General features: G+C 68.6%; 58 protein-coding genes and 1 pseudogene (1 of these 59 cut by a window edge). 41 read left to right on the forward strand and 18 right to left on the reverse strand.

Annotation, left to right across the window (positions count from 1 at the left end):
* Positions 1-39: 39 nt before the first annotated feature.
* Together ACZ3H8_RS19675 and ACZ3H8_RS19680 are read left to right on the forward strand one after the other, a co-directional pair.
* The gene (locus ACZ3H8_RS19675; RefSeq protein ID WP_215097229.1) at positions 40-690 is read left to right on the forward strand and encodes a hypothetical protein; all 651 of its coding nucleotides are present in this window, start codon (positions 40-42) and stop codon (positions 688-690) included.
* A 95-nt stretch (positions 691-785) separates the two neighbouring features.
* Positions 786-1,763 (forward strand): class I SAM-dependent methyltransferase, encoded by a 978-nt coding sequence (locus ACZ3H8_RS19680; RefSeq protein WP_467403481.1) that lies wholly within the window; start codon positions 786-788, stop codon positions 1,761-1,763.
* A gap of 298 nt (positions 1,764-2,061) precedes the next feature.
* Here the strand turns inward: ACZ3H8_RS19680 and ACZ3H8_RS19685 are convergent, their stop codons facing one another.
* Positions 2,062-2,814 (reverse strand): SLATT domain-containing protein, encoded by a 753-nt coding sequence (locus ACZ3H8_RS19685; protein ID WP_467403484.1) that lies wholly within the window; start codon positions 2,812-2,814, stop codon positions 2,062-2,064.
* A gap of 273 nt (positions 2,815-3,087) precedes the next feature.
* Between ACZ3H8_RS19685 and ACZ3H8_RS19690 the strand changes: the two genes are divergently transcribed.
* From ACZ3H8_RS19690 to ACZ3H8_RS19735, 10 genes are all read left to right on the forward strand, one after another.
* Complete coding sequence (locus ACZ3H8_RS19690) at positions 3,088-3,423, forward strand: YbaB/EbfC family nucleoid-associated protein (RefSeq protein WP_215097232.1); 336 nt, start codon at positions 3,088-3,090, stop codon at positions 3,421-3,423.
* A gap of 54 nt (positions 3,424-3,477) precedes the next feature.
* Positions 3,478-4,077, forward strand: a complete 600-nt coding sequence (recR, locus tag ACZ3H8_RS19695; protein ID WP_389187619.1) for a recombination mediator RecR — start codon at positions 3,478-3,480, stop codon at positions 4,075-4,077.
* The gene (locus tag ACZ3H8_RS19700; RefSeq protein WP_467403485.1) at positions 4,070-4,729 is read left to right on the forward strand and encodes a DUF5063 domain-containing protein; all 660 of its coding nucleotides are present in this window, start codon (positions 4,070-4,072) and stop codon (positions 4,727-4,729) included. The genes recR and ACZ3H8_RS19700 overlap by 8 nt, the downstream gene beginning before the upstream one ends.
* Before the next feature lie 154 nt (positions 4,730-4,883).
* Complete coding sequence (locus ACZ3H8_RS19705; protein ID WP_398990622.1) at positions 4,884-5,231, forward strand: hypothetical protein; 348 nt, start codon at positions 4,884-4,886, stop codon at positions 5,229-5,231.
* Between the two features lie 93 nt (positions 5,232-5,324).
* Positions 5,325-5,990: an ABC transporter ATP-binding protein gene (locus ACZ3H8_RS19710; protein WP_467403488.1), complete on the forward strand. Its 666-nt coding sequence runs from the start codon at positions 5,325-5,327 to the stop codon at positions 5,988-5,990.
* Positions 5,987-8,197: an ABC transporter permease gene (locus ACZ3H8_RS19715; RefSeq protein WP_467403490.1), complete on the forward strand. Its 2,211-nt coding sequence runs from the start codon at positions 5,987-5,989 to the stop codon at positions 8,195-8,197. Before ACZ3H8_RS19710 ends, ACZ3H8_RS19715 begins: the two co-directional genes overlap by 4 nt.
* Before the next feature lie 237 nt (positions 8,198-8,434).
* Positions 8,435-9,706, forward strand: coding sequence for an aspartate kinase (locus tag ACZ3H8_RS19720; RefSeq protein WP_356230223.1), 1,272 nt, complete (start codon positions 8,435-8,437; stop codon positions 9,704-9,706).
* A complete protein-coding gene (locus ACZ3H8_RS19725; protein WP_467403493.1) occupies positions 9,703-10,806 on the forward strand; it encodes an aspartate-semialdehyde dehydrogenase in 1,104 nt (367 codons plus the stop codon). Before ACZ3H8_RS19720 ends, ACZ3H8_RS19725 begins: the two co-directional genes overlap by 4 nt.
* A gap of 339 nt (positions 10,807-11,145) precedes the next feature.
* Positions 11,146-11,721, forward strand: coding sequence for a SigE family RNA polymerase sigma factor (locus ACZ3H8_RS19730; protein ID WP_467404074.1), 576 nt, complete (start codon positions 11,146-11,148; stop codon positions 11,719-11,721).
* Between the two features lie 107 nt (positions 11,722-11,828).
* The gene (locus tag ACZ3H8_RS19735; RefSeq protein WP_467403496.1) at positions 11,829-12,914 is read left to right on the forward strand and encodes a hypothetical protein; all 1,086 of its coding nucleotides are present in this window, start codon (positions 11,829-11,831) and stop codon (positions 12,912-12,914) included.
* Between the two features lie 54 nt (positions 12,915-12,968).
* Here ACZ3H8_RS19735 and ACZ3H8_RS19740 read toward each other — a convergent pair whose 3' ends face one another.
* A complete protein-coding gene (locus ACZ3H8_RS19740) occupies positions 12,969-13,724 on the reverse strand; it encodes an SURF1 family protein (protein WP_467403499.1) in 756 nt (251 codons plus the stop codon).
* Between the two features lie 435 nt (positions 13,725-14,159).
* Positions 14,160-16,031: a S9 family peptidase gene (locus tag ACZ3H8_RS19745; RefSeq protein WP_467403501.1), complete on the reverse strand. Its 1,872-nt coding sequence runs from the start codon at positions 16,029-16,031 to the stop codon at positions 14,160-14,162.
* 70 nt (positions 16,032-16,101) lie between these two features.
* Here ACZ3H8_RS19745 and ACZ3H8_RS19750 point away from each other — a divergent pair, with 70 nt between their 5' ends.
* Both ACZ3H8_RS19750 and ACZ3H8_RS19755 read left to right on the forward strand, forming a co-directional pair.
* Positions 16,102-16,926 carry a class I SAM-dependent methyltransferase gene (locus ACZ3H8_RS19750; protein WP_467403503.1) on the forward strand — a complete coding sequence of 275 codons (825 nt, stop codon included), beginning with the start codon at positions 16,102-16,104 and terminating at the stop codon, positions 16,924-16,926.
* 82 nt (positions 16,927-17,008) lie between these two features.
* Positions 17,009-17,383 (forward strand): nuclear transport factor 2 family protein, encoded by a 375-nt coding sequence (locus ACZ3H8_RS19755; protein WP_467403505.1) that lies wholly within the window; start codon positions 17,009-17,011, stop codon positions 17,381-17,383.
* On the opposite strand, the gene ACZ3H8_RS19760 is transcribed toward ACZ3H8_RS19755, so the two are convergent.
* Positions 17,377-17,673: a DUF6191 domain-containing protein gene (locus ACZ3H8_RS19760; RefSeq protein WP_467403507.1), complete on the reverse strand. Its 297-nt coding sequence runs from the start codon at positions 17,671-17,673 to the stop codon at positions 17,377-17,379. The genes ACZ3H8_RS19755 and ACZ3H8_RS19760 overlap by 7 nt on opposite strands.
* Before the next feature lie 81 nt (positions 17,674-17,754).
* Positions 17,755-18,453 (reverse strand): 4'-phosphopantetheinyl transferase family protein, encoded by a 699-nt coding sequence (locus tag ACZ3H8_RS19765; protein WP_398990643.1) that lies wholly within the window; start codon positions 18,451-18,453, stop codon positions 17,755-17,757.
* A 91-nt stretch (positions 18,454-18,544) separates the two neighbouring features.
* On the opposite strand from ACZ3H8_RS19765, the gene ACZ3H8_RS19770 reads away from it, so the two are divergent.
* Positions 18,545-19,165 carry a TetR/AcrR family transcriptional regulator gene (locus ACZ3H8_RS19770; protein WP_467403510.1) on the forward strand — a complete coding sequence of 207 codons (621 nt, stop codon included), beginning with the start codon at positions 18,545-18,547 and terminating at the stop codon, positions 19,163-19,165.
* 89 nt (positions 19,166-19,254) lie between these two features.
* On the opposite strand, the gene ACZ3H8_RS19775 is transcribed toward ACZ3H8_RS19770, so the two are convergent.
* The gene (locus ACZ3H8_RS19775; RefSeq protein ID WP_467403512.1) at positions 19,255-19,830 is read right to left on the reverse strand and encodes a TerD family protein; all 576 of its coding nucleotides are present in this window, start codon (positions 19,828-19,830) and stop codon (positions 19,255-19,257) included.
* A gap of 228 nt (positions 19,831-20,058) precedes the next feature.
* Between ACZ3H8_RS19775 and sigJ the strand changes: the two genes are divergently transcribed.
* Positions 20,059-20,943 (forward strand): RNA polymerase sigma factor SigJ, encoded by an 885-nt coding sequence (gene sigJ, locus ACZ3H8_RS19780; protein WP_467403513.1) that lies wholly within the window; start codon positions 20,059-20,061, stop codon positions 20,941-20,943.
* Positions 20,944-21,165: 222 nt separating this feature from the next.
* Here the strand turns inward: sigJ and ACZ3H8_RS19785 are convergent, their stop codons facing one another.
* Positions 21,166-21,444 carry a DUF6355 family natural product biosynthesis protein gene (locus ACZ3H8_RS19785; protein WP_467403514.1) on the reverse strand — a complete coding sequence of 93 codons (279 nt, stop codon included), beginning with the start codon at positions 21,442-21,444 and terminating at the stop codon, positions 21,166-21,168.
* A gap of 187 nt (positions 21,445-21,631) precedes the next feature.
* Between ACZ3H8_RS19785 and ACZ3H8_RS19790 the strand changes: the two are divergent.
* Positions 21,632-21,838 (forward strand): annotated as a pseudogene (locus ACZ3H8_RS19790) (LacI family transcriptional regulator); the annotation flags it as partial.
* A 264-nt stretch (positions 21,839-22,102) separates the two neighbouring features.
* On the opposite strand, the gene ACZ3H8_RS19795 reads toward ACZ3H8_RS19790, so the two are convergent.
* Both ACZ3H8_RS19795 and ACZ3H8_RS19800 read right to left on the reverse strand, forming a co-directional pair.
* A complete protein-coding gene (locus ACZ3H8_RS19795; RefSeq protein WP_467403517.1) occupies positions 22,103-22,561 on the reverse strand; it encodes a hypothetical protein in 459 nt (152 codons plus the stop codon).
* A complete protein-coding gene (locus ACZ3H8_RS19800) occupies positions 22,558-23,004 on the reverse strand; it encodes a restriction endonuclease fold toxin-2 domain-containing protein (RefSeq protein WP_467404077.1) in 447 nt (148 codons plus the stop codon). The genes ACZ3H8_RS19795 and ACZ3H8_RS19800 overlap by 4 nt, the downstream gene beginning before the upstream one ends.
* A 239-nt stretch (positions 23,005-23,243) precedes the next feature.
* Between ACZ3H8_RS19800 and ACZ3H8_RS19805 the strand changes: the two genes are divergently transcribed.
* The 11 genes from ACZ3H8_RS19805 to ACZ3H8_RS19855 all read left to right on the forward strand — a co-directional run bounded on the left by ACZ3H8_RS19805 (position 23,244) and on the right by ACZ3H8_RS19855 (position 34,304).
* Complete coding sequence (locus ACZ3H8_RS19805; protein WP_467403519.1) at positions 23,244-24,011, forward strand: hypothetical protein; 768 nt, start codon at positions 23,244-23,246, stop codon at positions 24,009-24,011.
* Positions 24,012-24,091: 80 nt separating this feature from the next.
* Complete coding sequence (locus tag ACZ3H8_RS19810) at positions 24,092-24,661, forward strand: O-methyltransferase (protein WP_467403522.1); 570 nt, start codon at positions 24,092-24,094, stop codon at positions 24,659-24,661.
* 130 nt (positions 24,662-24,791) lie between these two features.
* Complete coding sequence (locus ACZ3H8_RS19815; RefSeq protein WP_467403524.1) at positions 24,792-25,796, forward strand: thiamine pyrophosphate-dependent dehydrogenase E1 component subunit alpha; 1,005 nt, start codon at positions 24,792-24,794, stop codon at positions 25,794-25,796.
* Positions 25,793-26,746 (forward strand): alpha-ketoacid dehydrogenase subunit beta, encoded by a 954-nt coding sequence (locus tag ACZ3H8_RS19820; RefSeq protein ID WP_467403526.1) that lies wholly within the window; start codon positions 25,793-25,795, stop codon positions 26,744-26,746. Before ACZ3H8_RS19815 ends, ACZ3H8_RS19820 begins: the two co-directional genes overlap by 4 nt.
* A complete protein-coding gene (locus ACZ3H8_RS19825) occupies positions 26,743-27,996 on the forward strand; it encodes a pyridoxal phosphate-dependent aminotransferase (protein ID WP_467403528.1) in 1,254 nt (417 codons plus the stop codon). Before ACZ3H8_RS19820 ends, ACZ3H8_RS19825 begins: the two co-directional genes overlap by 4 nt.
* On the forward strand, positions 27,975-29,177 hold the full coding sequence (locus ACZ3H8_RS19830; protein WP_467403529.1) for an aminotransferase class III-fold pyridoxal phosphate-dependent enzyme: 1,203 nt from the start codon (positions 27,975-27,977) through the stop codon (positions 29,175-29,177). The genes ACZ3H8_RS19825 and ACZ3H8_RS19830 overlap by 22 nt, the downstream gene beginning before the upstream one ends.
* Positions 29,178-29,212: 35 nt before the next feature.
* Entirely contained in the window at positions 29,213-29,485 is a 273-nt protein-coding gene (locus ACZ3H8_RS19835; RefSeq protein ID WP_381951388.1) for a hypothetical protein, read from the forward strand.
* Positions 29,482-30,171, forward strand: a complete 690-nt coding sequence (locus tag ACZ3H8_RS19840) for an RraA family protein (protein ID WP_467403533.1) — start codon at positions 29,482-29,484, stop codon at positions 30,169-30,171. Before ACZ3H8_RS19835 ends, ACZ3H8_RS19840 begins: the two co-directional genes overlap by 4 nt.
* A 15-nt stretch (positions 30,172-30,186) precedes the next feature.
* Positions 30,187-31,401, forward strand: coding sequence for a cytochrome P450 (locus ACZ3H8_RS19845; protein WP_467403534.1), 1,215 nt, complete (start codon positions 30,187-30,189; stop codon positions 31,399-31,401).
* Positions 31,398-32,573 (forward strand): class-II aminoacyl-tRNA synthetase family protein, encoded by a 1,176-nt coding sequence (locus ACZ3H8_RS19850; RefSeq protein ID WP_467403537.1) that lies wholly within the window; start codon positions 31,398-31,400, stop codon positions 32,571-32,573. Before ACZ3H8_RS19845 ends, ACZ3H8_RS19850 begins: the two co-directional genes overlap by 4 nt.
* A complete protein-coding gene (locus tag ACZ3H8_RS19855) occupies positions 32,574-34,304 on the forward strand; it encodes a condensation domain-containing protein (protein ID WP_467403538.1) in 1,731 nt (576 codons plus the stop codon). It begins immediately after the preceding gene.
* A 29-nt stretch (positions 34,305-34,333) separates the two neighbouring features.
* On the opposite strand, the gene ACZ3H8_RS19860 is transcribed toward ACZ3H8_RS19855, so the two are convergent.
* Together ACZ3H8_RS19860 and ACZ3H8_RS19865 are read right to left on the reverse strand one after the other, a co-directional pair.
* Positions 34,334-35,500: an MFS transporter gene (locus ACZ3H8_RS19860; RefSeq protein WP_467403541.1), complete on the reverse strand. Its 1,167-nt coding sequence runs from the start codon at positions 35,498-35,500 to the stop codon at positions 34,334-34,336.
* A gap of 154 nt (positions 35,501-35,654) precedes the next feature.
* Positions 35,655-37,046 carry an FAD-binding oxidoreductase gene (locus tag ACZ3H8_RS19865; RefSeq protein ID WP_467403542.1) on the reverse strand — a complete coding sequence of 464 codons (1,392 nt, stop codon included), beginning with the start codon at positions 37,044-37,046 and terminating at the stop codon, positions 35,655-35,657.
* Between the two features lie 142 nt (positions 37,047-37,188).
* Here ACZ3H8_RS19865 and ACZ3H8_RS19870 point away from each other — a divergent pair, with 142 nt between their 5' ends.
* From ACZ3H8_RS19870 to fabG, 10 genes are read left to right on the forward strand one after another with little or no spacing between them, the layout of a single operon-like run.
* Entirely contained in the window at positions 37,189-38,208 is a 1,020-nt protein-coding gene (locus tag ACZ3H8_RS19870; RefSeq protein WP_467403545.1) for a beta-ketoacyl-ACP synthase III, read from the forward strand.
* A gap of 49 nt (positions 38,209-38,257) precedes the next feature.
* On the forward strand, positions 38,258-38,500 hold the full coding sequence (locus ACZ3H8_RS19875) for an acyl carrier protein (protein ID WP_467403547.1): 243 nt from the start codon (positions 38,258-38,260) through the stop codon (positions 38,498-38,500).
* Complete coding sequence (locus tag ACZ3H8_RS19880) at positions 38,497-39,717, forward strand: beta-ketoacyl-[acyl-carrier-protein] synthase family protein (RefSeq protein WP_467403550.1); 1,221 nt, start codon at positions 38,497-38,499, stop codon at positions 39,715-39,717. The genes ACZ3H8_RS19875 and ACZ3H8_RS19880 overlap by 4 nt, the downstream gene beginning before the upstream one ends.
* 45 nt (positions 39,718-39,762) lie before the next feature.
* Positions 39,763-41,634 (forward strand): acyl-CoA dehydrogenase family protein, encoded by a 1,872-nt coding sequence (locus tag ACZ3H8_RS19885; protein WP_467403551.1) that lies wholly within the window; start codon positions 39,763-39,765, stop codon positions 41,632-41,634.
* A gap of 2 nt (positions 41,635-41,636) precedes the next feature.
* Positions 41,637-42,050 (forward strand): acyl-CoA thioesterase, encoded by a 414-nt coding sequence (locus ACZ3H8_RS19890; protein ID WP_467403554.1) that lies wholly within the window; start codon positions 41,637-41,639, stop codon positions 42,048-42,050.
* Positions 42,051-42,953, forward strand: coding sequence for a fumarylacetoacetate hydrolase family protein (locus tag ACZ3H8_RS19895; protein ID WP_467403556.1), 903 nt, complete (start codon positions 42,051-42,053; stop codon positions 42,951-42,953).
* Positions 42,950-43,618, forward strand: coding sequence for a 4'-phosphopantetheinyl transferase family protein (locus ACZ3H8_RS19900; RefSeq protein WP_467403559.1), 669 nt, complete (start codon positions 42,950-42,952; stop codon positions 43,616-43,618). Before ACZ3H8_RS19895 ends, ACZ3H8_RS19900 begins: the two co-directional genes overlap by 4 nt.
* A gap of 2 nt (positions 43,619-43,620) precedes the next feature.
* Positions 43,621-45,213, forward strand: a complete 1,593-nt coding sequence (locus tag ACZ3H8_RS19905; RefSeq protein ID WP_467403560.1) for an acyl-CoA carboxylase subunit beta — start codon at positions 43,621-43,623, stop codon at positions 45,211-45,213.
* Positions 45,214-45,244: 31 nt separating this feature from the next.
* Positions 45,245-46,327 carry a branched-chain amino acid aminotransferase gene (locus tag ACZ3H8_RS19910; RefSeq protein WP_467403563.1) on the forward strand — a complete coding sequence of 361 codons (1,083 nt, stop codon included), beginning with the start codon at positions 45,245-45,247 and terminating at the stop codon, positions 46,325-46,327.
* 45 nt (positions 46,328-46,372) lie between these two features.
* The gene (gene fabG, locus ACZ3H8_RS19915; protein ID WP_467403564.1) at positions 46,373-47,092 is read left to right on the forward strand and encodes a 3-oxoacyl-[acyl-carrier-protein] reductase; all 720 of its coding nucleotides are present in this window, start codon (positions 46,373-46,375) and stop codon (positions 47,090-47,092) included.
* Positions 47,093-47,104: 12 nt separating this feature from the next.
* Here fabG and ACZ3H8_RS19920 read toward each other — a convergent pair whose 3' ends face one another.
* Positions 47,105-47,683: a helix-turn-helix domain-containing protein gene (locus tag ACZ3H8_RS19920; protein WP_467403565.1), complete on the reverse strand. Its 579-nt coding sequence runs from the start codon at positions 47,681-47,683 to the stop codon at positions 47,105-47,107.
* A gap of 69 nt (positions 47,684-47,752) precedes the next feature.
* Here ACZ3H8_RS19920 and ACZ3H8_RS19925 point away from each other — a divergent pair, with 69 nt between their 5' ends.
* Positions 47,753-48,439 (forward strand): AzlC family ABC transporter permease, encoded by a 687-nt coding sequence (locus ACZ3H8_RS19925; RefSeq protein ID WP_467403568.1) that lies wholly within the window; start codon positions 47,753-47,755, stop codon positions 48,437-48,439.
* Positions 48,436-48,759: an AzlD domain-containing protein gene (locus ACZ3H8_RS19930; RefSeq protein ID WP_381952532.1), complete on the forward strand. Its 324-nt coding sequence runs from the start codon at positions 48,436-48,438 to the stop codon at positions 48,757-48,759. The genes ACZ3H8_RS19925 and ACZ3H8_RS19930 overlap by 4 nt, the downstream gene beginning before the upstream one ends.
* A 60-nt stretch (positions 48,760-48,819) precedes the next feature.
* On the opposite strand, the gene ACZ3H8_RS19935 is transcribed toward ACZ3H8_RS19930, so the two are convergent.
* The 4 genes from ACZ3H8_RS19935 to ACZ3H8_RS19950 all read right to left on the reverse strand — a co-directional run bounded on the left by ACZ3H8_RS19935 (position 48,820) and on the right by ACZ3H8_RS19950 (position 51,819).
* Complete coding sequence (locus ACZ3H8_RS19935; protein WP_467403572.1) at positions 48,820-49,113, reverse strand: helix-turn-helix domain-containing protein; 294 nt, start codon at positions 49,111-49,113, stop codon at positions 48,820-48,822.
* A 339-nt stretch (positions 49,114-49,452) separates the two neighbouring features.
* A complete protein-coding gene (locus ACZ3H8_RS19940; protein ID WP_467403573.1) occupies positions 49,453-50,211 on the reverse strand; it encodes an iron-containing redox enzyme family protein in 759 nt (252 codons plus the stop codon).
* A gap of 62 nt (positions 50,212-50,273) precedes the next feature.
* Positions 50,274-50,507 (reverse strand): ferredoxin, encoded by a 234-nt coding sequence (locus tag ACZ3H8_RS19945; RefSeq protein WP_467403576.1) that lies wholly within the window; start codon positions 50,505-50,507, stop codon positions 50,274-50,276.
* Between the two features lie 40 nt (positions 50,508-50,547).
* The gene (locus ACZ3H8_RS19950) at positions 50,548-51,819 is read right to left on the reverse strand and encodes a hypothetical protein (RefSeq protein WP_467403578.1); all 1,272 of its coding nucleotides are present in this window, start codon (positions 51,817-51,819) and stop codon (positions 50,548-50,550) included.
* A 586-nt stretch (positions 51,820-52,405) separates the two neighbouring features.
* On the opposite strand from ACZ3H8_RS19950, the gene ACZ3H8_RS19955 reads away from it, so the two are divergent.
* A complete protein-coding gene (locus tag ACZ3H8_RS19955) occupies positions 52,406-52,864 on the forward strand; it encodes an Lrp/AsnC family transcriptional regulator (RefSeq protein WP_467403579.1) in 459 nt (152 codons plus the stop codon).
* A 314-nt stretch (positions 52,865-53,178) separates the two neighbouring features.
* Here ACZ3H8_RS19955 and ACZ3H8_RS19960 read toward each other — a convergent pair whose 3' ends face one another.
* Both ACZ3H8_RS19960 and ACZ3H8_RS19965 read right to left on the reverse strand, forming a co-directional pair.
* Positions 53,179-53,790 carry a GNAT family N-acetyltransferase gene (locus tag ACZ3H8_RS19960; protein ID WP_467404078.1) on the reverse strand — a complete coding sequence of 204 codons (612 nt, stop codon included), beginning with the start codon at positions 53,788-53,790 and terminating at the stop codon, positions 53,179-53,181.
* Between the two features lie 4 nt (positions 53,791-53,794).
* A protein-coding gene (locus tag ACZ3H8_RS19965; RefSeq protein ID WP_467403582.1) for a 4'-phosphopantetheinyl transferase family protein crosses the window boundary here: on the reverse strand, positions 53,795-54,613 show its 3' portion. It continues 12 nt past the right edge of the window; 819 of the gene's 831 nt are visible here — the last part of the coding sequence; its start codon lies off the right edge, out of view; the stop codon is at positions 53,795-53,797.

The following is a 54,613-nucleotide window of genomic DNA, read 5'->3' on the forward strand; positions in this document are numbered from 1 at the left end:
CACGAAAGCGTTCGTACCCCTTGGAGAGCGAGCCTTCCCTTGGCCTGTGACCTGTGGCTGGTCCCACTCGTCGATGTGCTGTGCCACAGCCCCGACAACCCCTTCGCAGAAGAGATCGCGTCCTACGACAAGGCCCTCACCGACGCGGGTCTGCCGACGGTCCCCGTCTTCGCCTATATGCCGGGCCTGTCGGGCGATGTGGCCCCGGTCGCGGGCTTCGACTACGACGCGCTGCACTTCCTGCGGCGCGCGTATCTGCTGCAGCTGTGCGGGCTCGCGGTGACTCCCGTGGACGAACTGGGCGGCGACTACGAGCAGTTGCTGGAGATGTTCGAGTCGACGGCGCAGCAGTCGCACCTTGTGTGGCATTACGACCACGCGGGGGCGTATGTCCCGGTGGACTTCACCTCGCCGCTGTTCAACGACGAACTGCTGGCGGGAGGCGGCCCGTTGGGCTCCACGCAGGGTCTGCTGCGGGAGCTGGAGTATGTCGCGCCGTCGATCGGCATCGACCCGGCGAACCCGCCGGAGGCGCCGCAGCCGCCTGACCGGCCGACTTCGCTGGAGGAGCCGGCGGGGCCGATTCCCTACGACGAGAGTCCGTTCGCGCGGGAGCGGCATGTGTGGCTGGGGCTGCATGCGGCGGCGACACGGAGCCTCGGCCAGGGATCAATGATCATTTTCAGCTGACCCACTGCCGACCCACAGCTGCCGCACATCCGACGCACATCTGCTGAACGCGCGGTCTTAAGCTGCGTGACACCTCGGTCCGGTAGGACCGGTGCATGTCACAGACGAGTACCTCGGCACAGTCCCCCGCGGCGACGATCGCGGGGGAAAGCGCGGACGAGACCGCGGACGAAGCGCTTCCCAGGCCGGCACGTTTCGCGGACGTGAAGGGCTGGTTCTGGCCCGCTGACCAGCTGCTCTTCGACTGGTTCCTGAGCCATCAGCGGGACACGGAACCGGACGGCCGGGGGGACCTGCTGGAGCTCGGCGCGTACCTGGGCAAGAGCGCGATCTTCACGGGGCAGTATCTGCGGGACGGTGAGGAGTTCACGGTCTGCGACCTCTGGGACTCCGAGGCGCCGGACGACCCCAACAGCGCGGAGATGGACCGGTCGTACTCGACGCTGACGCGACGCGCGTTCGAGGCGAACTATCTGTCGTTCCACGACGAGCTGCCCACGCTGGTGCAGGCCCCGACCTCGGTGATCACCTCCCGGGTCCGCGCGGGTAGCTGCCGTTTCGTGCATGTCGACGCGTCGCATCTGTACGAGCATGTACACGGCGACATCGAGGGGGCGAAGGCCCTGCTGCAGCCGGAGGGCATCGTGTCCTTCGACGACTTCCGCGCGGAGCACTGCCCGGGCGTCTCGGCGGCGGTGTGGGGCGCGGTGGCGACGACGGGCCTGAAGCCGATCGTGATCACGGGCACGAAGCTGTACGGCACGTGGGGCGACCCGGGGCCGGTGCGCGAGGCGCTGCTGAGCTGGCTGGAGACGCGTACGGACATGTGGCACGGGGTGGAGGAGGTGGCGGGGGTCCCGCTGATCCGCATCAAGGGCAACAAGGCTCAGTCCCCGGTGCACCCGAAGTCCCGCCACAAGCCGGAGCCCGAGCCCGAGCCGGCCCCCCCTGTTCAGCCCGCCCCGGCGCCCGTTGCCGCGGCTCGGCCCCGCCCTTCCCGCACCCGCCGCCTGGCGAAGGACCTGCTCCCCCCGATCCTGACCCGAGCACTCAGGTCCCGCCGAACCGCGTGACAGCCCTGGGGCTCCGCCCCGGGGAGGCTTATTTCGGGGCTCAGCCCCGGACCCCGCGCCTCAATCGCCGGCGGGGCTGGGTTTCGCGCCCGGGACCGCGCCCTCAACGCCGGCGGGGTTTGAATTTCCCGCCGGTCGGCCTGAGTTTTCAGGCTGACCGGCGGAAATCAAGCCCGTTGGGGGTCCCCCCGGACGAAGTCTGGGGGAGATTGAGGACACGGCCCAAGGCCGTACAGGGTCTGGGGCGGAGCCCCGGTTCGGGAAGGCGCGGGCCGGGGGAGCAAACACCGCGCCCACCTCAGCGCGGCGCCTCCGGAGGCCGCTGCCTCGGCATGTTCGGCCGCGTCCCCGGCGGCAACGGCACCCGCCCCGGCCCCCCCGCCCCGTCCGCCCGCCCCGCGCCCCCCGCGCCGCCGATCCCCATCCTCGTCGGCTGCATCACCAACGGCGCCGGACCCGACCGGAACTCCCCCGCCCAGTCAGCCGTCTCCGACCGCACCAGCTCCGCGACGTCCTCCGAGAACCGCCGCAGCACCCCCAGACACCGCTCCGCCGCCTCGCTCGCCGTGCCCTCCGTCGGGCCCAGCACTTCCCGTACGCTCTCCGACGCCCAGTCGAACTGCAGCGCCAGCAGCCTGCGCTGCACCGCCTGAGCCGTCGCGACGTCCCTTATCCAGCCCGACGTCAGCCCGAAGTACCGGTCGCAAGCCAGGCACGCCGCCCCCAGCAGCAGCGACAGGTACCCCCACCCCGCCGCCCCGTCCAGCACGCCCGCCAGGTCGAGCAGGGGGAGCGCCGCCCCGGCGATCACCCCCAGGGCCGTGCCGAGCCGCAGCACCCGCGCCGTACGCCGCTTCCACACGCGGTCCGCGAGATACCACCGCGCCGTACGCAGCGCGTCCTGTTCGACCCACCTGTACAGCTCGTGGAGGCGCTCCGCCGGCTCACCCCAGTCGCCGAGCGGAAACGGCCTCCCGGCCAGGTCACCGCGCGGCGCCTCGCCCCGTTCCTCCCGGGCCGGCCCCCCGGGCTGCATCTCCGGCTGGCTCACCGGGGCACTCCTCTACGACGTGACGACTGACGTGACACTGCGTGACGTACGGTGCGCGCGTGCATCCTGGTGCGCAACGCTCTTCCTACCGCCGAATGGTGGGCTGTGCGCCGGAAATCCCGGTATTTCCGCCCACACGAGGGTCTTGATCAGGTAGAGGTTTCCCGGTCCACTCACTCGAAAGAGTTGGTCCCCGCCGGGTGGGGCATGGCGCCCGGCAAGCACGTAGGCTCGCCTTACCGAACAATCGTCGTCGAAATGCCAGGAGTGACCGTGATTCCCGGTGGTGGCCAGCCCAATATGCAGGAGCTCCTCCAGCAGGCCCAGAAGATGCAGCAGGATCTCGCGCGGGCCCAGGAAGAGCTTGCGCAGACCGAGGTCGAGGGTCAGGCGGGCGGCGGCCTGGTGAAGGCCACCGTCACCGGCTCCGGCGATCTGCGGGCCCTCGTCATCGACCCCAAGGCCGTCGACCCCGAGGACACCGAGACCCTCGCGGACCTCGTCGTCGCCGCCGTCCAGGCCGCGAACGAGAATGCGCAGCAGCTTCAGCAGCAAAAGCTCGGCCCGCTCGCGCAGGGTCTGGGCGGCATGCCGGGCCTGCCCTTCTAGGACCGAGGCGTACCAACTACCGTACGTACCAGCAGAGAACAGGAAGGCATTCCGTTGTACGAAGGCGTGGTTCAGGACCTCATCGACGAATTGGGCAGGCTGCCCGGCGTCGGTCCCAAGAGCGCGCAGCGGATCGCCTTCCACATCCTCCAGGCCGAGCCGACCGACGTCCGCCGCCTCGCTCACGCCCTCCTCGAGGTGAAGGACAAGGTCCGCTTCTGCGCGGTGTGCGGCAATGTCGCGCAGCAGGAGCTGTGCAACATCTGCCGTGACCCGCGCCGCGACCAGTCGGTCATCTGCGTGGTGGAGGAGCCCAAGGATGTCGTCGCGATCGAGCGGACCCGGGAGTTCCGGGGCCGCTACCACGTACTCGGCGGGGCCATCAGCCCCATCGAGGGCGTCGGCCCCGACGACCTGCGGATCCGTGAGCTGCTGGCCCGCCTCGCGGACGGCACGATCACCGAGCTGATCATCGCCACGGACCCCAATCTGGAGGGCGAAGCCACCGCCACGTATCTGGCGCGCATGATCAAGCCGATGGGACTCAAGGTCACACGGCTGGCCAGCGGTCTGCCCGTGGGGGGAGACTTGGAATACGCCGACGAGGTCACGCTGGGGCGTGCCTTCGAGGGGAGACGACTTCTCGATGTCTGACGCCAATCTGCACGCCGTCAATCAGGACCCGGACAGCTTCGCGGTCCAGATCGCCGACTCGATCGAGTCCTTCATCGTCGCGACCACGGAAGTCGCGAAGGGCGACGAGCCGGACAGCGCGGTGCCCTTCCTGCTGCTGGAGATCTCCCAACTCCTGCTGACGGGCGGCCGGCTGGGCGCGCACGAAGACATCATTCCGGACGAGCGGTACGAACCGGACACCGGTCCCGACGTGGACGTCGACGACCTGCGCGAGCGCTTCGCCGTGCTGCTCGACCCGGTCGACGTCTTCTCCGAGGTCTTCGACCCGTACGAGCCGCGCAAGGCCCCGGTCGCCTCCCGGATCTCCGACAATCTCGCGGACATCGTCACCGACCTGCGCCACGGCCTGGCCCACTACCGTGCGGGCCGCATCAGCGAGGCGCTGTGGTGGTGGCAGTTCTCGTACTTCTCCAACTGGGGCCCGACCGCCTCCGCGACACTGCGCGCCCTGCAGTCGCTGGTCTCCCATGTCCGCCTGGACCAGCCGCTGGAGGAGCTGGACGGCCTGGACACGGACGAGGATCTGACCGAGGAGGCGCTGGCGGAGGAGGCCGGCAGGGTCATGTCGGAGGAGATCGCGGGCCCGCTGGGCCTGCGTACGGCCACCTGACGGGAACGCTTGCCCGAATACGATCTTGAGCTTAAGATCAACAACAACGGGGAGTGCGTGACCACTCGCTCTCCGTTCGGGCGAGGGGGGCGCCACCCTTACCCATGCCCTGTGCCGTATTCGGCCGGGGTTCAAACAGGGGAAGGGATTGCGCATGCAGCGCAAGATTGCCATCAGGACCGCCGCGATTCTCATCGGCGCAGCCGCAGTGATCGGCAGCTCGCCGGCCATGGCGAAGGACCTCGACTCGTACGCCACCGGCGCCCACGCGTGGAGCCACGGCACGAACACCCAGGTCGCGATCCAGGACACCAAGGCAGACGGTGACTCCGTCTACGTGAACTACTTCCGTTCGTCCAGCTCGAGCGACATGAAGACGCTGCACAACAAGAGCGGCAACGGCACGAAGGCGTACAGCCCGACCGGCTCGACGGTCAAGAAGATCCAGGCCTGCCTCTCCCTCGACTGGGAGTCGGACAGCTGTGACTCGTGGCGCTCGTAGTTCTTAGCGCGTAGCACGTCTCAGGTGTGGGACCACTGTCCGCGGCGGTGGTCCCACACCTCTGTCCAGTGAGGAACCATGGCGAGGACGAACATGACTGATCACCCCACCGCGCTCGAGATGACGGCCCTGAACTACTCGATCGGCGGCCGCAGTCTCATGTCCGGCCTCGAACTGCGCCTGAGCGCCGGGGAGTCGGTGTCCGTCATGGGGCCCAGCGGAAGCGGGAAGAGCACGCTCATCTCCTGCGCGCTGGGGCTGTTGAAGCCCGATGACGGCAGCGTCAAGGTCGCGGGGGCGGAGCTCTCCGCACTGAGCAGGCGGCAGCTTGCCGAGCACCGGCGGTCGCACGTCGGCGTGGTCTTCCAATTCGGCGAGCTGCTCCCTGAGTTGACGCCGGTGGAGAATGTGGCGCTCGCCGCGCTGCTCTCCGGGGCTTCCCGGAGTGCCGCCTACGAGGAGGCCGCCGGTCTGCTCCGCGAGCTGGGTGTGCCCGAGTCGAACGCGGCCACCGCGACCCTGTCCGGCGGTGAACGTCAGCGTACGGCTGTGGCCAGGGCGTTGGTGAACAAACCCAAGTTGCTTCTCGCGGACGAGCCCACGGGTGCGCTGGATGCGGCGAACCGCGACAGCGTGGCCGACCTGCTCTTCAGCGTGCCCAGCCGGTGGGACTGCGCGCTGCTCGTGGTCACCCATGACTCCGAGGTGGCCGGACGCGCGGACCGCACCCTCGCGCTGTCGGACGGGAAGCTGCTGTGAGCGCGCGCTCCGAAGGCCGCTCGCTGTGGTGGCAGTTGATCCGCATCGGCTGGGCCGCCGGCCGCTCGGGAACCTCCAGCCGGGTCCGCAATTTGGCACTCGGCTGCGCGGCGCTGGCGATGACGCTCGCGCTGTCGGCCGTGGCGGCGGTACTCGCCACCTACGACGGCCGCGACGCCCGCGCCGCGGCCCGTAGTCCGCAGTTCACTGAATCGGCCAAGGGCCCGGATGCGCGCGCCCTTTGGTCGGACAAGTTCGACGATGTCGAGAACCGTCAGTTCTCCGTCGTCTACATCGAGCCACTGACGGACGACGCGCCCCTTCCGCCCGGTCTCGCCCGCTGGCCCGCGCCCGGTGAGGCCGTGCTGTCCGACGCCCTCTTCGAAGCGGGAGCCGACGAGGGCATTGCCGGCCGTTACGGCAAGGCCGTCGGTTCCATCGACGAGTCCGGGCTGGCGACGCCGGGGGAGCGACTGGCGTACGTACGCCCGTCGGCCGGTGTGCTGGACCGTGCCGCGATGAACCCGATCTCGGGCTACGGGGCCGCGAAACCGGCGGCGCTGGGCGACATGCTCGCGGTCAAGCCGCCTTACATGCTGCTGGTCCTGATGCTCTTCATGCTGATCCTGCCGGTGGGCGCGCTGGCCGTGGCCGCGGCCCGTGCAGGCTCGGACGCCCGCGACCAGCGGACCGCCCTGCTGGGCGTGCTCGGCGGGGGATGGCGAGTACGCAGCGCGCTGAACGTCGGTGAGGCTCTGCTGCCCGCCGCCTGCGGCGCGTTGCTGGGTGCGCTGCTGACCGTTCCCGCGCTGCTGACCGACATCACACTGCCCGGTGTCGCGTACGAGCTGTCGGCGGCCGACGTCCGAGGCTGGTCGTGGGCCGTCGTGGGCTCGGCGATCCCGGCCTTCCTGCTCGTACTCCTCGTTGTCGTCCTGATGCATCCCGCCCAGCACAAGCGCGGCAGGTCGACGCGCCCGCGGCTTTCCTCTTCACGGCTGCCCCGCTGGTGGCCCTATCTCTGCCCGCTCATGCTGCTGCTCGCGGTCCGCGGCCCCGAGCTCGCGCCCGGAGGCGGCCTCCGACTGCTCGTCTACGCCGTCGGTGTCCTCGGTACCGTCGCCACGCTTCCCTCACTCCTGGCCCTGCTGTGCGCCGCCGCCGGGCGTGCGATCGCCGCCGCCGGCCACAAGTACGGCCGCTCGGGCGCCCTGGTCGCGGGCCGCTGGACAGCTGCCTGGCCGGGCACCACGGCCCGGCTGACTTCCGGCGTCATCATCGCCTTCGTCCTGATCGGCCAGGTCCAGCTCTGGCAGAGCCGCAACAGCGGACCGGCCGCCGAAGCCCGCGCCACGCAGGCCCGCGTCGGCAGCAGCGTCGTGGTCGTGGAAACGCCCGAGGACCGGGCCAGGACCCAGGCGTTCCTCCGGGCGCTTCCCGCCGACGCGAACGCCCTGTGGCTGGCCATCGACCACAACAAGGGCACAGCCGAGATCGTGGGCTCATGCCGGGGGCTGACCGAACTGGAGCTCCCCTGCTCGCCCAGGAGCGTGGCGCTCTCTCCCGGGCACCTGGACCCGTGGGTGAGTGAGCTCGCCTACTGGCACACCCCCATGGGTGCCGGAAACGGCCTCAAGGCGCGCGTCGCCGAAGAGCTGCCGAAGGACCCGTCCAGCCAGACACTGCTGCTGGTCGGCGCCGACGGGAAGCAGCTCTCCGTACCCGGCATCAAAACGATCGCCAATGCCCACCTCGGTACATCACCGGCAGTCGGGACGATCGGCAGCAGCTGGCTGAGCGGGGCCAACCTCCTTGCCCTGCAGAGCCGTTGGGTGCTCTTCTTCGGAGCGGCGGGCGTATTGGTGATCGCGGCCTCCATCACCGTCGGAAACCTGGCCGAGTTCCTGCGCTTCGCCCGCCGCATGTCCGCGCTGAGCGTCCTCACCGGACGCCGGACGATCTTCTTCAGCGTGGCGGCCTTCACGCTGCTGCTGCCGCTGGCACTGGCCGGCGTGGTCGGCCTGGGCACACATGTCTGGCTGGCCACTCCGCTGACCAGCGCCGCCGACAGTCTCAGTTTCGAACTGTCCTGGTCCATGCTGTACGCGGCCACGGCGGGAGCCGGAGTGCTGGCGCTGGTGGTGTGGGTCTGGGGTTCGCTGGCGGCCGTCCGGCAGAGTGCGTCGTGGCGCCCCAAGGCGGACTGAGCCGAGCCGCTCATGTTCTGTGACCCGCCTCGTGTTCTGTGACCCGCCCCACACCCGGCGTACCCTGCATCCGCCGGGGCAGGCATGTCCACCGAGCGGCCGTGCCCCCCTCCCGGTGATCACAGAGTGAGCGGGACATCTCACGATGTGATAGCACCGGGCCGGAGTGCGGCCGCTCGTTAGACTGAGCCGACCGCAGTAATGACTACTGCAGTAAGAACCGAGCGAGGAGCGCACGTGGGCCTTGTCGTGCAGAAGTACGGAGGCTCCTCCGTTGCCGATGCCGAAGGCATCAAGCGCGTCGCCAAGCGAATCGTCGATGCCAAGAAGAACGGCCACCAGGTGGTCGTCGTGGTATCCGCGATGGGCGACACGACGGACGAGCTGATCGATCTCGCCGAGCAGGTATCCCCGATCCCTGCCGGGCGCGAATTCGACATGCTGCTGACCGCGGGAGAGCGGATCTCCATGGCCCTGCTGGCGATGGCGATCAAAAACCTGGGCCACGAGGCCCAGTCGTTCACCGGCAGCCAGGCAGGCGTCATCACCGACTCGGTCCACAACAAAGCGCGCATCATCGATGTGACGCCGGGCCGGATCCGTACGGCGCTGGACGAGGGCAACATCGCCATCGTCGCCGGCTTCCAGGGTGTGTCCCAGGACAAGAAGGACATCACCACCCTCGGCCGCGGCGGCTCCGACACCACCGCCGTCGCCCTCGCCGCCGCGCTGGACGCGGAGGTCTGTGAGATCTACACAGACGTCGACGGCGTCTTCACCGCCGACCCCCGGGTCGTGAAGAAGGCGCAGAAGATCGACTGGATCGCCTTCGAGGACATGCTGGAGCTCGCCGCCTCCGGCTCCAAGGTGCTGCTGCACCGCTGCGTCGAGTACGCACGCCGATACAACATTCCGATCCACGTCCGCTCGTCCTTCTCCGGGCTCCGCGGCACCTGGGTCAGCAACGAGCCGCAAGGGGACCAGCAGATGGAGCACGCGATCATCTCCGGAGTCGCCCACGACGTCTCCGAGGCGAAGGTCACGGTCGTCGGGGTGCCGGACAAGCCGGGCGAGGCCGCGGCCATCTTCCGCACGATCGCGGACGCCGAGATCAACATCGACATGGTCGTGCAGAACGTCTCGGCGGCCACCACCGCCCTGACCGACATCTCCTTCACCCTCCCCAAGACCGACGGCCGCAAGGCCATCGACGCCCTGGAGAAGGCGAAGGCCTCGATCGGCTTCGACTCGCTGCGCTACGACGACCAGATCGGCAAGATCTCGCTCGTCGGCGCGGGTATGAAGACCAACCCTGGCGTCACCGCCTCCTTCTTCGAGGCGCTCTCCGACGCGGGCGTGAACATCGAGCTGATCTCCACCTCGGAGATCCGCATCTCGGTGGTCACCCGCGCCGACGACGTCAACGAGGCGGTACGCGCCGTGCACACCGCCTTCGGCCTGGACAGTGACTCCGACGAGGCGGTCGTCTACGGAGGCACCGGGCGATGACCCGTAAGCCGGCGCTCGCGGTTGTCGGAGCGACCGGAGCCGTCGGAGCGGTGATGCTCCAGATCCTGTCGCAGCACGCGGACGTCTGGGGCGACATACGACTGCTCGCCTCGCCGCGCTTGGCCGGCCGCAAGCTGACCGTGCGCGGCGAGGAGTGCGAAGTCGTCGCGCTGAGCGAAGAGGCCCTGACGGGTGTCGACGTCGCGATGTTCCTCGTACCGGACGAGGTGTCCGCGCAGTGGGCGCCGATCGCCGCGGCCAAGGGCGCGGTGGTTGTGGACAATTCGGCCGCTTTCCGGATGGACCCGGATGTTCCGCTCGTTGTCCCCGAGGCCAATCCCCATGCCGTACGGGTCCGTCCGCGCGGGATCATCGCGAGTCCGCACTGCACGACGCTGGCGATGATTCCGGCGGTGGGGGCGCTGCACGCCGAGTTCGGACTGCGCGAACTGGTCGTCTCGTCCTACCAGGCCGTCAGTGGCGCCGGGCGGGACGCCGTCGCCGCGCTGCGGGCGCAGCTGTCGCTGGTCGCCGGTACGGAACTGGGCGCCGGGCCCGGAGACGTACGCCGTGCCGTGGGCGACGATCTCGGGCCCTTCCACGCGCCGCTGGCGCTCAATGTGGTGCCCTGGTCCGGCACGTTGGAGGACGGCGGCTGGTCCTCCGAGGAACTGGGGCTGCGGGCCGAGACGCGCAAGATCCTGGGTCTGCCGGGGCTGCGGGTGGCGGCGACGTTCGTACGCGTACCGGTGATCACCACGCACTCCCTCGCGGTGCACGCGCGCTTCGAGAGCGAGGTCACGGTGGAGCGGGCGCACGAGATCCTGGCGACCTCGCCCGGGGTGGTGCTCTACGACAATCCGGCGGCGGGCGACTTCCCCACGCCCGCGGATGTGGTGGGGACGGATCCGACATGGGTGGGGCGGGTGCGTCGGGCACCGGACGACCTCTGTGCGCTGGACCTGTTCGTGTGCGGAGACAATCTCCGCAAGGGTGCGGCGCTGAACTCCGCCCAGATCGCGGAGGCGGTCGCGGCCGAAATCGGGCCGGGGCTGGGCTCCGACGGTACTGCGCGACCGGGGCACCGGGGGGCTTTGTAGGATATGTGAACGCCCTGTGAGCAAGTCGAAGGTCTGTACCGCTTGAACTGGGGTGCAAGGATGTTCGAAAATTCGCTTCCCCCTTACTGCAACCGGCAGTTGGGCGGGAAGCGTCTTTGCGGTCGCCCCTTCATGGTGCCGTGAAAAATGGGGCATTGGGGAAGAGCGGGTACGCATGAGGCCATATGGATCACCGCCAAAAACGGTGGCGTACGCGTACAACCCTGACGGGGGGAAGCGTGTCCAACAGGCGTGGCAGAGGTTCTCGACATCACAGGGGTGGTCCCGGTCCGTGGCGCTTCGGTGCGCCCGCTCCGCAGGCCCCGCCCGCCCGGCGGCATGCCGGTGATCGCCCCAATGCCCGCGCCCCGCACCACCCGCGTACCGTCCCCGCGCGAGGGCGCTGACGAAACGATGGCTGCGGGCACCACCGTCGATCACCTCACCGAGACCTACCGCGCCCACTACCGGTCGCTGCTCGGTCTCGCGGCCCTCCTGCTGGACGACACGGCCTCCTGCGAGGACGTCGTCCAGGAGGCGTTCATACGCGTCCACTCCGCGCGCAACCGTGTACGGGACCCCGAGAAGACCCTGGCGTATCTGCGCCAGACCGTGGTCAATCTGTCGAGGTCCGCGCTGCGCCGCCGCATCCTGGGGCTGAAGCTGCTCTCCAAGCCGATGCCGGACATGGCGAGCGCGGAGGAGGGGGCCTACGACCAACTGGAGCGGGACGCGCTGATCAAGGCCATGCGCGGACTGCAGCGCCGCCAGCGCGAGGTGCTGGTCCTGCGGTACTTCGCCGATATGACAGAGGCTCAGGTTGCCGGGACGCTGGGCATTTCCCTGGGTTCGGTGAAGGCGTACGGCTCTCGGGGCATCGCGGCGCTGCGTGTCGCCATGGAGGCCACGGCATGAGCGGGCGCAGGGACAAGTGGCACAGGTTGCACAGGTTGCACGGATTGAACAGGTTTGAGCAGTACGGGCCGGACGGGCCGTTTGACGACCGGACTGGGAACGAAATTGTGAACAACGGGCCGGAAAATGAGCTGGGCGGCCTCGGACAGGTGCCCGGTGAGGGACTTGGCGGGGGCCTTGCCGAGGAGCTTGGCGAAGGGCTTGCCGGGGGGCTTGGCGGGGACGAAGTGGCCCTGCGCCGGATGCTGCAAGGTGCCGTGGAGGACCTCAAGCCTTCCGACGGCGCCCTCGACCATCTGCGAAGGGCGGTCCCCGCGCGGCGCGCCCGTAAGAGGCAGGCGCTCGTCGGCATGGCTGCCGCGGCGCTGCTGATGGGCACCGCGGTCCCCGCCTTCGTCCATGTGGCGAACTCCAGTGGCGGCGACGACGCCCGCCCCGTCAACGCCGGACACGGCGAGCAGGCGCAGGGCGGCACCGGGTCCGAGACGGGTGACCTGGGCGGCGAGTCGGGCTCCGACGGTCTCTCCGCCGGCAGCCAGGGCAACCGGCAGGACCAGGGCGGCGCGACCCGGAGACCGGGGGAGAAGCCCTCCGGCGCCACGGACGGCGCGACGGGCGGCGTGGTCAACCCGCCGGGCACCGTGGCAGTGACCTCGCCGGTCTGCGCCGCCGACCAGCTCGGCGTCACCTCGGCGCAGGCGGCCAAGCCCGACGCCGACGGCAAGGTGTACGGCACCTTCCGCATCGCCAACGTCTCCAAGACCGACTGCGCGGTCAGCGGCGACGGCACGGTCGGCTTCCAGGCGCTGGGCGCGGCCGACGCCGCCAAGATCAGCGTGGTCGAGCACAGCGCGGGCGACCCGGCGACCGGACTGCCCGATCCCTCCCAGGAGGCGGCCACGCTGATGCTGAAGCCCGACACGGCGTACGAGGTGAGGTTCGCCTGGGTCCCGACGGACACCTGCCCGACCACCGGCGCCTCGCCCGACCCGACCCCCTCCGCGAGCGCCGGCACGGGCACGACCGGGGACAACAGCCAGCCCCAGCTCGGCAGCGAGGACGGCGGCGGCACGGCGGACGGCAGTGTCGCGGTGACCCACACGGCTGAGCCGGGCGCGCCGAGCGCGGAGACGACGATCCCCAACGCGTGCTCGGGCACGATCTACCGCACGGGTGTCCTGAACGCACAGTGAGGGGCGCGCTGGCGGGGCTGGGGTGCCGGGGCGGGCCCCGGGGGAGCCCGGCGGCTACACCGGCTCGGGTTCCAACCCCAGTTGCCGGTCCCGCGCCGCCTCCGCCTCGCGTCGCAGCAGCCGGAACCACATGAACAGCACGAAGCCGGCGAAGACGAACCACTCTCCGGTGTAACCCAGGTTCTGGAACGCCTTGAGGTCCAGTCCACTACCCTCGGGCGCGGCTGCGGGCACAGCCTTCAGCCCGCTGTCCGCATCGGCCAGCGTGACCCACGCGTCGTACACATCGTCCGGCACAAGGTTCACCAGCGAGGCCGCGCTGATCATCCCCAGCTGCTCGCCCGGCAGCCCGCCCGCCGTGTGCACCCCGTCCGTGCCCGGGGTCTCGGAGGCCTGCAGCGCCCCGGCCACGGTGACCTGGCCGACGGGCGCGGCCGGGGCCGGCTCGCCCTTGGGCAGCCAGCCGCGGACCACCGGCAGGGTCCGGCCGCTGTCGGTCTTGAGCAGCGTCAGCACATACGAGCCGCGCTCGCCGTCCAACTCCCGGTCCGGGACGATGAATTGCTTGCCGTACCGCCCGGTGGCCATCGCCTGCCGCCCCGACGTCTCCTTGTCGACGGGCAGCAGCTCGTCGAGGGGCGCGGCCTTCTGCTCACCCGGCGCGGGCTGCTGCTTGGCCTCCTCGTGCGTGGCGACGCGGTCCTCGAACTTGCCGAGCTGCCAGGAGCCCATGAAGACGCAGAAGGGGATCGCCAGCACGACGAAGATATTGATTCCCCACCAGCGGGGAGTCAGCAGGAACCGGTACACACCCCCACGGTACGGAACGCGCCCGCGTTCGCTCGGCCCACCCCCCTGCCCGGCACCACCTCCTGGCCCCTGGGCCGGGAACCCGGTCCTGGTTCCGCCTCCCGGTCCTGGCTCCGCTTCCCCGTCCTGGCGCCACCTCCGGGCCCGGGGCGGCCTCGGGCCGCCTCCGGGTCCCGGGCCCACCCCCCCTGCCCGGCACGACCTCCCCGTGCCGGGGCCGGGATCCCCGTCCTGGCGCCGTCTCCCCGTCCTGGCGCCACCTCCGGGCCCGGGGCCGCCTCCGGGTCCAGGGGCGGCCCTTCCGGTCCCGGGGCCGCATCCCGGTCCCGGCGTCGCCTCCCCGACCCGGCGTCACCTCCCTGGGCCAGGGCGCCAGCTCCCCGACCCGGCGCCGCCTCCCTGCCCCGGCGTTGCCGCCTCCTCCGCGCAGTGTCCCTAGCCCAGGTCCGCCCCCTGCCCCAGGTGCTCCGCCGCGAAGGCGATCTCCAGCCGCACCTGCTTGATCCGCTCCTCCACCACTAGCGAGCCGTGCCCCGCGTCGTACCGGTACACCTCGTGCACCGCGCCGCGCGCCGCCAGCCGGTCCACATAGTTCTCGACCTGACGGATCGGGCAGCGCGGGTCGTTGACCCCCGCCGAGATGTAGACCGGGGCCCGCACCGCGTCCACGTACGTCAGCGGCGACGAGGCCTCGAACCGGTCAGGCACCTCCTCCGGGGTGCCGCCCAACAGCGTGCGGTCCATCGCTTTCAGGGCCTCCATCTCGTCGTGGTACGCCGTGACGTAGTCGGCGACCGGAACCGCCGCCAGCCCCAGCGCCCACGCCTCGGGCTGGGTGCCGAGGCCGAGCAGGGTCAGATAACCGCCCCAGGAGCCGCCCGCCAGGATCAGTTTCTCCGGGTCCGCGAGCCCGGAGCCCACGGCCCACTCCCGGACCGCCGCGATGTCCTCCAGCTCGATCAGCCCGACCCGGTGCTTGAGCGCGTCCGTCCACTCCCGTCCGTACCCCGTCGAACCTCGGTAGTTGACCCGCACCACCGCATACCCGTGGTCGACCCATGCCGCCGGGCCCGCCGCGAAGGCGTCGCTGTCGTGCCAGGTCGGGCCGCCGTGGATCTCGAAGACGGTCGGCAGCGGACCCGTCGCACCCGCCGGCTTCTGCACCAGCGCATGGATACGGCCCCCCGGCCCCTCCACCCAGGCGTCCTCCACCGGCACCGACGCCGGCGCCTTCATCCCCGGAGGATCGAGCACCACCCCGCCTGCCGTCGAGCGCACCTGCGGCGGCAGCGCGGCCGAGGACCACAGGTACTCCACGTCCCCGTTCGGCCGGGCCGTCGCGCCCGAGACCGAACCGGCCGGTGTCTCTATCCGCACCAGCGCACGCGTCGCCAGGTCGTACCGCCACAGCTCGCCGCGCGCCTCGAAGCTGTGCGCGACCAGCAGGCCGGAGCCGTCCGGATACCACTCGGCGTTCACATCGCCCGGCAGGTCGATCGCGAGATCGGTCTCCTCACCCGACGCAATGTCCCAGATCATCGGCTCCCAGCGGCCGCGTCGCTGATGCCCGATCAGCAGCCGGGTGTCGCCGTCCACCGGAGCGAAGCCGAGGACCTCCAGCCCCAGTTCCTCTGTGCCCCCCTTCGTATCGTCCAGCTCGGCCACCGCCGAACCTGCCCCACAGTCTTCGGCGTGGGAGGTGCCCCCAACGCGCACCACCCGCAGCGCCGAGTGCATTGCGTCGCCGTGCTCGGTGTGCTCGATCGCGATCAGCGTCCCGTCGTGCGACAGGTCGCCGACCCCGGCCGATTGCCGGTGCCGGTATATCTCGACCGGCTCCGCACCGGTCTTTACGACATGGATCGTCGTGCCGCCCTCGTCGGTCGACCGGCCGACCACCGAGGTGCCGTCCCGGCCGATCGCCAGCCCCGCCGGGTACGAAGGCTCAAGTCCGGGCGCCGCGGGCTCGTCCTCCCCGCCGCCGAAGGGCTGCCGCATCCACACCCCGAACTCGTCCCCGTCGCTGTCCGAGAACCACCAGATCGACGAGCCGTCGGGCGAGAGCACCCCGTCCGTCGTGCCGTTCGGCCGGTCCGTCGCCTGCCGCTGCTCGCCGGTCGCCCGGTCCCAGGCATACAGCTCATACGTCCCGGTGGCATTCGACACGAAGAGCGAGCGGTGCGGCGCGTCCTCCGCCCAGTCGGGCAGGGAGACGCGCGGCGCACGGAAGCGCTTCTCCCAGTCCGCCATGCCGGGCAGCTCGGGCGTGCCGGGCAGCTCCGGCGTGGAGTCAGTGATCTCAGTCATGACCCCATTCTGCGCCGGACCCCCGACAATCCGTTCGCGCCGTCCGCAGCCTGTGGATAACTTCGTCTGCATGTACTCTCCGACCCCCGCGGACTGGCGCGAGGCCAACCGCTCCCGCTGGGACGAACGCGTTCCGATACATGTGGCGAGCGACTATTACGACCTGGATGCCTTCCGCTCGGGCAAGGACGTCCTGCGCGATTTCGAGGTCGCCGAGGTCGGTGACGTCACCGGCCGTACGCTTCTCCACCTTCAGTGCCACATCGGCCTCGACACCTTGTGCTGGGCCCGGCGTGGCGCCGCGCACGTCGTGGGCCTGGACTTCTCGGAGCCGGCCGTCGAGACGGCCCGCGGTCTGGCCGCGGACCTCGGACTCGGCCCGGACCGCGCCGCGTTCGTCGCCGCCGACGTCTACGACGCCGCCGAAGCCGTCCCCGACTCGTCGTACGACATCGTCTACACCGGTGTCGGCGCGCTGAACTGGCTGCCGGACATCACCCGCTGGGCCGAGACCGCCGCGTCCCTCGTCGCCCCCGGCGGTTTCCTCTATCTCGCCGAGTTCCATCCGCTCACCGACGTCTTGGACGCGACGGGCTCGCGGATCGTCAACGACTACTTCGCGCGCGACGCCTGGATCGACCAGACGCCCGGCACATACGCCGACTTCGACGCCGCGACCGTCCACAACCGCAGCGTCCAATGGCAGCACCCGATCGGCGAGGTCGTCTCGGCTCTGATCGCCGCGGGCCTGCGCCTGGACTTCCTGCACGAGCACGACATCTCGCTGTTCGAACGCTTCAGCCCGCTCACACGCCACGACGACGGCTACTACCGCTTCCCGGCCGACCGCCCGCGGATCCCGCTGATGTACTCGTTGCGCGCCTCGAAGGCCTGAGCGTCGAAGGGCCTGAGCATCGAAAGGCCTGATCAGCGCCGGTGCAGGGCCGATTGTCAGTGGCGCATTGCACACTTGCCGTATGACCGAACTGCGCAAGACAGTTGAGAGCTACTGGTCGGCTGCGGAGGCACGCGACTGGGCCGCGTTCGCGTCCACGCTCGGCGAGGACGTGCTCTATGACCTGCCGCAGACCCGCGAGCGGATTCACGGCAGGGAGAAGTACGTCCAGTTCAACCGGGAGTATCCCGGCGACTGGCACATACGCGTCCAGCGCGTCGTCGCCGACGGCGACCAGGTCGTGACCTGGGTACACGCCGTCGTGGGGCTGGAGGAGATGTACGCGATCACCTTCTTCACCGGCGACGAGGAGGGCCGGATCACCGCGATCACGGACTTCTGGCCCGAGGCGTACGAACCACCGCCGGGCCGCGAGCACTTGGTCGCGCGCTACTGAGACGAGGACGGCAGCCGGATCACCGCGGTGCCACTCCTGAGGTCGACCGTGGAGCGGTGCGGCGGCGCGCCGTCCTCCTCGTCGTCCCGCATCACCAGCGAGCTCTGTCGTTCCTTGAGCTCGTTCTGTTTGCCCTGCGAGAACGTGGCGTGCAGCTGCTCGAACCCGGTCGCGGACACCTGCCCCTGCCGCCGCCCGCGGCCCGTCGCACGCAGCAGTTGGTCACCGAAGGCTATGACGACGAGCAGGATCACCAGCCCTGGGAGGGTCATGAATACGACGAACTCCATACCCCCAGTCTCCAGGACGGCCCGGACGAACGGGCAGAGTTTGGAGTGGGCCAAGGTCGAGGCCTACGAAAACGTGCCCGGCTAGTACGACGTCGCGCCGGGCCCGGTGAGGCGTACGGCGATGGCTGCCGTATAGCCGGGGTCTGTGGGCAGGTCGGCCAGCAACCAGTCCGAGTTCGCGGCCGGTTGGGGCCCGGCCCCCACATAGGTGAGGGACAGGTCCTCGCTCAGACCGACACCGGTCGCCTTCAACAGGGCTTCCTTACGCGTCCAGCAGCGGGTGAACGCGGCGGGGAGTTGCGCCGCCGGCAGCGCCGCCAGTTCCGTACGCTCCCGCGGGTGCAGCTGGGAGGCGACGTCCGCGACCGTGTCGGGGTCGGGGACGCCCTCGACGTCGATACCGACCGGCGCCCCGGCCAGGGCGATCATCACCAGGCCGCTGGTGTGCGACAGCGAGAAGTGCACGGCGTTGCCGGGTACGACGGGCCGCCCGTGCGGGCCGCCACAGTGGGCGCAGGGTTCGCGCGACAGCGTGACCGCTTCCGGGGCCTGCCCGAGCCGCTCGCCGAGCAGTCGGCGCAGCGCCACATGCGCCACGGCGTAGGCGTCCCGGTCAGCGTCCCGGAGGAAGGCGTCAAGGCGCGCGGACTCCTCGGCGTCGAGGAGGTGCCGGTGGGCGGCGGCGTCCGGGGCGTGGTCGGCGACCCGCCCGGACCACAGCAGCTCCACGCCGGGCAGGGCCGCCGCGGCGTCACGGTCGGTGGGTGTGTCAGTCGGCATGCTGTCCATGATCGGTGATCGTTCGCAGCTGTGGAGGCGAGGTCGAGAGGAGAGCATCTAACGGACCCGAGGTTCCGTTAACGTGCCAACCATGACTTCCGAGAATACGGACCCGGGCACCCCCGGCACCGTACGCCCCGGCGGCCGCACCGCCCGCGTCCGGGCGTCCGTCCTGCAGGCCGCGGGCGACGCCCTGGTCGAGCACGGCTTCCACCGGCTCGACCTCGCGGATGTGGCCCGCCGCGCGGAGGTGGGCAAGACGACCCTCTACCGTCGCTGGGGTAGCACCACCGGCCTGATCGCGGATCTGCTGGCGGTCATGGCCGAACAGACCCAGCCGCCTACGGACACCGGTTCCCTGACCGAGGACCTCAAGGCCAACGCCCGCCTTGTGACCCGTACCCTCACCGACCCCCGCCAGGGCCCGCTCTTCAAGGCTGTCATCGCCGCGGCCGGCTGCGACGAGCGCACCGCGCAAGCCCTGCACCGCTTCTACGCGACCCGGATCAAGGAGTGGGCCCCGTGCGTCGACGCGGCCGTCGCCCGCGGCGAACTCCCCGCGGGCACGGACGCCGAGGAAGTGATCCGCGCGGTCTCGGCTCCGCTCTACTTCCGCCTCCTGGCCAGCGGCGACCCGCTCGACGACGTTGCCGCGGACCGGGCTGCCGCAGCGGCCGAATCCGCCGCCCGTGCGGGGGCGTACGTGAGCTGAAACGCGCCAAGGGTCTGACCCCCACCGAGGATCAGACCCTTGAACAGCCGGACGAGCCGCACGAGCCGGACGGAACGGCTATCGGCGGATCAGATGTTGACGCCGAAGTCCTGCGCGATGCCGCGCAGCCCCGAGGCGTAGCCCTGGCCGACCGCGCGGAACTTCCACTCCGCGCCGCTGCGGTAGAGCTCGCCGAAGACCATCGCGGTCTCGGTCGAGGCGTCCTCGCTCAGGTCGTAGCGCGCGAGCTCGGCGCCGCCGGCCTGGTTGACGACGCGGATGAACGCGTTACGCACCTGGCCGAAGGACTGCTGACGGCTCTCGCCCTCGTGGATCGAGACCGGGAACACGATCTTGTCGACCTCGGCCAGCACGCCGGCGAGGTTGACCTTGATCTGCTCGTCGTCGCCCTCGCCCTCACCCGTGAGGTTGTCACCGGTGTGCTCGACGGAACCGTCCGGGCTCTTGAGATTGTTGAAGAACACGAAGTGCTGGTCGGACACGACCTTGCCGTTGGCGTCGACCAGCAGCGCGCTGGCGTCGAGGTCGAAGTCGGTCCCGGTGGTGCTGCGTACATCCCAGCCCAGGCCCACGATGACCGCGGTCAGGCCCGGGGCCTCCTTGGTGAGCGAGACATTGCCGCCCTTGGAAAGGCTGACACCCATGGAAATCCCCTGCGCAATCCGGCGCGGGCCGCGCCTCTTGACGATTCCTTTGCCCACGAGGGCAACGAGCGGCCGCAGGCCCAGGTTCCCGTCATCCCCCGTATGCCGACCTCATCCGTCCCACCCGCACCTTCCCGTCTTATCCGCACCTCATCGCTTCATCTCGTCACATCGGCTCGGTCTCGTCCGTCATTGCTATGACGGACTATGACGAGGGGAACGTGACCGATGGACGAGAACGACTGGCTGGCGGAACGATTCGAGGTCAATCGCGCCGACCTGCGGGCGGTGGCGTACCGGATGCTGGGCTCGCTGAGCGAGGCGGACGACGCTGTCCAGGAGGCGTGGCTGCGGCTGAGCCGTTCCGACACCAGCGACGTGAACAACCTGAGCGCATGGCTGACGACGGTCGTCGGGCGTGTGTGCCTGGACATGCTGCGCTCGCGAAGGTCACGGCGCGAGGATCCCCTTGACGTGTACGTGCCCGACCCCGTCGTGAGCCGCGCCGACGGAATCGAGCCCGAGCAGGAAGCGCTGCTGGCGGACTCGGTCGGCCTCGCACTGCTCGTCGTACTCGACACGCTCGCCCCCGCCGAACGGCTCGCCTTCGTACTCCACGACATGTTCGCCGTGCCCTTCGACGACATCGCCGCGATCGTGGACCGCACCCCGACGGCGGCCAGGCAACTCGCGAGCCGGGCCCGCCGCCGGGTCCAGGGATCGGCCCCGGTCCCCGAGGCCGACCTCTCCCGCCAGCGCGAGGTCGTCGACGCCTTCCTCGCCGCCTCGCGCGGCGGCGACTTCGACGCCCTGGTGGCCGTCCTCGACCCGGACGTCCTGCTTCGCGCGGACTACGGCACTCTGCCGCTGGGCGTGTCGAAGCGGGTCCGCGGTGCGCAGGCGGTGGCCTCGCAGGCCCTGCTCTTCTCCAGGTTCGCCCCCTTCGCGAAGCCGGCCCTGGTGAACGGCGTCGCGGGACTCGTCACGGCTCCCGACGGACAGCCGCTCTCGGTCATGGCCTTCACGGTCACGGACGGAAGGATCGTAGAAATCGACATCCTTGCCGACCCCGAGCGCCTGCGCCGGCTCGACCTGGCGTTCCTCGACGACTGACGGGCCCAAGGCGAACTCGCGGTGGGCAGCAAGGTCCCCCCGTTCAGGTCCGCGGGGAACGCCAAAGGCCACCGACTCAGGTGAGTCGGTGGCCTTTGATGAGCGTCGGGTGGCGGGAGTCGGGTCTGCGTCGCCTCCCGCTTCGCCGACGGCTGCAACATCATGGGGGTGTTGCAGCCGTCTGTGACCGGAGCAGCCAGTTGGGACGCCTGTAATCAGTGGTCAGCAAGTGCGCCCGACGTACGCCGCGCCGTCGATTTGGCCAGCCGATCCCAGCCAGGTGATGCCAGGGCCCACGCACCGCTCGTAGTTGGGACCCCATACCTCCACTTCGATGATCACGCGCGAGCCGTCGCTCGTGCAGTGGTTGTAGTACGCGTCACTGGAGGTCTCGTAGAACCCGCAGGGGTCGGCGGCCGCTGACGGCGCGGCGGCTGTGGACAGTCCGAGGACGAGGGTTACGGCACCGAGGACGGCCGGCAGGGAACGGCGAATGCTCATGGGGCAACTCCTTCTTGAGGGCGCGATGCCCGAGCACTGGATGAGTTGTGCACACGTAGAGCGTTCCATTCCTTACTCTTGGTAGTAGTTGATCTAGCTCGTACGAATGAAGGACTTCACCAGATCGGGTGCGAATGCGCCTGAACTGCAACAATGCCCGTCTGGGCAGAGGCGATAGCGACCAAGCCTGGGCACGGAGAAGGTCCTCATGGACGAGCGGATGGGCCACATCGACGGCTCAGTCTCCGCGCGCTACGCCCACGTGACCCCGGGCATGCGGAAGTGGCTGCTGTTGGGCCTGACCGAGCAGTGGGAGACGGCTCTCGACGCCCGCCGCGCCATGAGCCCGAGTTCCCCGGTCGCAGCTCTCGACCGGCTCCTGCGTAACAGGTGACCCGGCAGGGTCGTCCGAGACGGATGGCCAGCGCCTCATCCTCGAGGGGCTGCCGACCCGCAGCGACACTCATCAAGCACCTGCCTGTAGTCCCACCGCGTGCCGCGAACTGATCGAACTGGGATCAGGACTCCGAGTGGATCGCGGCCCTGGGGTGTTCGAAGGGGTCTCCGTCCGCGCTGTTCAGCAGATCACGGCGATGCCCGTTGCGGTCTGGCGCAACCGAAGTGCCGGGGCACTGGTTTGCTTTTGTCCTTGCTGTCGTCACGAACGGTCGGTCGAGTCGATGTGCTGCTGGAGCGTCTGAGCGATCTCATCGACGCTTCCGCACGCGGGGAGAACCCAATAGGCGTCGTCGCCGTTGTTCAGCGCCAATTCGCTGGTGAAATTGACCAGGTCGGGAGAGCGGACGAACGAGTCGCGCAACCAGGCAGCGAATCTTGCGGCCTCGGCTGCCGATGCCTGTATCACCATGACCGCCCCGATTTCGGGGTAGGGGGTGGTGGCCAGCCCTTCCAGCCACACTCCGTCGCCCAGTGGCACTTCGAAGGACAAGGCGTCGGCCGAGCGTGGGCCGAGATCTCCGCCCAGGGAGGTGGATGCTCCAGGGAAGGCTTCGACGATCTCGGCTGCGAGGTCGTCGAGCTGCAGATGCCAGACCGCGGCGTCGTCGACCGGCGGAGCGAAGCTGAACGTTGTCCTGAGCGCGTCTGGGTCCGTCATCGTGTCTCCGTACTTCTACGGCACGTAGCGTGCGGTGCCCTGTTACGCCGCTCATGGCCATCATGCTCTGCCAATAGGGAGCGGATCGGCCTGTCGTTCGTGATGATCTCGAAGCCGCGTATTTCGTCACTGCGTGGATCGGAGAGCGCTGCGCGGTATTGCGCCATTTCGTTCCCGTCCTTCACATACATGCCGTCGCGGTGAGGGTCGAACTTTACTTTTCCGTTCTCGTCGATCTTGGGCGGGGTGCCGAGGGTCTTGTCGACCTGGTCCGGGTCCCGAAAGGTCTTTTTGCAGTCGGGTTCAGGCACGTGCTTCGCCTCGATCGCGTAGCCATCCATGGGGCGCATGCCGTCGACCATGAGGCCCCTGCCGCTCGCGCCGGTTGCCGCGGCGGGCAGTGGCACTTCACGTTCCGGGTAGCCGGCTACGCGCGAGTTGATGTATGGCCCGGATGCCGGGTTTCAGTGCACATCGATCGCGCCGTGCGTCGTGAGTGTCCGCCCTGTACCAAAGGTCGATTGACCGGCGGGTTGGCCACCGGAAGGATCGGCCGGGCGGGTACGGGCAGTGGACGCGCACAGCTCTTCCATCCACCGCGGGCGCGCGGGACGGGTGACGGGCGGTACGGAAGGAGGGGGCTGTTGCGATGTCGATCCAACTGATGAGTGAAGCGGGTGCGGTGGACGGCCCCAACGAAGACTTCGTGGCCGCGGAAGGCGCGACGGTCGTGGTACTCGACGGTGTCAGCACTGTTCCCGGGCATGGGTCCGGGTGCCACCACGGCACGGCATGGTTCGCGGGTGAACTTGCGGCCCGCGTACTGGAGAACGCCCAGGCGCCTGAGGGTGGTCTCGATGACGTGCTGTACCGGGCCCTGGCCGACGTCGTGGGGTTGCACGGTGGTGAGTGCGATCTCTCGCTGCCCGACCCGCCGGCCGCGGCCCTGGCCATCGTGCGGGAGCGCCAAGGGAGCATGGAGTACCTGGTCTTGTGCGACTGCACGATCGTGGTGGACGTCGCCGGGACCGTACAGCGGATCACCGACGACCGGCTGTCCGGGCTCGACCTTCCGGAGCGTAGGGCGGTGCTGGAGGATCCGACGCTCGCCGCGTATGCGGCGTTGCTCGAGGCCAAGAGGCGCCGACGCAACTCGCCGGGCGGTTATTGGGTGGCGGCAAGTGAACCGGCGGCAGCCTGGGCGGCGGTGAAGGGGAGCTTTCCGGTGGATGACGTCCGTCGCATCGCGCTGATGACAGATGGGGTGTCCTGTGCCGTCGACCGCTACCGGCTCATGGACTGGGCGCAGCTGCTCGACGCTCTGGAGGATGAACCCACCGGTCTGCTACGGCGGATCCGGGAGGTGGAGCAGAGGGCGTCCGGCCGCGTTCGGAATAATCTGACCAAGCTTCACGATGACGCAACGGCGGCGTATTGGCGCATTGTTTGATATTGCTTCTGTTGGTTTGCCTTGTGGGTGCCACGGGTCGTGGCCTGCATGTAGGTACGGGATTTGGGAATTGGATTGCGATGAGTGACGTTCCTGGGCTTGTTCTTGAGACTCTGAAGTCCGCGAAGGCGCGGGGCTTCAAGCTGTCTTGCGAGGAAATGGTGGGCAGGCTCCTTGCCGCTCTCGCGAGTGCTGTTCCTCCTGGCGGGCGTGTTCTCGAGCTCGGCACCGGCGTCGGCGTGGGCGCGGCCTGGCTGGTCTCAGGGCTCGAGCACCGAAGCGACGTGACGGTTCTTACGCTTGAGCGAGATCCGGAACTTGCCGCTGCAGCCAGGGAGTTCGCGTGGCCCGAGTGGGTCGAGGTGCGGGTTGCCGACGTGGAGAAGGAGCTTCCGGAGCTGGGGCGTTTTGACTTGATCTTCGCCGACGCCGAAGGCGGAAAGTGGTCCGGACTCGACCTGACCGTATCGGCGTTGCAGCCCTCGGGAATGCTGGTCGTTGACGACATGGACCTGTCCCGGTACCAATCCACCAAGCATCGTGAATCGGTGACCCGCGTACGCGACACGATTCTCTCCGATCCGCGTCTCGTGGCAGTGGATCTCCCCGTGAGCAGCGGGATCATGGTGGCCGCCAAGCGTCGCGACTGAGGCGCGGTGACGGGTCCTCATCGCTGTCGATGAATTCCATGGATGACCTGGGAATGCCGCCCGTTTTCTTCCACGGCGTCTTTCGAATTGCCGTACGCGATTCTTCTTTCCTCACTCCAGGAGACGACTGATGAGTGATACCGGGCTGGCGGATGTCCCAGCCAAGGACGTGAGCTCCTCTCAGGACCTGCTGTCCTGCTACGAGACGATGAGCCTCATCCGCGCGTACGAACACCGCATGATGGAACTGCGGACGGCGCGCGAGGTGGTTGGGCCGGTCCATCCGTATGTCGGTCAGGAGGCCATCGCCGTTGGAGTGTGCGATGCGCTGAAGCCGCGGGATCAGTTGGTGAGCCACTACCGCGGACACGGGCACGCACTGGCCCGGGGCACCTCACCGGTTGCTTTGACCGCCGAACTGTTCGGCAGGAGCACGGGGTTGTGCGGCGGCAAGGCGGCGGCACTCATATCCGACCCAGGCAACAACATCTTGGTCTCCAGCGGCCTGGTAGGTGCGGGCATTCCGATTGCGGCCGGCGCGGCAATGACGGAGCAGGTCCGCGGCACCGGCGGGGTGGCCGTCGTCTTCTTCGGCGACGGAGCACTGGGCAGCGGGGTGGTCCACGAGACCCTCAACATCGCCGTGGTGCAGCGCCTCCCGCTGGTCATGGTGTGCGAGCACAACGGCTACCAAGGCGGCACGCGTACCGAGGAGGTGTATCCGGACACCTCGCTGCTCAGGGTGGCTCAAGGGCACAGGATGCGCGCCGTCTCGGTCGACGGGAACGAGGTGACGGCCGTATATCGCACAGCATGTGACGCGGTGTCGGCGGCACGGGCCGGAGCGGGACCGTCCTTCATCGAGGCCCGTACGTACCTGACGGAGTTCCACCTCCAGTTCGACAAGCCGTCGACGGAGAAGCGCCCGGAGGACGAGCTGCTTCACTGGCGGGCGCGCGACCCGCTGACCCTGCTGGCCCGGCGGCTTCTGGACGACGGTGTTGCGCAGGAGGAGCTGGACCGTGCCCAGGCGCGGTCACGGGCTGTCGTCACGGATGCTGTGGACCGTGCCCGGATCGCGCCGTGGCCCGAGCGGCGCCAGGTCTTCACCCACATCTGGCCGGAGGCGTCGTGAACGAGTTGGCCGTGCTCGACCTCGTACTGGAAGAAGAACTTCGCCGGGACGAGCGGATCGTCCTCCTCGCAACCAGTACGCCGGCCTCCTGGCAGCGGGAGTTCGGCCCTGAGCGCATCCGCACGTGTCCCATATCCGAGCAGGCCATGACCGGCATGGCGGTCGGGGCCGCGATGACCGGACTGCGGCCCATCGTCGACCTCAACCGCGCGTCCTTCGCCTTCCTCGTCATGGACCAGCTGGTCAACCACGCCGCCAGGCTGCACTACATGTCCGACGGCGGTTACCAAGTGCCCATGGTCGTCACCTCGGCCACCCGCGGCCGTCAGCAGCTCGGTCCGCAGAACGAGCAATGCCCGTATGGGGTGTTCATGCAGCTTCCGGGGTTCCGGGTGGTGGTGCCGGGGTCGGCGGAGGACGCATGCGGTCTGCTGCGCACAGCCGTCCGGGACGCCGGCCCGACGCTGTTCTTCGTCGCGCCGGAGTTGGCGCGTGGTGTGCGACTGGCGGCTGCCCTGGCCACCGAGCCGATCCCCTTCGGCCAGGCCGCGACCCTGAGCTCCGGATCGGACGTGACCCTGCTGGCCATCGGCGGAGCCGTGAAGGTCGGAGCGGAAGCGGCGGCGCTGCTCGCCTCGCAGGGGGTGTCCTGCGATCTGATCGACCCCAGAACCCTCGTTCCACTGGATGTCGACACGATCGCACAGTCCGTGCGTCGCACCGGACGCCTGGTATTCGTCGACGACGGGCCCCGGTCGGGTGCACCCGCCCAGATCCTCTCCGCGCTCCACGACGTCGAGGGTTTGGCCGCGCGGCTGGGCGGCAGGGTCGAGTTCGTGTGCTGCCCTGACGTGCCGGTGCCGTCGACCCCCGCCCTGGAGCAGCACACTTGGCCGCTCGAGCAGGACGTGGCGGACGCCGCGCTGAGGCTGCTGAAGGCCGACCGGTGAGTCTTGGGGAAGCGGCCTCGACTGCTGCTCGGACCACTCCCGCGACCGCAGCCGTGGTCGTGGACACCCGGTCGCGGTCGGCGCCGGTGCACCGCCTGGAACGAGGCTCGGCGTTCGCCCTGCGGGCCGAAGCCGCGCGCCTCGAGGCGGCGGGCCAGGACGTCTTGCACCTGGAGCTGGGCGAGCCGGACTGGCGGCCACCGCCCGCCGTGCTCGACGCGCTCCCGGCCGCCCTCGCCGATGGTGGCCGGCGGTACACGGAGGCGGCCGGAGAGCTTGACGTGCGGCTCCAAGTTGCTGCCAGCTACTCGGAGTTGATGGAGGCGCGGGTCGACCCGGGGCGCGTCGTGCTGGTGCCGGGCAGCAACATGGTGCTCTACCTCACGCTGCTGGCCGTTGCGGGGCACGGGGACGAGGTGCTGCTGCCGGATCCGGGATTTCCGCCGTATGCGGAACTGGTCCGGCTCGCGGGCGCGGTTCCCGTGCCCTATCCGCTGCGTGGTGAAGCGGGTTTCCTGCCCGATGCCGACGAGATCGGCTCCTTGGTGACCCGGCGCACCCGACTGATCATCGTCAACTCGCCGAACAATCCCACGGGTTCGGTGATCCCCGCTGAACAGATCGAGAAGATCATGGAGGTCGTCGACGACTCGGGACTGTACGTGGTCTTCGACGAGGCCTACCGGGAGTTCAAACCCGGCGGAGGTCGGCCGTCCCTGTACGGGGACCTTGCGGAGCACCCGCGGACGATCTTCATGGAGTCCCTGTCCAAGAGTCACTCCATGTGCGGCTGGCGGGCCGGAATCGCCATCACCGCGCCGGAGCTGGCCAAGGATCTGGCGGACCTTATGGTGAACACCACCTGCTGCATGCCGGCCGTGGTCCAAAGGATCATCCCAGCCGCCCTGAACAGCCGGGAGTGGGTCACCGAGCGAGTGGTCGAAGCGGCCCGGCGCAGACACCTCGTGCACGGCGAACTCGTCACCATGCCCGGTATTCGGTCGGCAGCGGTGGGCGAAGGGCTCTACCTGTTCCCTGACATCACGGGAACGGGACTGTCGGACCGGGAGTTCTCCCGCCGCCTGCTGAACGAGACAGGGGTGTCGGTAGTGCCGGGCAGCGTCTATGGCCGACAAGGCGCCGGACATGTCCGTATCGCCTGCACGCAGTCGATCGAGCGGCTGACCGAAGCGATGAGACGTATGCGAGTCTTCTTGGAAGGAATGGCATGGCGACACGCGATCCCCTAGGCAGTCGGCGTCTCAGCAGTCTGGACGAGAGCGGGGCGTTGGGTGAGCCGCACGTGCTTGTCGACGCCGACAATGCCACCCTCGTACTCCGCGACACCGACGGCCGGGAGCGCACGTGCTCCGATTTCATGTCGGCCTACGCCTCCGTCAACTTCGGGCACCGTAACCCGGACGTGGAAGAGGCTCTCTCCCGAGGGTCGGACGTCGCGGCCCTCTTCTACCCGGAAGAGGCCGAGCTGCTCTCCCGGCGGCTGTGCGCCGCGGTCGGCGGCGGCGCGCGGAGAGTTCTGTACCAGGTGGGCGGCAGTTTTGCGGTGTCCACTGCCTTCGCGCTGGCCCGCAGGCGCAGGCCGGGGCGCATCCTGGCCATCGAAGGGGCGTTTCACGGACTCGGCCTGGACGCGCTGGCCGCGACGACCGTACAGCGCGACATCGCGCTGCAGGACAGCGGACTGCCCGCGCTGCTGTCCGCGCAGATCGACCACCTGCCCGTGGGCTCCTTCCCGGAGACCTGGCAGGACATCTCGGCGGTCATCTACGAACCGGTCCAGGGCGCGAACGGCTATGTGCCGCTCGATACCGACTGGCTCGCAGAGCTGGAGGGAAGGGCTCGGAAGAACGGCGTGCTCACCATCTCCGACGAGATCCAGTGCGGATTCCACCGACATGGCTCGCTGAGTCCGTCACGGGCGTGGGGGCTCGCGCCGGACATCGTCCTGTTCGGGAAGTCCCTGACCAACGGGACGTATCCGCTCTCCGCCGTCGTCTACCAGGCCGAACTGGAGCGTTCCGTCGCCGGGCGGGTTCACCTCGCGCACACCTTCCAGACGGCGACTCTCGGATTCCGCGCCGGACTTCGGGTCTTCGGCTACCTGGACAGCAATCCGGTGGCCGGCATGGGCGAGCGCATCGCGGAGCTCTTCCGCGGCCGAGCCGAGAAGTGGTCGGCCGATGGTCTGGTGCGCGACCTTCACGTCACGGGCCCGGCCCTGTCGTTCGAGCCGACGAAGGTGGCCGGCCGCGAGGCGGTGCAGACGGCTTTCGACCACGGAGTGCTGATGCTGTCGGGGGGCGCCCGAGGTCAGCGGATTCGGATAGCTCCCCCTTTGACCACGCCACCGGAACAGATCACCGAAGGACTTGACGTAGTGGGCGGGGCGCTGGCCGGCAGCCGGGCTTGACCTGTCCCACCGCACGGGAGAACTCAGGAGGATCCATGGAAACCGCGAAATTCTACGATGAGCTACGGGGATTCCTGCAGTCGATGCAACCGGACCAGGAGGGCCAACGGGCCGTGCTGGAGGGACTCGGGCACGATGACAATCTCTTCGATCTCGGTCTGGTCACCTCGTTCTCGGTGATCCGCATGATCGTCTTCATCGAGTCACTGACGGGCTGCTCCCTCGACCTGTCCGAGCACGACATCGAGAACTTCTACACCATGCGTGGCCTGTGGGATCTCGTCCAGGCCGAGGGGGCCGCCCGATGACAACCGCGTCCTCGAAATACAGCGAAGAACAGATCGCCGCCTTCCGGCGTCGCTTCGCCGAAGTGTCGTGCGCTCAACTCGCCGACAGCGCAGCTGAGTTCACCAACCCGCTCGCACTGCCTCTGGTGCCGCGCAACGGCCGGCCCCGGGTATGCGGACCAGTCTTCCCCGTCACGACGTCGGACGACATGCTGCCTTGCCTCCAGGCGCTGGCCGCGGCCCCTCCGGGCTGGGTGATCTTCATCCACAACGAGATCAGCCCGTCCGAAGGGCTGGCGGGTGACATCTACGTCGCCTCCGCCGAAGTGCAGCGCCTGGGCGGGATCGTGGTGAACGGGGCGGTACGAGACCTGGAGGCCCTCGCCGACATCCCCGTGCCGGTCTTCTCCACGGAGGTGAACTTCGTATCGGCGCGGACCACCGCCGTACTGGCAGAGGCGGTCCCCGACACGGTGGATGTGGCGGGATGCCGATTGGCCCCCGGGGACTGGATCTTCGGCGACGAGGACGGGTTCCTGCTCCTGCCGGAGAGCCACGTGTCGGCCGTTCTCGCCGCGGGCGGGGTACTGCGCGAGCGTGAGGACCGGCTGCGCCGGACGATGCGAGAGCAGCAGCGGACACTGGCCGATCTGACGGGCCTCGACGAGTTCATCGCGGGCTCCGGCCCGCTCAAGTTCAACCCCTAGCCAAGGAGGCCGCACGTGCCCACCAGCGCGAAGGACAGCTTGCGGGGGAACAGGCGCGTCCACGACATCGACTTCGCGGCGACGGACTTCCAGCGGGACCCCTGGCCGTCGTACGACTGGTACCGGGAGCACGAGCCCGTGCATCTGTCGCAGCGTTATGGTGCCTACTTCGTTTTCGGTTACGAATACGTGCGTCGGGTGATGACGTCGCCTGACTTCACCGCCTTCCACCCCTTCCGGGTCAGCCGCCGGGCCTTCGGGCCGACCATGCTCGACCAGGACGGACAGCATCACGCACGGCTGAGGTCGGCGGCGGCGGGACCCTTTCGGCCGCGTGCCGCCGCGGAGTTCGGCCGACGCGTGGTGGCGCCGCTGGCCGGACGGATGTTGGACGATCTCCTGACGCGACGGCGCGGTGACTTCATCGCTCGACTTGCCGAGCGGCTGCCCATGGCAGTCGTCTGCCGCGTCATGGGCCTGCCGGACGGCGATACCAGGCGGCTGCACGACTTGATGCGGCCCCTGGTGGATTACGTGGATCACGGCACCGTAAGTCTGGAGCAAGTCGTCGCTGCGCGCGGGGAGTTGCGGGACCACCTGCGCAGCACCCTGCCGGACGGTCCGGGTGCCGACGGCCTGTTGAACGCTTTGGCCGAGAACGAGACTCTCAGTGAGGCCGACGTCGTCAACACATCGGTCCTGTTGCTTGCGGCGGGCACGGAGACCACGGCGGCGGGCATCACCAATCTGCTCAGCCGGGTGGCCGCCGAGCCGGAGGTGTTCCACCGCCTGGGCAAGGAACGCTCCCTTGTCCCCGCGGTCGTGGCCGAGACGCTGCGTCACGAACCTCCCCTCCACGTCACTCTGCGCTTCGCCTCCCGGGATTTGACGCTCGGCGGCGTCGACATCCCCGAAGGCACGCCGCTCCAAGTGGTGCTCGCCAGCGCGAACCGCGACCCTGCTGTGTACCCGAGTCCACACGTGTGGGACCCGGAGCGGGCGGTCAGGACGCCGCTCACCTTCGGCATGGGACGGCATGTTTGTCTGGGCATGGGACTGGCCCAGCAGGAGTTGGAGATTGTGCTCCACGGTGTGCTGGACCGCGTCGAGGAGCTCAGGCTCAGCGGAGGGCCTCTGGCCCCGGCGCAGGGCCGCACCTTCCGTACGGTCCGCGATTCTGAATGCGTCTACCAGCTCCGTGCCGTGAGCGACGTGGTGAGGACGATATGAGCGACGTGGTGACCTGGCAGGCGCCGGCGCCGCTGGAACCGTCCCAGCGCCGGACCTTCGAAGATCTTCTGCCCTACTGTCTGCCGGGTGACGGCAGGTTCTGGCTGGAGCACAAGGAACCCGGGGCGAAGGTGCGATACGTCGCGGAGCCCGGTCACAGCACGGAGGCGACCGCTGTGCTGCTCGACGAGGCCCACGCGCGGGCGGCGCTGGAGACTGCGCGCGCTCCGCACGTGGTGCTCGAGTTCGACGGCCGATCCGGCTCCGGGGCGCCAGGGGCAGATGCGACGTGGGTGGGGCCCGGGCTACGCGTCGGGGGAATGGAACTGGCCCGGCTGGTAAGGGCCTTGGACACGGTCCTCCTCGGACTGGCGGAGGACGCGGGTGCCACAGAGCGCCTCGTGCCGCACCTGGTTTCCTGGGAGACGCTCCGCCGCACCGGATACATCCGCAACTTCCCCCAGCATCTGACGGCTTGTGCGGTGGTACGGGAGAACCTGCGGGCACTTGACCGGTTCGCCCAGTCGCCGGATCCGGTTACCGCAGCGGCCGAGCTGATCCCTGCCCCTGTGGGCCTGGCACCCGCGGTATGCATGAACCTGTTCGCCGGACTCGCGGATGGCGCGTTGCCCGCACCCACCACTCTCACCGCGCGCGGCATGTGCGGACGGTACGAGGTCGGGGCGGAGACCGTCGCAACTCGCTTGTGGTCCTTCGACATGAGGGAACTGGTCTTCGTCGGGGACGCCGCCGGTGCCAAGTCGTTCCGCGACACCATGCTGGATGCGGTCGCGGACCTCGCCCGCGACGTGGGTCTGCCGTGCACGCTTACGACAGCCAGCGACCCCTTCTTCACGTCCGAGCGTGCGGACCTGCTGTGCTACCAGTCCGCGTTCAGCCTCAAGCACGAACTGCGCGGACTGCCGGCGGACGGTTCGTCGGCAGTGGCCGTCACGTCTGTCAACCTGCACAAGCAGCATTTCGGGCTCGAGTTCGGCATCACCCTGCCCGACGGCACGCCGGCCCACTCCGCCTGCGTGGGTTTCGGCCTGGACCGCTGGGCGGAGTGGATACACGGCCACCTCGGCGGCGATCCGGACAACTGGCCCGACGTCCTGCGGGCGGCAGCCACGGCTCCCAGGCCGCGCCGAACCAAGGAGGGAGACGACTAGGTGCGCCCGTCGGACAGGCTCACGGTGAACTTCGACGCCGGACCGGACAAGGAAGGCCCGGCCGGCTGGGCTCAGCTGAAGACGTTCCATCGGCGTGCCCGATACCCGCACGACCGGTACAGCTCCTTTCTCACCCACGCCGTCGAGTTGCCGGCCGGTACATCCCGGGGCAGGCTGGCCGAGGTGTTCGCCGCTCTCCTGATGACGCACGAATCCCTACGCACGGTGTATTTCGACGACGGCCGACGTCAATGCGTCTTGGGAAAGGGCGAGTTGAGGTTGGCGGTCCACGACGTGCCGGACGACGAAGGGACGCTCGCAGGGGTCCTTGAGACGCTGACTCGCAGCCCTTTCGACTTTGCGCGGGAACTCCCGCTCCGCGCGGCGGTCCTGGCACCGGGAGGCCTTCCCGTCCGGCTGGTCGTCGCCTACTCCCACATCGCGGTGGACGGCGAAGGGCTTCGGATCGTCACCGAGGATTTGCGCAACGCTCTGGCCCGACGCGGGGACCGCAACGGCTCCGGCGCCGCGCAACCGCTCGAGCTGGCCCTGGAGCAGCAATCGCCGGCCTGGCGGGAGCGTAACGCCGCCGCCCTGCGCCATTGGGACAAGGTCATGGAGCGCGTACCGCAGTCCGTGCTCGCTGTGCCCGTAGTTACGGGTGGTGACGCCGACCGTTACCTTCGCGGCCTGCTGGAGTCCCGTGCTATCGCAGAGGCGCTCCCCGTGATCGCGGCCAGGACCAGGGCGAGCGGTTCCGCCGTAATGCTGGCTGCCACGGCCGCCGTCCTTGCGCACCGGGCTGGTCTGCCCCGGTGCGCGCTCACCGCGATCGCCGCGAATCGGAACACACCTCGCACGGAGCGGTACGTCGGCACCATCTCCCAGGACGCACTGGTCCTGCTCACGCCGGGCGACGGGACGTTCGACGCGCTGGTACGGCGGGCCTGGACGGGGAGCCTCGCGGCGTATCAGCACAGTCAGGTCCATCCGTTGGACCTGTGGGACCGGATCGAGAAGGTGGGTTTCCGGCGTGGCATCCGCTTCGCCAGAGACTGCGTGTTCAACGACCGCAGCGCGCCGGGCGGCGGCGTCGAGGTGAGTGACCAGGCCGCGCCTGGAGAGGGGTCGACCATCCGCGTGCAGCGGGCCACGTTCATGCCGGTCCGGTTCTATCTGCTCGTCCTGCGCACCAGCGGCACGGCCGAGATCGCCCTGTGGTCCGACACCCGCTATCTCCCGGAACCCGAACTGCGGGAGTTTCTGGCCGGATTGGAGAGGCTCCTCGTGGCCGCGGCGAACGGAGACGTCGCACTGAGCCGGATCGGAGACATCAGCGGAGTCACGCCAGTGCCGCGCGGTCCGCAATGGCGGGAGATCGACGCCTCGCTGGTCGACGTGGACGCGGTCCGGCGACTCGTCGAGGTGGTGGCGCGCGGGCGCGGGTCGGCGGTCTTCGTGACGGACGTGACGGACACGGGCGAGACCGAACTGGTCGCGTACGTGGACACCTCAGGAAGCTCGCTGACCTCGCATGCTCTGCACCAGGCCTGCATGGCGGCGCTGCCCGACTTCGACGGAGCCATCGCGCCGACACGCTATGTGCTGTGCGACGGGGCGCCCAAGAACTCTACCGACGAGGCGGCTTGGCTCTCCGGACCTGTCACGTCGACGGGGGACGGCCGGTCGCTTGCTTCTGGTGAGACGCCGCTCGCCCCTGGTGATCGGTAGTACCCCACCATGAACGTGAACGGCGTCGCTCATCTGACGGCGTCGACCCGTACGAGGTTGCGGATGGCGGGCACGGCCAGCAAGGCCGTGCAAGTGCAGAGCGCCAACGCGGCGCTCGCCAGGAGGACTGGGTGAGTTCCGAGAACTCCGGAGGCGGGGCCGGCGATCATCTGGCCGACCGGCATCATGGCGACGGAACCGGCGACCTCGTAGGCGGAGATGCGGTTCAAGACGTCGCCGGGCAACTGGGTCTGGATGCTGGTTGCCCACATCACGCTCCAGAAAGCCATGGCACCGCCTGCCACCGCCCATCCCAACGTGACTCCCGCGAGGGGTAGTCGGGCTCCGACCGTCAGTGGCTCCAGGGCGAACCCGAACAACGCGATGGCTCCGGCGCGCAACGGGCGCACCGGCCGGATGCGCAGTGCGAGCAGACCACCGATCGCCATGCCCGCGCAGAGACCGGAGTTGACGATGCCGTACGCGCGCTCGCCGTGCCGGGTGATCAGCTCCGTGGCCGCCAGTGGGATCGTCGGACCCCACACCGTAACCATGAAGACCATCCAGATGATGACGACCGACCAGATCCAGGTTCGAGTGCGGAACTCCTGCCAGCCGCCGGCCAGCCCCGCGAAGAACCCCTTCGGCCGCGCTTCGGCGCAGGTGGGGGAGCGGAGGAGACACAGGCACAGAGCGCTGACCACGTAGGTGGCGGCGTGCGCCGCGAACACCCAGCCCACGGAGGCGATGCCGATCAGCACGCCGGCGAACGCAGGCCCGAGGACGGCCATCACGGACTCCCCGGTGCGGATGACGCCGTTCGCCTTCTGCACGTCGTTGGTGATGCTGGGCACGGTACTTGCGATGCCCGGCTGGAAGAAGGCCGCGCACACGCCGTTGACTGCGCCTATCGCGCAGAGGTGCCACAGGGTGACATTCCCGGAGAAGAAGAGCGCGGCTGCCGTGGACTGCGTACCGACCCGTACGAGATCAGCACCGATCATGAGACGCCGGGGACCGAAGAGGTCCGCGACGACGCCGCCGAAGATGACGAATCCCGCGAAACAAGCGGTGTATGCCGCCAGGGCGAGCCCAACTCCCCCCGCGGCATAGCCGTGCCGGACAAGCCCGGCCGCGAGGGCGACCGGAAGCATCATGTCGCCGAGCCTGGCCACGGTGCGTGCGGTGAAGAACAACGCGAGGTCGTGAGTCCAAAAGCCCTTCGGCCCACGGGCGTCGTCGGCCGTGCCCCTGTGTGGCCGAAGGCGGTGTGGCGGTGATGACTTCATCGGCCTGTCTTAGCAGTGACGTGGCGGGGCGGGCCGCCGGAGCGAAGGACGGTGACCGGGGTCACGGGGTGAGGACCTTGCCGGGATTGAAGATGCCCGCCGGGTCCATGGCGTGTTTGACCCGCCGGTGGAGGTCGAGCGCGGCCGGGCTCAACTCGTCGGTCAGACCACGCATCTTGAGCAGTCCGACGCCGTGCTCGCCGGTGACGGTGCCGCCCATGCCGAGCGCCTCGTCGACGATCTGCTCCAGGGCTTCGTGGCCGCGTCGACGGGCGTCCTCGTCGCCGTGCGCCACCACCACCATGGGATGCAGGTTGCCGTCCCCCGCGTGCGCGAGGCTCGCGATGCGCACACCTTGCTCGGCCGCGACGCGCTCGATGCGGTCGAGCATTTCGGGCACGCGCATACGCGGCACGCAGACGTCTTCGCTGAGCACTGCGCCGAGCCGCTCGAGTGCGGGGTAGACCAGTCTCCGCGCCGCGAACAGGGCCTCAGCCTCGGTGTCGTCGGACGACTGCGCACTCCACGTCGCGCCCGCCGAACAAAAGGCGCGCACGATGGTGTCGGCCTCCTCGGCGCCGGCCGTTCCCGGGGCGTCGGTCCGGGCGAGGAGCAGCACGCTGCCACCGTCGGTCAGGCCCATGTTCTTCCACTCGTCCACTGCCTGGAGGCAGTAGCGGTCGACGAGTTCCAGCGCGCTGGGAACTACACCGGAGGCGGTCACGGCGGCGACCGCGTGTCCCGCGGCGACCAGGTCGTCGAAGTAGCCGAGGACGGTGCGTTCCGGGGAACGGGCCCCACGTAGCCGCAGCGTGACCTCGGTGACCAGGCCCAGGGTCCCCTCGGAACCGACCATCAGAGCGGCAAGTTCGTACCCGGCGGAGCTCTTGGCCGTGCGGCGGCCGAGCCGGACCACCTCGCCGCGGCCCACCACGGCTTCCAGCCCCAGCACGTAGTCGCGCGTCACCCCGTACTTCACGCAGCACACGCCGCCCGCGTTGGTGGCGACGTTGCCGCCGATGGTCGACCACGGAGAGCTGGCCGGATCCGGTGGGTACCACAATCCCCGCTGTGCGCAGGCCTCTCTCAACTCCTCGTTGATGACACCGGGTTGCACGACCGCGACGCGTTCGTCCGGGTCGATGTTCAGGATCCGGTTCATTGCCTCGAAGGAGATCACCACACAGCCGGGGACTGCGTTGGCTCCGCCCGAAAGGCCGGTACCCGCTCCGCGGGCCACGACGGGGACACCCCGCTCGGCACAGCCGGAGACCACTGTCGCGACCTCGGCGGTCTCGTGCGGTCGTACGACGGCGGCAGGTGTGGAGTAGGGGGCCCTTTCCGCTTCGTCCCGCGCATAGGAGGCGAGGAGGGCGGGATCGGTGATGACACGCCCGGGCGGAAGGGCGTGCACGATTTCCAGGACCGTCTTCTCCAGGGCTGTTGCGTCCACGCGAGCACGCTATCCGCGGATTTCGCGACCCTCAATTGGCCTTTGGTTCACGGCCGAACATGTATGCACCAAAGGCCAATTGAGTCGGCCTTGCCCTTGCGGTGAGACTCGCAGAAGCGTCATCGACGAAGGGGGGATTCTCATGGCGGCAGTGATCGAGGGGATCGGGGGATGGCTTCCGCCCCGGGTTGTCACGAACGACGATCTGTGCGCGACGCTCGACACGACCCACGAATGGATAGAGACACGGACCGGAGTATCTGAGCGGCGCATGGTGTCGAAGGGCCTTTCGACCCGTGATCTCGCCGTCGAGGCAGGCACGAAGGCCCTGAAGTCCGCCGGTACGGCGATGGTCGACGCCGTTGTCCTCGCGACCACGTCCTTCGACCGGTTGTGCCCCGCGGTGGCGCCGGAAGTCGCGCATCTGCTCGGGCTCGGAACGGTTCCCGCCTTCGACCTGACCTCGGCGTGCAGCGGTTTCCTCTACGGGCTTGCCACCAGCTGCGGACTGATCGAATCGGGCGTGGCCGACCGCGTGCTGTTCATCGGGGCGGAAGCCTTCACCACGCTGGTCAACCCCAAGGATCGCGGCACGGCGCCGATCTTCGGAGACGGCGCGGGTGCGGTGGTGCTGCGCCGAGGCGACGCGGACGAGCAAGGAGCGCTCGGGCCGTTCGACCTCGGCAGTGACGGTGCACGCGCCGATCTGCTCGCCATCCCCGCGGGCGGTTCGCGCCAGCGCTCGGCCTCGGCGGGACTCGGTCACGACGCGGTCCCGGCCGGGGACTGGTATCTGCGCATGGAGGGCCGGCCGCTCTTTCAGCAGGCCGTGGAGCGGATGTCCGAGTCATCGCGGGGTGTGCTCGACCGCAAGGGATGGTCGGTCGCGGACGTCGACTGGTTCGTCGGCCACCAGGCCAACGTCCGCATCGTCAACGCCGTGGCGGACGAACTGGACCTGGAGAGGGACCGCGTCGCAGTCAACATCGACCGGGTCGGCAACACGCTTGCCGCTTCGGTCCCGCTGTTGTTGAACGACATCGCCCACACCGGCGCCCTCCGGCCCGGCCACCGCGTGCTGCTGTCCGCGTTCGGCGCGGGCCTTTCCTGGGGATCGACCGTGCTCACCTGGCCGGACATCCCGGTCGAGGGTGTGCAGTAGCCAGCACCACCGAGCGCCTTATCACGCCATGTCTTTCGGGAGGAAACAAATGAGCTCTGTCCAGGACTCCGTCATTGAGGTCTTCGCCAGCAGGTTCGACATCGACAAGGAGTCGATCGCGCCGGACGCGACCTTCGACGATCTGGGCCTCGACTCGCTTTCCCAGATCGAACTCGCGACCGCAGTGAAGAAGCGGCTTGGAGTGGAGATCTCGGACGAGGAACTGTCCGAGATCTCCGTGGTCGCCGACTTGGTATCCCTGGTCGAGAAGAAGGGCGTGAATGTCCGATGACCCCTTTCGCTGCGGCGATCACCGGAATCGGCCTGGTGACGCCGGCCGGGATCGGGGTCGAAGAGAACTGGCAGGGCGTCCTCAAGGCGAAGAAGACGGCCGCCCATGATTCCGAACTGACGGACCTTCCCGTGGACATCGCATGCCGGGTACCGGACTTCTCCCCGGCGCGCAGGGGTCTGCGTAACGCCTGGCAGTTCGACCGGTATGCACAATTCGCCATCGTGGCTGCGCGCGATGCCCTGGCCGATGCCGGGCATCAGCCGAGCGCTTGGGCGGACAGCGCCAGAGTGGCCGTGGTGATCGGCTCGGGTGCCGGCGGTACGGCGACACTCGAGGCCCAGCACAAGGTCCTCCTCGAGGAAGGGCCTTCGGAAGTCTCGCCCATGACACTGCCCATGGGGCTGCTCAACATGGCGGCTGGCCAGCTGGCGATCGACGTCGGCGCCAACGGTCCCTGCCTCGCGCCCTGTTCGGCCTGCGCCTCGGGGGCCAGCGCCATCGGGATCGGGCGCGAGATGCTGCGGACCGGTGTCGCCGACATCGTCATCGCCGGTGGCGCGGAGGCTCCCGTCACGCCCTTGTACTCGTCGACGTTCGCCCGCATGCGCGCGCTGTCGCGGCGGACGGACACACCAGGGACGGCGTCACGGCCCTTCGACGCGACGCGAGACGGGTTCGTCCTCGGCGAGGGCGCCGGAGTGGTCGTCCTGGAGTCCGAGGAGCACGCCCGGGCGCGCGGGGCGCGTACGTACGGCAGGGTGATCGGTTATGGCGCTTCAGCCGATGCCCACCACGTGACGTCCCCGCATCCTGAGGGACGGGGCGCCGAACTGGCGGTACGCGCGGCGCTTGCCGATGCCGGTGTGAGCGGATCCGACGTGCGGTACGTCAACGCGCACGGCACGTCTACCCCGCTCAACGACGTCGTCGAGTCCGGCGTGATCCACCGCGTGATCGGCTCCGACGCGGCGGTCAGCTCCACGAAGGGTGTCACCGGACACCCGCTCGGTGCGGCTGGTGCCATCGAGGCGGCCTTCGCCGCGCTCGCCGCGTACCACGGGCTCATCCCGCCGACGGCGAACCTCAAAGATCCGGACTCCCGTGTCGACGTCGACCTCGTCTACAAGGAGCCGCGCTCCGGCTCCGTCGACATCGCTCTGAGCAATTCCTTCGGCTTCGGCGGCCAGAACACGGCTCTGCTGATCGCCGCCTGACCCCGAAGCCTTGACCGACCGCGCATGTGAGGAGACGGAGACGCGATGACCAGTGCCACGGTTCCGGGCCCGGCGGAGTCCAACGAGGGTGACGCCAGTCGTGCAGAGCTGACCGGATTGATCTTCGACGGTGCCTACGAGAACGTGCACGCCGACATCCGGGCGCTGTTGCTGGACCCGGTCTTCGACGCCCGCGACGGACTGAGCCTGCCCGAGGCCGGGCGACTGGCCTACGAGCGGTCCCGCTTCGTTCACGGGCGCCTCGAGCGGCCGCTGGAGATCCTGAAGAACCCGCGCCGGCTGTTTGCGCTGGCCGAATGGCCCTCCTTGCTGGACGTATCGACGTTCTCGCTGCTGATGGTCCACTACAACCTCTGCTTCGGCACTGTGGCGGAGCACGGCGGTGACCGGGAGGACCTGAAGGACTACGTCGAAGAGCTCGACGGCCTGGAGTCGTTTGGCCCGTACATGGCCACCGAGCTCGGCTACGGCAACAACGTGGCGGCGCTGCGCACGGAAGCGGTCTACGACCGTGACACCGAGACCTTCGTACTCAACACGCCGGACCCGCTCGCACAGAAGTACATGTCGTACAGCGGTTTCCAGGATGTTCCGAAGGTCGCGGTGGTGCTGGCCAGGCTGAAGGCCGGCGGAAAGGACCACGGCGTCTATCCCTTCGTCGTCCGCATCAGCGATGCGGCGGGCCTGTGCGAAGGCGTCCACGCCGCGCCCTGCCCGGAGAAGCCCGTGCAGGGTCTCGACAACGGTCTGACCTGGTTCGACCACGTGCGCGTGCCGCGCCGCAACCTGCTCCTCGGCGACATGGGCGAGTTCACGCAGGACGGTGCCTTCAAGCCGGCCGCGGGCAATCAGCGCAAGCGGTTCCTGAAGGCGATGAGCCGCATCCAGCCCGGCAGGCTCTGCGTGTCCAGCGCGGCCGTCGGAGCGGGCCGGGCGAGCGTGTATATCGCCCTGAGGTACGCGGCGCAGCGACTCACCAATGCCCCCGGCCGTAACGACATGCCTGTCATCGAGTACCGAAGCCACCAGCTGTCCCTCTTCACACAGCTGGCCAAGGTCTACGCGATGACCTTCCTGCTCAACCACGCCAAGCGCACCTACCTGAGCCAGGCCGGCGAGATCTCGGCCGAGCTCGGCGTGCTCATCGCCCTCACGAAGGCCCTCACCACCTGGGAGATGACGGAGACCGTCGCCGTCTGCCGGGAACGCTGCGGTGCCCAGGGCATCTTCAGCGCCAACCGGATTGCGGACTACGGTTCCCTGCTCCAGGGCCTGGTCACCGCGGAGGGCGACAACCAGGTGTTGCTCGCGACCACCGCGGGCCAGTTGCTCGCCCGATCCGCCGCCGCGACCGCCGCGGAGCCCCGGGCCGAGCGTGGCCCCGACGGTCTCCTGGACCTGGACCTGCTGGTGGGGATTCTGGGTAAGAGGGAGCGGTCGCTGCACGAGGAGGGCCGCGCCCGGATGACGGACGACACCGACCGCACGTACTTCGAAGCGTGGAACACCACCATGAACTCCGCGCTGGCCATGGCCCGTACGCAAGCGGTACGGGTGACACTCGAGTGCTTCGCCGCCGCCGTCGGTGAAGCGCACGAGCCGTCCGTCCGCGCCGCGCTGCACGAACTGGCTCTTCTCTACGCGCTGACCGAGCTCCAGCGCGACGCGGGCTGGTACTTGGCGCAGGGCGCGCTGACTGCTCAGGAGGTGCGGGCGCTGCCCGATCTGATCGACGAGGCGTGCACACGCATTCTCCCGCATACGTCGCTGCTGATCGACGGCTTCTGGCTGTCGCCCGAGCTGCTGCGCTCCCCGATAGCCGCGGACGACTACGTCTCCGCCTTCCAGGCGCTCACCGGAGCAGGCCCGTCCGCCACCGCGACAGGAGGGAAGTGACCATGGCCCGGCACGTATACCACTGTCCGCTGCGCTGGGCGGACATGGACGTCTACGGGATCGTCAACAACGTCAACTTCCTTCGATATCTGGAGGAGGCCCGCGTTGACTTCATCTTCCGCATGACACCGACCGAGGGCGATGCCTTCTTCAAGGACGGTTCGGTGGTGGTGAGTCACGAGATCTCGTACAAGAGGCAACTGGTGCACCGGCACGAGCCGGTCGAGATCGAGATGTGGGTGTCACGGCTCCAGTCGGCCACGGTCGCCATCGACTACGACGTCAAGGACGGCGACACGGTGTATGCATCCGCCTCGACTGTCATGGCTCCTTTCGACTACAAGGCAGGACGCCCACGTCGACTCACCGACGCGGAGATCGCCTTTTTCGAGAAGTACCTCGAAGAGGAGGGGTGAATGCGCCTGCTGCGGATCGGACCACGGGGGGAGGAGCGCCCTTGCGCCGTCCACGCAGACGGTACGGTGCGCGATCTCTCGGCATGGGTTCCCGACTGGAGCGGCGCCGCACTCGATCCTTGTCGACTGCGTGAACTCGCCGAGCGCCTAGCCCACGAGGGTCCGAAGTTGCCTGTCGCCGGCCCGCACGAGCGGGTCGGCCCGCCCGTGCGGCCCGGTGGCCACGTGCTGTCCATCGGCCTGAACTACCGAGCGCACGCGGTGGAGGCCGGGATGGAGGTGCCCACCGAGCCCTACGTGTCGAGCAAGGCGCCTTCGACGGTGGTCGGGCCCTTTGACGACCTCGTCATTCCGCCCGGCAGCCGCAAGACGGACTGGGAGGTGGAACTGGCCGTGATCATCGGGCGTCGTGCCCAGTACCTGGCCGGCCGGCAACATGCTCTCGACCACGTCTCGGGTTTCTGCACGGCCGACGACGTCTCGGAGCGCGGCTGGCTGCTGGAGCGGGGCGGTCAGTGGATCAAGGGCAAGTCGTTCGAGACCTTCACCCCGCTGGGGCCGCACCTGGTGACCCCGGACGAGGTGGGTGATCTGCAGTCGCTGAGGCTGACCTGCCGTGTCAACGGCCGTCAGATGCAGGACGGCTGCACCGGCGACATGGTCTTCGATGTCGCCCACGTCGTCTGGTACCTCAGCCAGTTCCTGGTGTTGCAGCCGGGAGACGTCGTGCTGACCGGTTCCCCCGCAGGCATCTCCCTGGCCCGGCCCGACGTGGACTTCCTGCGCCCCGGAGACCTGCTCGAGGTGGAGGTGGGCGGGCTCGGCGCACAACGCCAGCGGTGCCGCGCCTTCGAGAGCGGGGGAGAGGTCGTCACCGTCCCCGGATCCACGGGGGTCTGGTGATCGAGGAGGTCGTCCCGAGGCGCGTCGCGGGCCGCGAGGCGTACGGCGACTCGGAGGGCATCACCCTGCACCCGGAGGAGGAAGCCGTCGCACGCCACTTCGCGACTCCGCGGCGGGCGGCGTTCACGACCGGGAGGCACTGCGCCCACCAAGCCTTGGCGGACTTGGGAGAACCCGTCGGGGCGATCCTGAGGTCGCCCGGCGGCGCTCCGCACTGGCCGGCTTCGGTGGTCGGGAGCATCACGCACTGCGACGGCTATCGTGCGGCCGCGGTCGCAAGTCGGGCCCACGCCAGGGCGGTCGGTATCGATGCCGAGCCGAACTGCGAAGTCCCCGAGGACGTCATGGAGTTCATCTCGACACCTCAAGAGCGCCTCCACGTACGGGAGCTGATCGCCAGTCGTCGCGAGGTGTGCTGGGACCGCTTGCTCTTCAGCGTCAAGGAGAGCGTCTATAAGGTCTGGCACCCGCTGACCGGGCGGTTCCTCGGCTTTCGGGAGGCAGAGGTCGACTTCGCGGCCGACACGGCGGCGTTCGACGTACGGCTGCGCCCTCGCGGCGGGCGGCACCAGCACCTTCCCGAGAAGCTGCACGGCCGCTGGACCAGCCGCAATGGCCTGCTGCTCACTGCGATCACGCTGTCGGTCACAGAAGGAGAGAGCTAGGAATGCCCCCTCAGACGCAGACGTGTGACGATCCAGCGGTACCCGGTGACGCCTTGAGTCGCCTGGCCGAACTGCGTGAGATCAAGCGGGCGGCGCGCCGGGGACCGAGCGAGCGCGCCACGGCGGCCCAGCACGCCAAGGGCAAACTCACGGCGCGGGAGCGGATCGAACTGCTCCTGGACCCGGGTTCGTTCACCGAGGTGGAGACCCTGCGCCGCCACCGGGCCACGGGCTTCGGCCTGGAGACGAAGAGGCCGTACACGGATGGCGTGGTCACGGGCTGGGGCTCCGTGGAGGGCCGGACAGTCTTCGTGTACGCCCACGACTTCCGCATCTTCGGCGGTGCCCTGGGTGAGGCCCACGCCGCGAAGATACACAAGATCATGGACATGGCCATGGCGGGCGGCGCGCCACTCGTCTCCCTCAACGACGGCGCGGGCGCCCGCATCCAGGAAGGCGTCAGCGCGCTCGCAGGCTACGGCGGCATCTTCCGCCGCAACGCCCAGGCCTCGGGCGTCATCCCGCAGATCTCGGTGATCCTGGGCCCGTGCGCCGGAGGGGCTGCGTATGCCCCGGCTCTGACGGACTTCGTGTTCATGGTTCGCGACACGTCGCAGATGTTCATCACCGGGCCCGACGTGGTCCGGGCGGTCACCGGCGAGGAGATCACGCAGAACGGGCTCGGTGGCGCGGACGTGCACGCCGGGACATCGGGCGTCGCGCATTTCTCGTACGACGACGAGGTGACCTGCATCGCCGAGGTGCGCTACCTGTTGTCGCTACTGCCTTCCAACAACCGTGAGATGCCGCCCGTTTGTCCGACGACCGACCCTCCTGACCGTCGCTGCGACGACCTGCTGCGCATCGTGCCGACCGACGGCAAGGTGCCGTACGACATGATGGAGGTCATCGAAGGGTTCGTCGACGACGGCGAGTGCCTCGAGGTCCACGAGCGCTGGGCCACCAACGTGATCTGCTGTCTGGCGCGCGTCGGCGGCCGGCCGGTCGGGGTTGTGGCCAGCCAACCCCAGTGCTTGGCCGGCGTGTTGGACATCAAGGCCTCGGAAAAGGCCGCGCGCTTCGTGCAGATGTGTGATGCCTTCAACATCCCGCTCATCACGTTGCTCGACGTACCGGGCTTCCTGCCCGGTGTCGCTCAGGAGCACGACGGCATCATCCGGCACGGTGCCAAACTGCTCTACGCGTACTGCACCGCCACCGTGCCCCGCATCCAACTGATCTTGCGCAAGGCCTACGGAGGGGCATACATCGTGATGGACTCGCGCTCCATCGGAGCCGACCTGGCCTTCGCCTGGCCGACCAACGAGATCGCCGTGATGGGCGCAGAAGGCGCCGCGAACGTCGTCTTCCGCCGGCGGATCGCCGAGGCGGAGGACCCCGAGGCGGTACGGGAGCAGGTCGTCAAGGAATACAAGGCGGAACTCATGCACCCGTACTACGCGGCGGAGCGCGGGCTCGTCGACGATGTCATCGACCCCGCCGACACCCGCAACGTCCTTGCCCGCGCGCTGACGATGCTGTGCTCCAAGCGCGGTGAGCAACCGGCGCGCAAGCACGGCAATCCGCCCGTCTGACCCCCAGTCCACACCATCTCGGAGGAGCCCCATGCCGGTCGAGTTCGCCCACCAGCCCGCCGTCCCCACCCCGGACCCCGAGCGGGAGCGCTTGATGTCCGACCCCGCCTTCGGTGAGGTGTTCACCGACCACATGGTGACGATCAAGTGGGCCGAGGAGCGCGGCTGGTACGACGCTCGGGTCGAGCCGTACGGCCCGATCGCTCTCGAACCCTCCGCCCAGGTCTTCCACTACGGGCAGGAGATCTTCGAGGGCATGAAGGCGTATCGCCGCCCGGACGCGTCGGTGGCGACCTTCCGGCCGTACGCGAATGCCGCGCGGCTGAACTCCTCCTGCCGGCGGATGGCGATGCCGCCTCTCCCCGAGGACACCTACGTCGAAGCCTTGGAACGGTTGGTCGCCGCCGACCAGAAGTGGGTTCCCCGCCAGCCCGGACACAGCCTGTACCTGCGGCCCTTCATGATCGCGACGCAACGGTCCATAGGCTTCTACCAGCCGTCCACCGAGTACCTGTTCGTGGTGATCGCATCGCCCGCGGCCGCCTACTTCAAGGCCGGGCCCCAGCCCGTCTCCGTGTGGGTGCCGAGCGAGCACGTGCGGGCAGCGCCGGGTGGCACGGGTGCCGCGAAGTGCGGCGGCAACTACGCAGGGACGCTGTTGGCCATGGAGGAGGCCCGGCGGCAGGGCTGCGACCAGGTGGTGTGGCTGGACGCGGTGGAGCGTCGTTGGGTGGAGGAGATGGGTACCAGCAACCTGTTCTTCGTCTACGGATCGCGGCTGGTCACACCGGAGTTGACGGGCACCCTGCTGCCGGGCATCACCAGGGACTCGCTGCTGACACTGGCCGGGGACCTCGGTTACACGGCGGAGGAGGGGCGGATCAGCGTCGATCAGTGGCGTGCGGACGCGGAAGCCGGAGCGCTCACGGAGGTGTTCTCGTGCGGCACTTCGTCGATGATCACGCCCGTGAGCCGGATCAAGAGCGTCGATGGACAGTGGACGGTGGGCGGTGGCGGCGTCGGGCCGGTCACGATGCGGCTGCGGGAAGAGCTCATGGGCATCCAGGCCGGCGAGCGTCCCGACCCGTACGGCTGGGTCCACAAACTCGCCTGAGCACCGCCCGTACCGCACGCGGGCACGATCGAAAGGAGGAATTCGGTGAGCCGATCCGTTCTCATCACCGGAGGCAATCGGGGCATAGGCCACGCAGTCGCGCGGGCCTTCGCCGACGCCGGCGAGCAGGTCGCGATCACGTACCGGTCCGGCGAGCCGCCTCGTGACCTCGTGGACGCGGGCTGTCTCGCCGTGCGCTGCGATGTCACGGACACCGAGCAGGTGGAGATGGCGTTCAAGGACATCCAGGCACGGCACGGCCCCGTCGAGGTGCTGGTCGCCAATGCCGGTATCACGCGGGACAACCTGCTGCTGCGCATGCCGGAGGACGACCTCAGTGCGGTGCTCGAAACGAACCTCGTCGGAGCCTTCCGTGTCCTCAAACGTGCCACGGCCGGCATGCTGCAGGCCCGCAAGGGGCGTGTCGTCCTGGTCTCGTCCGTAGCTGGTCTGCACGGCTCTGCCGGGCAGACCAACTACGCCGCTTCCAAAGCAGGGTTGGTGGGCCTGGCTCGCTCCTACGCCCGCGAGATGGGCCCACGCGGCGTCACCTGCAACGTTGTCGCCCCTGGCTTCGTCGACACCGACATGACCCGGGCTCTGAACGAGAGACAGCGCGCCGCCGCGCTCGCGAAGGTCCCGCTGGCGCGTCTGGCGACTCCGGAGGAGATCGCGGCGACGGTACGGTTCCTCACGTCGGACGGCGCCTCATACATCACCGGTGCCGTCATCCCCGTGGACGGCGGCATGGGGATGGGGCACTGACCCTCCGAGCCCTTACACGTGCTCGCTGACCAGCACGGCCCAGGTGCCCGGCTCCAGTGCGCGGAACACATGGGGCAGATCGGCCGGGTAAGTGATGGCGTCACCAGGGCCCAGTTCCACAGCATCGTCGGCCAGCCCCACCAGCGCCCGGCCGGAGCCCAGCACCACGTGCTCCACGACTCCCGGCATGTGCGGGTCCGACGTGCGCTGGTGCCCCGGCTCGGCGGTGACGCGGTAGATGTCGCGTCGCGCGCCGGGCGGGCAGGTCGAGAGCAGGACGGCGTGGTAGTCGGCCTGGGCGGAGGAGACGGCAGCCCCTTCTCCGACCCTGATCACCTGGACCCGGGGCTGACGGGGTTCGACCAACCGGGAGAACGGCGTATCCAGTGCGACACAGAGCGCCCAGAGAGTCTCCAGGCTGGGGTTTCCCGAGCCTGATTCCAGTTGGGAGAGAGTGGATTTGGCGATCCCCGCCCGCTGCGCGACCTCGCTGAGGCTCAGGCCGGCGCGGTTGCGTTCTCGGCGTAGAGCGGCGGCGATGGCCTCCAGCGGGGGCTTCGTGGAGTCGGCTGTTGGCGGGGGTGTCTTCATCGGTCGTTCGCTCCACCGGTCGGCCGTTCGTCTTGACGAACGAACTTCGTGGCGTTCATCATGTACTCCATGCGTTCGATATGGAGAACTCTAGCGCGCGAAGTGCTGCGTGACGTGGCATTGGTGTGTCTGGCGGTTGGTGTCATCGGCCTGTCCTACGGCGCGATTGCGGTGGCATCAGGGTTCCCTCTGTGGGTGCCGGTGCTGCTGGGAGTGCTCGTCGTCGCCGCGTCCTCGGAGTTCCTGTTCATTGGGATTATCGCCGCGGGCGGCAGCCCGATTGCAGCCGTTCTGGCGGGGCTGCTGGTCAACGCCCGGCACCTGCCCTTCGGGCTGGCCATTCCGGACGTGATCGGCCGCGGCTGGCGTCGGTTCCTCGACACACACCTCATGAATGACGAGACCGTTGTCTTCGCCCTGGCGCAGAAGGACCTGCCCGCCAAGCGCGCCGCGTACCGGCTGTGCGGACTCGGCATCTTGGTGTGCTGGCCGCTTGGCGCCCTCTTGGGCGGCATGGCCGGTGCGGTGATCAAGGACACGGATGCCCTCGGCTTGGACGCCATGTTCCCGGCGGTCATCCTGGCGCTGATCCTGCCGGCCCTGCGTGACCGGAAGACCCGGACCGCGGCCCTTCTCGGCTCCGCGCTCGCTCTGGTCGCGACACCGTTCCTGCCGGTCGGGCTGCCCGTCCTGCTGGCGTTGGCCGGCGTCATCTTGGCGACAAAGCGTGTACGAGAGGATGAAGGCGCGCGATGACGAACACTCCGTTGCTGGTCGGGGCGATGCTCGTGCTGGCCATCGGAACGTATGCCTTCCGTCTGGCGGGCCCGGCGTTGCGCTCCAGGGTCGAGTTCCCGCCCGCGGTGGAGAAGCTCATGGAGCGCTCCGCGGTGGTGTTGCTCGCCGCACTGGTTGCCACCACCGCACTGTTCGAGGCTCATGAGTGGGCGGGGGTGGCCCGCCCGGTCGGAGTGCTGGTAGGAGGTCTCCTCGCGTGGCGCAAGGCGCCGTTCGTCGTGGTGGTCCTGGGGGCCGCCGTATGCACGGCCCTGCTGCGGCTGGTGGGTGTCTCCTGAGCGCGTACGGTGGCCGGCCCCGCGGCCGTCCGGTCACGGACGGGGCGGGAATCCGTCAGGTCAGCCGCGTCCACAGGAGTGCACGAGAGGCGTGGAGCAGGGAGGCGAGGGGAGCACGGGTGAGGTGCGGTTGCTGATGTGCACCGCCCAGGCGAAGGCGACGATCCCCGCCTGCAGGCGAGACTCCACGTCGAGCTTGGCCAGCACCTGTGCCACGTGCGCCTTCACCGTCCGTTCGGTGACTTTCAGGAACGTGGAGATCGAACGGTTCGAAGCACCCTCGGCCAGCAGACAGAAGACTTCGAACTCGCGTTGCGACAGGGCCGAGACCTTGTCGAATAAGGTCCCCCACATATGGTCGGGCTCAGCGGCGTAAGGCCTTCGGCTGGTGCTGTGCGTAGGGATCCGGGCAGCTTGAGTGGCGATTACGGGGCTCCTGTCGTGTGAGTGAGCCGAGGCGGCCGAGGCCGACGCTCTATGGGGGCATGCTGACGCCGGAGCGGTCACGTTCGTGGCTGCCGGCCCGGCTGAGAGCGCGCTGTTCGCCCATGTGTGCCCCAAGCGCCGCGTCCCCGTTCACGAGGTTTGCCTCAACACCACCGGCAAGTGCATCGCGGGGACCGAACACCCCTGCGCCCCGCAGCCGGTTCTCCGGGGTGCAAGGGTGATCGGTGTCGGGCCGACAGCCGTGGGTCAGCTGGGCCTGAGAGTGCGATGGATCTCGGCCCAGTTCTCGGCGAGCAGGTCGAGGTAGGCCGTGAAGCCCCATTCCAGTTGCTTGATGTCCTCGAGCGAGCTGCAGGCCTTGGCGGCGGTCGACAGGGAGTGGACCTTGTGTTCCTTCTCCGTGGCCCCTATGTGCAGGTAGAAGAATTCGCACTGCTCGTGGAACTCTTCGAACCCGTAGTGGCGGCGGTAGTTGCGCACGCCCTCGTACAGGCTGACCAGCTGCGGATACGCGTGCCACTCCTGGGCAAGCAGGGCGCCGCAGACCTCCTGCGGATACCGGCTGCTGAACGTCTTCTCGCTCTCCTCGATGAGGCGCAGTGTCGAAGGCAGCACCGGGGCCTTCACCGTGTCCAGGTCGACGTCGTGGCCGCGCATCCGGCTCAGCAGATTCTCGAGGAAGTCGCGCAGGATCACCGAGTGCGCCTTGGCGGGGTCTCCGTGACCCATCTCGTCGTAGAGGTTCTCCACCGTTTCAGCACGTGCTGTGAGGTCCTTCATGTGCAGGAAGGCCAGTGCGATACGGATCGGGGTACGCCGCACACGCTCGTAGAAGTTCTTGGCGACGAGTTCCACCTCGTCGGTGGTGAGCTCTTCGGCGATCCACATGTCATAGAAGGCGTTGTTCACCGCGGGGTGCTCGGCGCACCCGCGTGCCAGGGCGTGGATGCGGTCGTATGCCTCCTCGAGCGAGAGTTGCGACGGCTGATCCGAAATGACGGTCACATCTGCTCCGTTACGTTGCGGGCTTCTGCATTCCTTGAGTGGTGCTGTGGGCTCTGGGTCTGTCAGTCCACGAGGTGGATGCACAAGGCGGGGCATGCCTTGGCGCACTGCTCGGCGAGCGCCACCTGGTGCTCGGGTACTTCGGCCTGGCTGCCCTCGCCTCCAGGCTGGTCGAGGACTTCGCCGTCCTGGCGCACGTACGCCAGGAAGCCGTCCCCGATGGCGAACAACTCCGGTGCCTCCTCTTCGCACAGGCCGCTGTTCTGGCACCGGGACTGGTCGATCCACATGCGCATGACGTCTCCCTTTCCCTTCTGACGGTGGCTTCGCCGATGCCTACGCGTCGTCCCTGCGGATGACCGCGCCGGCCCGGTAGGTCTCCTCCACCACGACCCGGATCCACTCGGCGTAGCGGATGGTGTGCTTGAGTTCGTCGACGGTGAACTCGTCGCGTTCGTCATGGCTCATCCGTACGACTCGGAAGTCGCCGACCATGGGTGTCAGCACGTTCTCGGTGCCTTCGGCCAGGCGGTAGCCCAGGGCGAACGATGCCCGGCCGCCGCTGGAGCAACCTATGCTCTGGTGGCCTCGGTAATGGGCGTCCTCGTTGCGGAACAGCATGTGTCCGCCGTGCTTCTCCACGAACTGGCCCTGCATGCAGCCGGGGCCGTACAAGCTGCGGATGGCCCCGCGCTTCAGCTTCAGCATGCGGGCGCGGATGGTGCGTTGGAGTTGGTCGTCGGAGTCGTGCCCCAACCGCTCTGCGTAGTCGGCCAGTTCGATCCCTTCGCGCAACTGCGTCTCGGTGAAGAACGCCTGACTCGTGGTCATCTCGTGCGGCCGGTCCAGCATGTTCCCCATCGGGCAGGTGAGCGTCACGTGATCCGCACGCAGCACGGGGTCCTTGAGAGCCGCCGCCATGATCGCGCGGAGTACGGATGCGCTCTGAGCGTCTTGGGCGATGGCCTTGCGCGTCACGGCGGCCAGCCGATCGGCCGTGGAGGTACCGTCGCCAGAGCCGGGCAGGGTGGCCAGCGCTTGCTCGGCCGGCATCGGGAGCACGCTTCGATCGACGTCCCCGCGCGGGAACACTCCCTCGGTACGGAACCAGGCGCGCCCGTCGATGATCGAGTACAGCTCATGAGTCTCCTCGACCAGTGCGCGCATGCGCGCCAGCCGGAACGCCAGGTCGAGCAGGGCCTGGGGTGCGGCCTCGTCCGGGTCGACGACAGACGCGTACAGCGCGTGGCGCGCAAGCAATGCAGTGCGCACTGCTGCAGAGTCCGCCCGGTCCTCGAGCTCGTCGAGTCCGACGGCGGCGGCGTTCAGCGTGAACAGGGTCAGGACGAGGTCCGCCTCCTCGTCGCCCCATTCCTCAGGGGCACGCTCGCTCAGAGACTCCAGGGCCGAGCGCAGGTCGGCGCGCACGCGGTACTCGCCCTTGTACACCAGCCAGTGGTGGCGGCTGTAGATGAGCGGCCGGAGGCAGGCGCCGAGGACGCCGGCCAGACAGTTCGGGTCCGGTAACGCACCCACAGCGGCGCGGAACGCCGCCGCCGTATCGATACCGGCAAGGTGGGCATTCGACGAGGACACAGGCACGGGCATTGCTTCACCTCTTGGTTCTTGACGTGACAGCAGTCGTGGTACGCAGGAGGGCGGTTCGTCCGGAGCATCGGGCGGCGGAGGCCACGGGGACCCTGTGCGCCGACGTCGCGTGGTCCACGGCCTGGTGTTCGGATGCGGAAACCTGCCTCGCGCATCGTCACCCGCCATGCTCTTCTGGCTTGTCGAAGATGTGTGACGTGACGTCGTTGTCACGGGAAGCGAAGTGCGGCCGGCGGGGCAGACCTGGCGACGGCCATGCAGAGCCGGGCCGGCCGTGCCCCGGGTGGGCAACGAGGATGCCATCACTTCGCCGGCCGGCTTGCATTCGTAGCCCTCAGGCGTGAATCACGCCCATGGACCTGAAGTGATGCGTAGCGGGGTTGCAGTCCATCGCCACTTGTAGTGAAGCGATATACCGAATCGGTAAGTCAGGAGACCGTTGAATCCAGTACAGGTACGGTACACGAATCAACCGTAAGTCCAGCAAGTGCCATCTCAGGTAATGAGACCGCCGGTGCGATGCCGGGTTATGCAACTACCGTGAAACTAACGGAAGTTGTTCAGCAGGGTTGCTATTGTGGCCCTCATGAGTAGTGACCGGTCCCTGGATGCCATAGACCGCGCAATATTGCTCCAACTAGCCAGAAATGGCCGCCTCACCAATGTTGAGCTCGCGCAGCGCGTGGGCCTGAGCCCCCCGCCCTGCTTACGCAGGGTCAAGCGTCTGCGCGAGGCGGGCGTGATTTCCGGATATCGCGCCCGTATCGACCCGGCGGTCATGGGGCGCAACGTCGAGGTCGTCATCGCGGTCGAGGTCGGTGGCCACGACCTCGCGTCACTCGAAGAGTTCGAGAGGCAGGTGGCCGCGTACGACGAGGTGATCGAGCTGCGGCGGATGTTCGGGCGGCCCGACTTCTTCATCCGTGTCGCAGTCGAGGACCACGCCGCGTACGAGAAGTTCCTGACCAGCCGGCTCATTGCGCTGCCCGCCGTGACGAGGGTGGACTCGCACCTGACGATGAAGACGGTCAAGTCCGAGGACTGAAGGCGTTGAAGGGGTTCGATGGGGCGGTCGGCGTCGAAAGCCGCCGGGATGTCGAGTCTCGGCGCCGCTGTTCATGTGTCGATGATGCTCCCGCGAGCAGCGAAACATACCAGCCATTGCGTTACACAATCGCTGGTAACTGTGTTGCTCGGCACGGGTCTCAGATCCGGTAAGGCGACCTCTCTTGAACCAGAGAGCGGACTTCTCCGCTCCGTCGGATCGGCGCCCCTGCCACGCCTATCGCCAATTGGCAATAGGCGATAGGTGAGAGATTGAATTCTTCTGTCGCGGTAGTGCGGTACGCAGCCGCGTAGTCATGTGGTGAGTCGCTCGAGCAAGCAGGTCTTGACGCCGTCCCATTCCGCGCTCACAACGGAGTACATGGCGGAGTCCCTGAGCTGCCCCTTTTCGCCAGGGGCCCAAGACATCGACCAGTTGCGCAGCACGCCCTCGTAGGTGGCGCCGATGGCCTCGATGGCCCGTCGCGACTGTTGGTTGCGGGCGTCAGTCTTGAGATCGACCCGCACCACCCGCAGTTCCTCGAAGGCGTACTGCATCAACAGCAGCTTCGCCTCGGTGTTGATCCCACTGCCCTGAGCGGAGGCGCCGAGCCAAGTGAAGCCGATCTCGACAGCCTGCAGATCCTGTCGACCCGGCCAGTACCGGGGGTCCCAATACGCCGTGCAGCCCACTGCGCGACCGTCGCTCTGCCGGACCAGCGCGAACGGGACGAGTCCCTGCGCCATGCGGTCGAATTGAGCTGCCAGATAGTCGACGACCTGCTCGGCCCGGGGGACGAGCGTGAAGGCGTAACTGCTGCGATCCTCCTCTGCGGCCCGAGCGAGGTCGGCTGCGTGATCAGCGGACAACGGCTCGAGTCGGACCAGGGAGCCAGTGAGTGTGGGGACATGGAACCACGGCTGCATCGCGTCACCCTTCATCGTTCCTGGCGTCAACACACCTGGGACCGGCCCCGAGCCCATCGGTGACTCCGGCTTGGGCCGGGAGTACCAGTTCAGGCGAGGGAGCGACGGCCACTGCGGCTGCATAGCCGTTCGGCATGGTGATGTCCTGGATACTCCACCCCGCAGGGGCCGCGGCAGGCTGACCGCTTGTCCCCGTTCGGATGTGCCGCAGCCCGCCGGCCAGTCCGCTGCCCCGCCCCTTGAGATACGACTCCTTGCGCACCCAGGTACGGGCGAACGCCTCCGGCTTGCGGTGGTCCGGCGTCGCGTCCAACTCCGCTGCCTCCTCTGGGTGCAGCCGCCTCTGCACCCGTTGCACCATCCCGACGGAGGGGAGTTGCTGCACGTCGACACCGACTGTCCGGGCGGACATGGCGATCAGCGCGAGTCTGCCGGAATGCGAGAGGGAGAAGTGAGGTGACCCGCCCGCCACTGCGGGGCGTCCGTGCGGGTCGCCGCACAGCGGACACGGCTCGCGGACCAACGACACCTTTGCCGCTTCGAAACCGATGGCCCAGCTGAGCAGTGCACGCAGGGCCACGTGGGCGGCGACGTACGTGTCGCGTGCGGCAGCATCGTGCAGTGACGCGGCGCGCTGCTGCTCCTCGGCGTCAAGGATGTCAAGGGCCAGTACCTCGGCGTGCGCCGCGTGCCGACGTGAGTCCACCAGCCAGAGCATGTACGGCCGGCGCACCATCATCTCCGGTCCGGCGCACCACGGCGGCTCCTTGCTGCGCAGCAGGGCGCGTAAGGTCGGAACATCGAGGTAGCGCGGGGTCGTCGA

The sequence above is a fragment of the Streptomyces sp. NPDC002868 genome, assembly GCF_055563295.1.

Coding starts and splice junctions, on each gene's coding strand:
- ACZ3H8_RS19755 (WP_467403505.1), top strand. CDS start 17,009: ATGACCGAACTGCGCAAGACAGTTGAGAGCTACTGGTCGGCTGCGGAG.
- ACZ3H8_RS19750 (WP_467403503.1), top strand. CDS start 16,102: ATGTACTCTCCGACCCCCGCGGACTGGCGCGAGGCCAACCGCTCCCGC.
- ACZ3H8_RS19745 (WP_467403501.1), bottom strand. CDS start 16,031: ATGACTGAGATCACTGACTCCACGCCGGAGCTGCCCGGCACGCCCGAG.
- ACZ3H8_RS19920 (WP_467403565.1), bottom strand. CDS start 47,683: ATGAAGACACCCCCGCCAACAGCCGACTCCACGAAGCCCCCGCTGGAG.
- ACZ3H8_RS19850 (WP_467403537.1), top strand. CDS start 31,398: ATGAGCGACGTGGTGACCTGGCAGGCGCCGGCGCCGCTGGAACCGTCC.
- sigJ (WP_467403513.1), top strand. CDS start 20,059: ATGGACGAGAACGACTGGCTGGCGGAACGATTCGAGGTCAATCGCGCC.
- ACZ3H8_RS19810 (WP_467403522.1), top strand. CDS start 24,092: ATGAGTGACGTTCCTGGGCTTGTTCTTGAGACTCTGAAGTCCGCGAAG.
- ACZ3H8_RS19885 (WP_467403551.1), top strand. CDS start 39,763: ATGACCAGTGCCACGGTTCCGGGCCCGGCGGAGTCCAACGAGGGTGAC.
- ACZ3H8_RS19880 (WP_467403550.1), top strand. CDS start 38,497: ATGACCCCTTTCGCTGCGGCGATCACCGGAATCGGCCTGGTGACGCCG.
- ACZ3H8_RS19875 (WP_467403547.1), top strand. CDS start 38,258: ATGAGCTCTGTCCAGGACTCCGTCATTGAGGTCTTCGCCAGCAGGTTC.
- ACZ3H8_RS19935 (WP_467403572.1), bottom strand. CDS start 49,113: ATGTGGGGGACCTTATTCGACAAGGTCTCGGCCCTGTCGCAACGCGAG.
- ACZ3H8_RS19795 (WP_467403517.1), bottom strand. CDS start 22,561: ATGACGGACCCAGACGCGCTCAGGACAACGTTCAGCTTCGCTCCGCCG.
- ACZ3H8_RS19895 (WP_467403556.1), top strand. CDS start 42,051: ATGCGCCTGCTGCGGATCGGACCACGGGGGGAGGAGCGCCCTTGCGCC.
- ACZ3H8_RS19835 (WP_381951388.1), top strand. CDS start 29,213: ATGGAAACCGCGAAATTCTACGATGAGCTACGGGGATTCCTGCAGTCG.
- ACZ3H8_RS19725 (WP_467403493.1), top strand. CDS start 9,703: ATGACCCGTAAGCCGGCGCTCGCGGTTGTCGGAGCGACCGGAGCCGTC.
- ACZ3H8_RS19950 (WP_467403578.1), bottom strand. CDS start 51,819: ATGCCCGTGCCTGTGTCCTCGTCGAATGCCCACCTTGCCGGTATCGAT.
- ACZ3H8_RS19765 (WP_398990643.1), bottom strand. CDS start 18,453: ATGCCGACTGACACACCCACCGACCGTGACGCCGCGGCGGCCCTGCCC.
- ACZ3H8_RS19830 (WP_467403529.1), top strand. CDS start 27,975: ATGGCGACACGCGATCCCCTAGGCAGTCGGCGTCTCAGCAGTCTGGAC.
- ACZ3H8_RS19775 (WP_467403512.1), bottom strand. CDS start 19,830: ATGGGTGTCAGCCTTTCCAAGGGCGGCAATGTCTCGCTCACCAAGGAG.
- ACZ3H8_RS19770 (WP_467403510.1), top strand. CDS start 18,545: ATGACTTCCGAGAATACGGACCCGGGCACCCCCGGCACCGTACGCCCC.
- ACZ3H8_RS19680 (WP_467403481.1), top strand. CDS start 786: ATGTCACAGACGAGTACCTCGGCACAGTCCCCCGCGGCGACGATCGCG.
- ACZ3H8_RS19730 (WP_467404074.1), top strand. CDS start 11,146: ATGCCGGTGATCGCCCCAATGCCCGCGCCCCGCACCACCCGCGTACCG.
- ACZ3H8_RS19700 (WP_467403485.1), top strand. CDS start 4,070: ATGTCTGACGCCAATCTGCACGCCGTCAATCAGGACCCGGACAGCTTC.
- ACZ3H8_RS19925 (WP_467403568.1), top strand. CDS start 47,753: ATGCGTTCGATATGGAGAACTCTAGCGCGCGAAGTGCTGCGTGACGTG.
- ACZ3H8_RS19890 (WP_467403554.1), top strand. CDS start 41,637: ATGGCCCGGCACGTATACCACTGTCCGCTGCGCTGGGCGGACATGGAC.
- ACZ3H8_RS19955 (WP_467403579.1), top strand. CDS start 52,406: ATGAGTAGTGACCGGTCCCTGGATGCCATAGACCGCGCAATATTGCTC.
- ACZ3H8_RS19815 (WP_467403524.1), top strand. CDS start 24,792: ATGAGTGATACCGGGCTGGCGGATGTCCCAGCCAAGGACGTGAGCTCC.
- ACZ3H8_RS19930 (WP_381952532.1), top strand. CDS start 48,436: ATGACGAACACTCCGTTGCTGGTCGGGGCGATGCTCGTGCTGGCCATC.
- ACZ3H8_RS19960 (WP_467404078.1), bottom strand. CDS start 53,790: ATGCAGCCGTGGTTCCATGTCCCCACACTCACTGGCTCCCTGGTCCGA.
- ACZ3H8_RS19840 (WP_467403533.1), top strand. CDS start 29,482: ATGACAACCGCGTCCTCGAAATACAGCGAAGAACAGATCGCCGCCTTC.
- ACZ3H8_RS19870 (WP_467403545.1), top strand. CDS start 37,189: ATGGCGGCAGTGATCGAGGGGATCGGGGGATGGCTTCCGCCCCGGGTT.
- ACZ3H8_RS19785 (WP_467403514.1), bottom strand. CDS start 21,444: ATGAGCATTCGCCGTTCCCTGCCGGCCGTCCTCGGTGCCGTAACCCTC.
- ACZ3H8_RS19905 (WP_467403560.1), top strand. CDS start 43,621: ATGCCCCCTCAGACGCAGACGTGTGACGATCCAGCGGTACCCGGTGAC.
- ACZ3H8_RS19910 (WP_467403563.1), top strand. CDS start 45,245: ATGCCGGTCGAGTTCGCCCACCAGCCCGCCGTCCCCACCCCGGACCCC.
- ACZ3H8_RS19705 (WP_398990622.1), top strand. CDS start 4,884: ATGCAGCGCAAGATTGCCATCAGGACCGCCGCGATTCTCATCGGCGCA.
- ACZ3H8_RS19710 (WP_467403488.1), top strand. CDS start 5,325: ATGACTGATCACCCCACCGCGCTCGAGATGACGGCCCTGAACTACTCG.
- ACZ3H8_RS19945 (WP_467403576.1), bottom strand. CDS start 50,507: ATGCGCATGTGGATCGACCAGTCCCGGTGCCAGAACAGCGGCCTGTGC.
- ACZ3H8_RS19760 (WP_467403507.1), bottom strand. CDS start 17,673: ATGGAGTTCGTCGTATTCATGACCCTCCCAGGGCTGGTGATCCTGCTC.